The 57,671-nt window shown below is 29.0% G+C and carries 56 protein-coding genes, 1 tRNA gene, 1 pseudogene and 1 other annotated feature (2 of these 59 only partly in view); of the genes and pseudogenes, 37 read left to right on the top strand and 21 right to left on the bottom strand.

Going from position 1 to position 57,671, the window contains the following annotated elements:
• The 3 genes in view from secA to OCV55_RS00790 are tightly spaced (each overlapping or abutting the next) and all read left to right on the top strand, a layout consistent with a single transcriptional unit that may run on beyond the window.
• On the top strand, positions 1-878 hold the 3' end of the coding sequence (secA, locus tag OCV55_RS00780) for a preprotein translocase subunit SecA (RefSeq protein ID WP_032090518.1). The gene continues 1,756 nt to the left of window position 1, outside the view; only the last 878 of its 2,634 coding nucleotides appear in the window; the start codon falls outside the window, past its left edge; its stop codon occupies positions 876-878.
• The gene (gene prfB, locus OCV55_RS00785) at positions 878-1,996 is read left to right on the top strand and encodes a peptide chain release factor 2 (protein WP_147579510.1); all 1,119 of its coding nucleotides are present in this window, start codon (positions 878-880) and stop codon (positions 1,994-1,996) included. The genes secA and prfB overlap by 1 nt, the downstream gene beginning before the upstream one ends.
• Complete coding sequence (locus OCV55_RS00790; protein ID WP_147579511.1) at positions 1,986-2,849, top strand: YitT family protein; 864 nt, start codon at positions 1,986-1,988, stop codon at positions 2,847-2,849. Before prfB ends, OCV55_RS00790 begins: the two co-directional genes overlap by 11 nt.
• A gap of 8 nt (positions 2,850-2,857) precedes the next feature.
• On the opposite strand, the gene OCV55_RS00795 is transcribed toward OCV55_RS00790, so the two are convergent.
• Positions 2,858-3,295 (bottom strand): hypothetical protein, encoded by a 438-nt coding sequence (locus OCV55_RS00795; RefSeq protein ID WP_175301574.1) that lies wholly within the window; start codon positions 3,293-3,295, stop codon positions 2,858-2,860.
• 112 nt (positions 3,296-3,407) lie between these two features.
• Here OCV55_RS00795 and ftsE point away from each other — a divergent pair, with 112 nt between their 5' ends.
• From ftsE to OCV55_RS00820, 5 genes are all read left to right on the top strand, one after another.
• A complete protein-coding gene (ftsE, locus tag OCV55_RS00800; protein WP_022002906.1) occupies positions 3,408-4,091 on the top strand; it encodes a cell division ATP-binding protein FtsE in 684 nt (227 codons plus the stop codon).
• Positions 4,091-5,002, top strand: coding sequence for a permease-like cell division protein FtsX (gene ftsX / locus OCV55_RS00805; protein WP_032090516.1), 912 nt, complete (start codon positions 4,091-4,093; stop codon positions 5,000-5,002). The genes ftsE and ftsX overlap by 1 nt, the downstream gene beginning before the upstream one ends.
• 75 nt (positions 5,003-5,077) lie before the next feature.
• Entirely contained in the window at positions 5,078-6,322 is a 1,245-nt protein-coding gene (locus OCV55_RS00810) for a deoxyguanosinetriphosphate triphosphohydrolase family protein (protein ID WP_147579512.1), read from the top strand.
• 14 nt (positions 6,323-6,336) lie between these two features.
• Positions 6,337-7,281, top strand: a complete 945-nt coding sequence (gene metA / locus OCV55_RS00815; protein ID WP_032090514.1) for a homoserine O-acetyltransferase MetA — start codon at positions 6,337-6,339, stop codon at positions 7,279-7,281.
• A 47-nt stretch (positions 7,282-7,328) separates the two neighbouring features.
• Positions 7,329-7,413 (top strand) — tRNA-Leu (locus tag OCV55_RS00820).
• A gap of 61 nt (positions 7,414-7,474) precedes the next feature.
• Here OCV55_RS00820 and pepV read toward each other — a convergent pair.
• Complete coding sequence (pepV, locus tag OCV55_RS00825; RefSeq protein ID WP_119363693.1) at positions 7,475-8,842, bottom strand: dipeptidase PepV; 1,368 nt, start codon at positions 8,840-8,842, stop codon at positions 7,475-7,477.
• A gap of 101 nt (positions 8,843-8,943) precedes the next feature.
• Between pepV and OCV55_RS00830 the strand changes: the two genes are divergently transcribed.
• From OCV55_RS00830 to OCV55_RS00850, 5 genes are all read left to right on the top strand, one after another.
• Positions 8,944-9,354 (top strand): NUDIX hydrolase, encoded by a 411-nt coding sequence (locus tag OCV55_RS00830; protein ID WP_022002901.1) that lies wholly within the window; start codon positions 8,944-8,946, stop codon positions 9,352-9,354.
• A 10-nt stretch (positions 9,355-9,364) separates the two neighbouring features.
• Complete coding sequence (locus tag OCV55_RS00835; RefSeq protein WP_147579513.1) at positions 9,365-11,503, top strand: Tex family protein; 2,139 nt, start codon at positions 9,365-9,367, stop codon at positions 11,501-11,503.
• Positions 11,504-11,511: 8 nt separating this feature from the next.
• Positions 11,512-12,183, top strand: coding sequence for a YiiX/YebB-like N1pC/P60 family cysteine hydrolase (locus OCV55_RS00840; protein WP_032090510.1), 672 nt, complete (start codon positions 11,512-11,514; stop codon positions 12,181-12,183).
• A gap of 67 nt (positions 12,184-12,250) precedes the next feature.
• Positions 12,251-12,460, top strand: a complete 210-nt coding sequence (locus OCV55_RS00845) for a cold-shock protein (RefSeq protein WP_022002898.1) — start codon at positions 12,251-12,253, stop codon at positions 12,458-12,460.
• A 39-nt stretch (positions 12,461-12,499) separates the two neighbouring features.
• Positions 12,500-13,357: a DMT family transporter gene (locus OCV55_RS00850; RefSeq protein ID WP_147579514.1), complete on the top strand. Its 858-nt coding sequence runs from the start codon at positions 12,500-12,502 to the stop codon at positions 13,355-13,357.
• Here the strand turns inward: OCV55_RS00850 and OCV55_RS00855 are convergent.
• The 4 genes from OCV55_RS00855 to OCV55_RS00870 all read right to left on the bottom strand — a co-directional run bounded on the left by OCV55_RS00855 (position 13,354) and on the right by OCV55_RS00870 (position 22,873).
• Positions 13,354-14,484, bottom strand: coding sequence for a glycerate kinase family protein (locus OCV55_RS00855; RefSeq protein WP_147579515.1), 1,131 nt, complete (start codon positions 14,482-14,484; stop codon positions 13,354-13,356). The two genes, OCV55_RS00850 and OCV55_RS00855, sit on opposite strands and share 4 nt — an antisense overlap.
• A 9-nt stretch (positions 14,485-14,493) precedes the next feature.
• Positions 14,494-18,090 (bottom strand): UvrD-helicase domain-containing protein, encoded by a 3,597-nt coding sequence (locus OCV55_RS00860; protein ID WP_147579516.1) that lies wholly within the window; start codon positions 18,088-18,090, stop codon positions 14,494-14,496.
• Positions 18,077-20,860 (bottom strand): PD-(D/E)XK nuclease family protein, encoded by a 2,784-nt coding sequence (locus tag OCV55_RS00865; RefSeq protein ID WP_147579517.1) that lies wholly within the window; start codon positions 20,858-20,860, stop codon positions 18,077-18,079. The genes OCV55_RS00860 and OCV55_RS00865 overlap by 14 nt, the downstream gene beginning before the upstream one ends.
• 108 nt (positions 20,861-20,968) lie before the next feature.
• The gene (locus OCV55_RS00870) at positions 20,969-22,873 is read right to left on the bottom strand and encodes an NAD(+) synthase (RefSeq protein ID WP_147579518.1); all 1,905 of its coding nucleotides are present in this window, start codon (positions 22,871-22,873) and stop codon (positions 20,969-20,971) included.
• A gap of 104 nt (positions 22,874-22,977) precedes the next feature.
• Between OCV55_RS00870 and OCV55_RS00875 the strand changes: the two genes are divergently transcribed.
• The 4 genes from OCV55_RS00875 to OCV55_RS00890 all read left to right on the top strand — a co-directional run bounded on the left by OCV55_RS00875 (position 22,978) and on the right by OCV55_RS00890 (position 25,626).
• Entirely contained in the window at positions 22,978-23,763 is a 786-nt protein-coding gene (locus OCV55_RS00875) for a ZIP family metal transporter (RefSeq protein WP_147579519.1), read from the top strand.
• 12 nt (positions 23,764-23,775) lie between these two features.
• Positions 23,776-23,991, top strand: a complete 216-nt coding sequence (locus OCV55_RS00880; protein ID WP_022002891.1) for a hypothetical protein — start codon at positions 23,776-23,778, stop codon at positions 23,989-23,991.
• 86 nt (positions 23,992-24,077) lie between these two features.
• The gene (locus OCV55_RS00885) at positions 24,078-25,040 is read left to right on the top strand and encodes a helix-turn-helix domain-containing protein (protein ID WP_147579520.1); all 963 of its coding nucleotides are present in this window, start codon (positions 24,078-24,080) and stop codon (positions 25,038-25,040) included.
• A 1-nt stretch (position 25,041) separates the two neighbouring features.
• A complete protein-coding gene (locus tag OCV55_RS00890; protein ID WP_267309753.1) occupies positions 25,042-25,626 on the top strand; it encodes a methyltransferase family protein in 585 nt (194 codons plus the stop codon).
• 125 nt (positions 25,627-25,751) lie between these two features.
• Here OCV55_RS00890 and OCV55_RS13940 read toward each other — a convergent pair whose 3' ends face one another.
• Genes OCV55_RS13940 through OCV55_RS00905 form a run of 4 tightly spaced genes read right to left on the bottom strand, consistent with a single transcriptional unit; the run spans position 25,752 to position 28,003 of the window.
• Positions 25,752-26,006, bottom strand: coding sequence for a GNAT family N-acetyltransferase (locus OCV55_RS13940; RefSeq protein ID WP_317233012.1), 255 nt, complete (start codon positions 26,004-26,006; stop codon positions 25,752-25,754).
• The gene (locus tag OCV55_RS13945; RefSeq protein WP_317233013.1) at positions 25,958-26,215 is read right to left on the bottom strand and encodes a GNAT family N-acetyltransferase; all 258 of its coding nucleotides are present in this window, start codon (positions 26,213-26,215) and stop codon (positions 25,958-25,960) included. Before OCV55_RS13945 ends, OCV55_RS13940 begins: the two co-directional genes overlap by 49 nt.
• Positions 26,212-27,576 carry an MATE family efflux transporter gene (locus OCV55_RS00900; protein WP_147579522.1) on the bottom strand — a complete coding sequence of 455 codons (1,365 nt, stop codon included), beginning with the start codon at positions 27,574-27,576 and terminating at the stop codon, positions 26,212-26,214. Before OCV55_RS00900 ends, OCV55_RS13945 begins: the two co-directional genes overlap by 4 nt.
• The gene (locus OCV55_RS00905) at positions 27,560-28,003 is read right to left on the bottom strand and encodes a MarR family winged helix-turn-helix transcriptional regulator (protein WP_147579523.1); all 444 of its coding nucleotides are present in this window, start codon (positions 28,001-28,003) and stop codon (positions 27,560-27,562) included. Before OCV55_RS00905 ends, OCV55_RS00900 begins: the two co-directional genes overlap by 17 nt.
• A 97-nt stretch (positions 28,004-28,100) precedes the next feature.
• Between OCV55_RS00905 and OCV55_RS00910 the strand changes: the two genes are divergently transcribed.
• Positions 28,101-28,823, top strand: a complete 723-nt coding sequence (locus tag OCV55_RS00910; protein WP_147579524.1) for a Tim44 domain-containing protein — start codon at positions 28,101-28,103, stop codon at positions 28,821-28,823.
• Positions 28,824-28,834: 11 nt separating this feature from the next.
• Entirely contained in the window at positions 28,835-29,422 is a 588-nt protein-coding gene (locus OCV55_RS00915) for a DMP19 family protein (RefSeq protein WP_147579525.1), read from the top strand.
• Between the two features lie 588 nt (positions 29,423-30,010).
• Here OCV55_RS00915 and OCV55_RS00920 read toward each other — a convergent pair.
• A complete protein-coding gene (locus OCV55_RS00920; RefSeq protein ID WP_147579526.1) occupies positions 30,011-30,529 on the bottom strand; it encodes a hypothetical protein in 519 nt (172 codons plus the stop codon).
• 106 nt (positions 30,530-30,635) lie between these two features.
• Between OCV55_RS00920 and OCV55_RS00925 the strand changes: the two genes are divergently transcribed.
• Positions 30,636-31,403: a formate/nitrite transporter family protein gene (locus OCV55_RS00925; RefSeq protein WP_032090498.1), complete on the top strand. Its 768-nt coding sequence runs from the start codon at positions 30,636-30,638 to the stop codon at positions 31,401-31,403.
• 1 nt (position 31,404) lies between these two features.
• Here the strand turns inward: OCV55_RS00925 and chbG are convergent, their stop codons facing one another.
• Positions 31,405-32,133, bottom strand: coding sequence for a chitin disaccharide deacetylase (chbG, locus tag OCV55_RS00930; protein WP_147579527.1), 729 nt, complete (start codon positions 32,131-32,133; stop codon positions 31,405-31,407).
• Between the two features lie 89 nt (positions 32,134-32,222).
• Here chbG and rdgB point away from each other — a divergent pair, with 89 nt between their 5' ends.
• From rdgB to OCV55_RS00945, 3 genes are read left to right on the top strand one after another with little or no spacing between them, the layout of a single operon-like run.
• Positions 32,223-32,807, top strand: a complete 585-nt coding sequence (rdgB, locus tag OCV55_RS00935; protein ID WP_119363677.1) for an RdgB/HAM1 family non-canonical purine NTP pyrophosphatase — start codon at positions 32,223-32,225, stop codon at positions 32,805-32,807.
• Positions 32,808-32,819: 12 nt separating this feature from the next.
• The gene (locus OCV55_RS00940) at positions 32,820-33,329 is read left to right on the top strand and encodes a tRNA (cytidine(34)-2'-O)-methyltransferase (protein ID WP_032090495.1); all 510 of its coding nucleotides are present in this window, start codon (positions 32,820-32,822) and stop codon (positions 33,327-33,329) included.
• A complete protein-coding gene (locus tag OCV55_RS00945; RefSeq protein ID WP_147579528.1) occupies positions 33,319-33,984 on the top strand; it encodes a TIGR01906 family membrane protein in 666 nt (221 codons plus the stop codon). The genes OCV55_RS00940 and OCV55_RS00945 overlap by 11 nt, the downstream gene beginning before the upstream one ends.
• Here the strand turns inward: OCV55_RS00945 and OCV55_RS00950 are convergent.
• Positions 33,953-34,624 (bottom strand): restriction endonuclease, encoded by a 672-nt coding sequence (locus tag OCV55_RS00950; RefSeq protein WP_119363675.1) that lies wholly within the window; start codon positions 34,622-34,624, stop codon positions 33,953-33,955. The genes OCV55_RS00945 and OCV55_RS00950 overlap by 32 nt on opposite strands.
• Before the next feature lie 39 nt (positions 34,625-34,663).
• Between OCV55_RS00950 and OCV55_RS00955 the strand changes: the two genes are divergently transcribed.
• Positions 34,664-35,266, top strand: a complete 603-nt coding sequence (locus tag OCV55_RS00955; protein WP_147579529.1) for a biosynthetic peptidoglycan transglycosylase — start codon at positions 34,664-34,666, stop codon at positions 35,264-35,266.
• A 10-nt stretch (positions 35,267-35,276) separates the two neighbouring features.
• On the opposite strand, the gene OCV55_RS00960 is transcribed toward OCV55_RS00955, so the two are convergent.
• A complete protein-coding gene (locus OCV55_RS00960; RefSeq protein ID WP_147579530.1) occupies positions 35,277-35,675 on the bottom strand; it encodes a Fur family transcriptional regulator in 399 nt (132 codons plus the stop codon).
• A 55-nt stretch (positions 35,676-35,730) separates the two neighbouring features.
• Positions 35,731-36,639, bottom strand: a complete 909-nt coding sequence (locus OCV55_RS00965) for a hypothetical protein (RefSeq protein WP_147579531.1) — start codon at positions 36,637-36,639, stop codon at positions 35,731-35,733.
• A gap of 40 nt (positions 36,640-36,679) precedes the next feature.
• Between OCV55_RS00965 and hflX the strand changes: the two genes are divergently transcribed.
• Positions 36,680-37,885, top strand: a complete 1,206-nt coding sequence (gene hflX, locus OCV55_RS00970; protein ID WP_147579532.1) for a GTPase HflX — start codon at positions 36,680-36,682, stop codon at positions 37,883-37,885.
• Between the two features lie 20 nt (positions 37,886-37,905).
• Here hflX and OCV55_RS00975 read toward each other — a convergent pair whose 3' ends face one another.
• Entirely contained in the window at positions 37,906-39,390 is a 1,485-nt protein-coding gene (locus tag OCV55_RS00975; RefSeq protein WP_147579533.1) for a DUF1846 domain-containing protein, read from the bottom strand.
• A gap of 129 nt (positions 39,391-39,519) precedes the next feature.
• On the opposite strand from OCV55_RS00975, the gene argF reads away from it, so the two are divergent.
• From argF to OCV55_RS00990, 3 genes are all read left to right on the top strand, one after another.
• Entirely contained in the window at positions 39,520-40,512 is a 993-nt protein-coding gene (gene argF, locus OCV55_RS00980) for an ornithine carbamoyltransferase (RefSeq protein ID WP_147579534.1), read from the top strand.
• Positions 40,513-40,585: 73 nt separating this feature from the next.
• Positions 40,586-41,344 (top strand): metallophosphoesterase, encoded by a 759-nt coding sequence (locus OCV55_RS00985; protein WP_032090487.1) that lies wholly within the window; start codon positions 40,586-40,588, stop codon positions 41,342-41,344.
• On the top strand, positions 41,337-42,149 hold the full coding sequence (locus OCV55_RS00990; RefSeq protein ID WP_147579535.1) for a MurR/RpiR family transcriptional regulator: 813 nt from the start codon (positions 41,337-41,339) through the stop codon (positions 42,147-42,149). The genes OCV55_RS00985 and OCV55_RS00990 overlap by 8 nt, the downstream gene beginning before the upstream one ends.
• A 21-nt stretch (positions 42,150-42,170) precedes the next feature.
• Here OCV55_RS00990 and argH read toward each other — a convergent pair whose 3' ends face one another.
• Entirely contained in the window at positions 42,171-43,547 is a 1,377-nt protein-coding gene (gene argH, locus OCV55_RS00995) for an argininosuccinate lyase (protein WP_147579536.1), read from the bottom strand.
• A 39-nt stretch (positions 43,548-43,586) separates the two neighbouring features.
• Complete coding sequence (locus tag OCV55_RS01000; protein ID WP_147579537.1) at positions 43,587-44,798, bottom strand: argininosuccinate synthase; 1,212 nt, start codon at positions 44,796-44,798, stop codon at positions 43,587-43,589.
• Between the two features lie 186 nt (positions 44,799-44,984).
• Positions 44,985-45,195, top strand: a binding site (T-box leader).
• Positions 45,196-45,234: 39 nt separating this feature from the next.
• On the opposite strand from OCV55_RS01000, the gene argC reads away from it, so the two are divergent.
• From argC to OCV55_RS14190, 4 genes and pseudogenes are all read left to right on the top strand, one after another.
• Positions 45,235-46,272, top strand: coding sequence for an N-acetyl-gamma-glutamyl-phosphate reductase (gene argC / locus OCV55_RS01005; protein ID WP_032090483.1), 1,038 nt, complete (start codon positions 45,235-45,237; stop codon positions 46,270-46,272).
• A gap of 13 nt (positions 46,273-46,285) precedes the next feature.
• Positions 46,286-47,509 carry a bifunctional ornithine acetyltransferase/N-acetylglutamate synthase gene (gene argJ / locus OCV55_RS01010; RefSeq protein WP_147579538.1) on the top strand — a complete coding sequence of 408 codons (1,224 nt, stop codon included), beginning with the start codon at positions 46,286-46,288 and terminating at the stop codon, positions 47,507-47,509.
• A gap of 11 nt (positions 47,510-47,520) precedes the next feature.
• The gene (gene argB, locus OCV55_RS01015; protein WP_147579539.1) at positions 47,521-48,393 is read left to right on the top strand and encodes an acetylglutamate kinase; all 873 of its coding nucleotides are present in this window, start codon (positions 47,521-47,523) and stop codon (positions 48,391-48,393) included.
• Positions 48,394-49,880: 1,487 nt separating this feature from the next.
• A pseudogene (locus OCV55_RS14190) lies at positions 49,881-50,009 on the top strand (IS200/IS605 family transposase); the annotation flags it as partial.
• Between the two features lie 121 nt (positions 50,010-50,130).
• Here the strand turns inward: OCV55_RS14190 and OCV55_RS01020 are convergent.
• Positions 50,131-51,843 (bottom strand): BglG family transcription antiterminator, encoded by a 1,713-nt coding sequence (locus OCV55_RS01020; protein WP_267309754.1) that lies wholly within the window; start codon positions 51,841-51,843, stop codon positions 50,131-50,133.
• Between the two features lie 499 nt (positions 51,844-52,342).
• Between OCV55_RS01020 and OCV55_RS01025 the strand changes: the two genes are divergently transcribed.
• Genes OCV55_RS01025 through OCV55_RS01045 form a run of 5 tightly spaced genes read left to right on the top strand, consistent with a single transcriptional unit; the run spans position 52,343 to position 55,975 of the window.
• Positions 52,343-52,744 carry a PTS sugar transporter subunit IIA gene (locus tag OCV55_RS01025; RefSeq protein ID WP_032090479.1) on the top strand — a complete coding sequence of 134 codons (402 nt, stop codon included), beginning with the start codon at positions 52,343-52,345 and terminating at the stop codon, positions 52,742-52,744.
• 18 nt (positions 52,745-52,762) lie between these two features.
• The gene (locus OCV55_RS01030) at positions 52,763-53,239 is read left to right on the top strand and encodes a PTS system mannose/fructose/N-acetylgalactosamine-transporter subunit IIB (RefSeq protein WP_032090478.1); all 477 of its coding nucleotides are present in this window, start codon (positions 52,763-52,765) and stop codon (positions 53,237-53,239) included.
• Positions 53,240-53,252: 13 nt separating this feature from the next.
• Positions 53,253-54,005 (top strand): PTS mannose/fructose/sorbose/N-acetylgalactosamine transporter subunit IIC, encoded by a 753-nt coding sequence (locus tag OCV55_RS01035; RefSeq protein WP_032090477.1) that lies wholly within the window; start codon positions 53,253-53,255, stop codon positions 54,003-54,005.
• A gap of 1 nt (position 54,006) precedes the next feature.
• A complete protein-coding gene (locus OCV55_RS01040) occupies positions 54,007-54,840 on the top strand; it encodes a PTS system mannose/fructose/sorbose family transporter subunit IID (RefSeq protein WP_032090476.1) in 834 nt (277 codons plus the stop codon).
• A gap of 1 nt (position 54,841) precedes the next feature.
• Positions 54,842-55,975, top strand: a complete 1,134-nt coding sequence (locus OCV55_RS01045) for a mannitol dehydrogenase family protein (protein ID WP_032090475.1) — start codon at positions 54,842-54,844, stop codon at positions 55,973-55,975.
• Between the two features lie 87 nt (positions 55,976-56,062).
• On the opposite strand, the gene OCV55_RS01050 is transcribed toward OCV55_RS01045, so the two are convergent.
• A complete protein-coding gene (locus tag OCV55_RS01050) occupies positions 56,063-56,881 on the bottom strand; it encodes a metallophosphoesterase (protein ID WP_147579540.1) in 819 nt (272 codons plus the stop codon).
• Positions 56,881-57,671, bottom strand: partial view of a ribonuclease J1 gene (gene rnjA, locus OCV55_RS01055; RefSeq protein ID WP_147579541.1) — the end only. The gene runs 982 nt beyond the window's last position; 791 of the gene's 1,773 nt are visible here — the last part of the coding sequence; its start codon lies beyond the right edge, outside the window — the gene reads right to left on this strand; its stop codon occupies positions 56,881-56,883. The genes OCV55_RS01050 and rnjA overlap by 1 nt, the downstream gene beginning before the upstream one ends.

The following is a 57,671-nucleotide window of genomic DNA, read 5'->3' on the forward strand; positions in this document are numbered from 1 at the left end:
GTTCTGAAAGACATGAATCTAGACGTATTGATAATCAGTTACGTGGACGTTCTGGACGTCAAGGTGACCCAGGATATTCTGTATTCTATGTTTCTTTTGATGATGAATTAATGCAAAGATTTGCTGGTGAAAAATTACAATCATTTAGTAATTATTTAGATGATGATATGGCTATTGAAAATAAAATGGTTTCAAAAGCTATCGAAAATGCACAAAAACGTGTTGAAGGTCAAAACTTTGATTCACGTAAACATATTCTTGAATATGATGATGTTATGAGACAACAACGTGAAATTATGTATAAAGAACGTGATGAAATCATGTCATTAGATAATCTAGATGATATTATCAAAGGTATGTTCAATCAAGCAATTGAAATGACAATCAATAGATGTACAACTCATGGTAAACATGATGAAGTTGATGTGGATGCTGTTTTAGATTTTGTAGCTAAAAATTATATGTTACTTGCTGAAATTGATGCTAAGAATAAAGATGTTGTTAAAAATGATTCTAAGAAATTATTAGAAACTTTAACAGAAATTTGCTTCTCTCAATATCAAATGAGATTAAATAAAGATATTGATCATGCAAAAATCGTTAATTATGAAAGAAGTGTTTTATTAGGAGTTATTGATTATACTTGGATCAATCATATTGATGCAATGACTAAACTTAGAAATGGTATTTATTTACGTGCGTATGCACAAAAGAATCCACTTTCTGAATATACAGAAGAAGCGTTCTATATGTTTGAACAAATGAAACTTTCTATTGTTGATATGATTTCTAAAAATATTGTGCATATGGGTATTCGTCCTGGTAGTTCAGCAGAAGAAAATATTCCTCATTTAAAATTAGAAGTAGAATTTAAATAATGGAATTATATGAAATAAAAAATGGGCTTGATAAAGCCCATTTATTAATAGACGAATATAGAAAATCAGCACAAATTGATGAAAAATTAAGAGAAATAGAAGGTCTTTCATATCAAACAATGCAAGATGACTTTTGGGATGATCCAACAAAAGCTAAAAAGATCTATGACGAATTAAATGATATGAAAAAAATTACTGATGAATATGAAAGTCTTTGTCAATCATTAAATTCATTAGATGAAACATATACATTAGTTAAAGAAACGGATGATCAAGAATTTCAAACTATTTTAGAAAGTGATTATCAAGATTTTGAACAAAGAATGGGTGAATTTGAAAAAATTTTACTTTTATCTGGAAAGTATGATAGTGCTAATGCCATCGTAGAAATTCATCCAGGTGCAGGAGGGACAGAAAGCCAAGATTGGGCAGAAATGTTGTATCGTATGTACCAAAGATATTGTTCGTCGAAAGATTTTAAAATAGAAGTTTTAGATTATTTAGATGGAGATGTTGCAGGTATTAAATCAGTTACTTTCTTGGTTAAAGGAAAATATGCTTATGGACATTTAAAGGCTGAAAAAGGTGTTCATCGACTTGTTAGAATATCTCCATTTGATTCTTCCAAAAGACGTCATACTTCATTTGCATCCATTGATGTTATCCCTGAATTAGATGATACAATTGAAATTGACATTAAACCAGAAGATTTAAGAATTGATACTTATCGTGCAAGTGGAGCAGGTGGACAACATATTAATAAAACAGATTCAGCAGTTAGGATTACCCACATTCCTACAGGAACAGTCGTTACTTGTCAAAGTCAAAGAAGCCAAATTCAAAATAGAGAACAAGCAATGATGATGTTAAAAAGTAAGTTATTTGCTTTAATGGAAGAAAAACAAGCAAAAGAATTAAAAGAAATACAAGGTGAGCAGAAAGAAATTGCTTGGGGTTCACAAATTCGCTCTTATGTTTTACATCCATATTCTTTAGTAAAAGATAATCGTTCATTATATGAGTCTAATAATCCTAAAGATGTTTTAGATGGAAACTTAGATGATTTTATTTATGCGTATTTGAAATCTCGTATACAGGAGGGTAGTCATGAAGAATAAATTTTTTAAAAAATGTTTAGAAATTGCTGTGATTGTTATTGGTAATGCTATTCTAGCATTTGGAATTTGTGCTTTCATTACCCCTCATGGGATTATTGTTGGTGGTGCTTCTGGGTTAGGATTAATTGTCAAACAAATAACAGGAATTCCTTTATCGCTTGTTGTTTATGTAATCAATATTATTATGTTTATTGCAGGCTATTTTTTTCTAGGAAAATCTTTTGCAGCTAAAACATTATTAAGTACAATTATTTTCCCAACATTTTTAACAATATTTGAAAATACTCCGGGGGTTACACATCTTACAAATGATTTACTCTTATCCTCTGTTTATGCAGGAATTTTTGTAGGTGGAGGATTAGGACTTGTTTTAAGAATGGGAGCAAGTACCGGAGGAATGGATATACCACCATTAGTTCTAAATAAAAAAACAGGTATTTCTACGACTGTTCTTATTAATGGCTTTGATTGTATTATCCTAGCTTTACAAGTTCCTTTTTCAAATGTTGAACAAATTCTTTATGGTATTTTAGTTGTTTTGATTACTGCTTTGGTCATGGATAAAATGATTTTATTAGGTGAATCTAAAATTCAAGTATTGGTCATTTCACCAAAATGGAATGAGATTCAAAGTATTCTTTATGATCAAATAGATCGAGGATGTACGCTTATGAATATTACCACAGGTTATAAAAAACAAGATATGTATGCAGTGATGTCTGTTGTCAGCCGCCGAGAATTAGTGACACTTACCAATGAAATTTTAAAAATTGATGAGGCAGCATTTATTATTACAAATGAGACACATAATGTAAGAGGAAGAGGATTTACATTACCTAATATAGATTTATAAAAAAAGTGCTATTTTCTTAGCACTTTTTTTAGTAAATGTGTTTTACGTAAAGTTTTTTTACGTTTTCTTTTTTTATCGTTTTGTATATGTGATTGATAAATAAGAGATTCAAGTTTCCTTTTTTTATCTAGAATTTCTTTTCCTTCATTTTTTTTTCTTTCTAATTCTATACGTTGATGATAATCAATAGCATATTGCCTTACAGTTTGTCTTAAAGAATTTAAATCATCATCCTTTTTTAAATGTTGATTTTGATGATCGACATCAACATAAAGTTCTACATAACCACATTTAGGACAATAACATGATTTAATTTCTTTATGTTCTTTATTGAATTGATCTTTTTTTATAATTAATTCTAGATAGCTTAAAGTATTGATTCCTTTATCTTTTACATAACAATTTGTAGATAGTTCATTATTGCATCTAGGGCATATTCTTTTCATTTAGCCACTCCTTCAATAAACATATTATAACATGAAAAAACATAATTAATAGACTCAATATTCAAACAAAACTTACAAATTGTGCTATAATACTCCTGGGAGCTGAATAGAAATGATAAAACTAACAAATGTTACAAAAATTTATAAAACAGGAGTAAGAGCACTTAATGATGTAAATCTTACAATTGAACCTGGAGAATTTGTATATGTTATCGGTACAACTGGTGCAGGAAAATCTACTTTTATTAAGTTATTATATCGTGAAGAAAAACCAACTTCAGGAAAAGTTGAAGTTGTGGGACAAGATGTTTCTAAAATTAAAAATAGTAAAGTACCTTATTTTAGAAGAAATATAGGTGTTGTTTTTCAAAATTTTAGATTATTACCTAAAAAAACAGTTTTTGAAAACGTTGCCTATGCCTTAGAAGTTATTGATACACCACGCGTAGAAATCAGAAGACGTGTAAGAGCAACATTAGAGCTTGTTGGTTTGGAAGATAAGGTCAATGCTTTTCCTCATGAATTATCAGGTGGTCAACAACAAAGAGTTGCAATTGCTAGAGCAATTGTAAATCGTCCAAAAGTTTTAATTGCTGATGAACCAACAGGAAACTTGGATCCAGAAACTTCAAAAGAAATTATTAATGTATTAATGCGTATTAATGAAGAACAAGGGACAACTGTGTTAGTTGTAACTCATGATCAAAAGATTGTACAAGAACATAAAAAACGTACAATTTTAATGGAAGATGGTTGCATTAATGCTGATACATCTTTAGGAGGATATGATTTATAATGAAAGAATTAATAAGTTGTATAAAAAATTTACCAAAACATTTTAAAGAATCATTGGTTAATTTATGGAGAAATGGTGCAATGTCTTTTTCTTCAATTTTTGCTGTAACAATTACTTTATTACTTATTGGTGTTATTAGTGTTTTAGCACTTAATGTTCAAGATATTTCAGCAAATATTGAAGATGGCGTGCGTATTTATGTTAAATTAGAAAGATCGATTGATGAAAATGCTGAAAAAGAAGTAGGGAATCAAATCAAAAAACTTAAAGGTGTTGGATCTATTACATATTCATCAAAAGATGAAGAGTTGAATAAACTTATCGATAAACAAGGTAAAGATGGTAAGACGTTATTTGAGTCTTATCGTGAAGATAATCCTTTAGGTTCTGCTTATGAAGTAGAAGCAAAAGATCCAACAAAACTTGCAAGTTTAGCTAAAAAGATTCAAGATATTCCTAATGTAAATTCTGTTAATTATGGTGGTGATTCTACACAAAGTATGGTCACAACATTGAATACAATACAAAAAGCTGGATCAGTTTTTATTGTTGGTTTAGTTATTGTCGCCTTATTCATGATATCTAATACAATTAAAATTACAATTACAGCAAGATCTACTGAAATTTCAATTATGAGAATGGTTGGAGCAAGTAACTGGTACATTCGTATTCCATTTATGTTAGAAGGTATGCTCATTGGATTGTTTGGAGCAATTATTCCAATTCTTGTTCTTGTTTATGGTTATGGAGCGTTATATAACTATACAGGTGGTTCATTAATGTCATCAATGCTTGTATTAAAAGCCCCAATGCCATTTATTAGAGATTTCTCATTTATTTTAGCTGGCTTAGGTGCTGGAGTAGGTTTAATTGGAAGTTTTGTTTCAATGAGAAGATTCTTAAAATTCTAAAAGATTATCGAAAGATAATCTTTTTCTTTATCTTTTTTTTTAATTTTTATATAATAAAAAAGCGAGGTATAAAAAATGTCAAAAAATAGTTTTTTAAAAGAAGCAATGTATGAAAATCATCCTCAATATCAACAAGCAATTTCAAGAAATGAAGCACTTTATCAAAGAAAAAATGATTTAAGAAGTCCTTTTTCTAGAGATTATAATCGTATTATTTTTTCTCTTGCTTATCGTAGATTGAAACATAAGACACAAGTTTTTTTTGCAGTTGAAGATGATCATGTTTGTACAAGAAGTGAGCATGTAAATCTTGTGGATTCAGTAAGTTATACTATTGCTCATTATTTAGGATTAAATACAGAACTTACAAGAGCAATTGCTGTTGGACATGATTTAGGACATGCACCTTTTGGACATGGTGGAGAAAAGATCATTAATCAGATTTCTAAAGAACATGGTCTACAAGATTTTTGGCATGAAAAAAATAGTTTATATTTTGTAGATCAAATTGAAACTTTGGAAGATGATCATCATGTTCGTAGAAATTTAAATTTAACGTATGCTATAAGAGATGGAATTATTTCTCATTGTGGAGAAATGAATCAAAAAGCAATTATTAAAAGGAATGAATCTATTGATTTAAAAGATTATTTATATCCTGGGCAATACAATCCTTATACTTGGGAAGGCTGTGTTGTTAAAATGTCAGATAAAATTGCTTATCTTGCTAGGGATATTGAAGATGCTTTACGATTAAATATTATTGATGAACAGCTTGTAGAAGATTTAAGAAATCATCTAAATCAATTAACAAAATCTCATTTTGATGCTATTAATAATGGAACAATTGTTAATTATTTTATATTAGATGTTTGTCAAAATTCTTCTATAGAGAAAGGAATATGCTTATCAGATGAAGCTTTTGAAGTCATGAAGTATATTATGAAATTCAATTATCAAAATATTTATCTAATTGATCGTATAGAAGTCCACACAAATTATGTACAACTTATTTTAAATTCTATTTTTCAATTTTTATATAAATATGATAAGATAGCAAATGATAATCAAATAAATGTTTTAGAAGCTTTAAAGAAAGATCAAAAAAAATATCCTGTAACTATTCAAGGATATATGCATTGGTTAGAAAAGTATAGTCAAATGAAGCATTTTAATAGAAATCCATTATATCAAAATCATATTATTTATGATTTTGAACATGATAAAAATGCAATGGCTAAAAGTATTATAGATTATTTATCAGGAATGTCAGATGCTTATATATTAAAAATATTTAATGAATTTATTTCATTTTCATAGAGAGGAAGTTACATATGCCAATAAAAATACCAAATGATTTACCAGCAAGTAAAATATTAAAAGAAGAAAATATCTTTGTTATGGATGAAACAAGAGCTTTATCACAAAGAATTCGTCCATTAAAATTAATTATTGTTAATATTATGCCAACTAAAATCGTGACAGAAACACAGCTATTAAGATTGCTTTCTAATACACCTTTACAAATTGAAGTAGATTGGTTATGCATGGAAAGTCATAATTCTAAAAATACATCACAAGAACATTTAATGGAATTTTATAAAACCTTTAATGAAATTAAAGATAATAAGTATGATGGTTTGATTGTAACAGGTGCTCCTGTTGAAAAATTAAAATTTGAGGATGTAGATTATTGGGATGAACTTACAAATATTTTTGATTGGGCCAATACAAATGTCTTTTCTTCATTCTTTATTTGTTGGGCTTCTCAAGCATCTTTATATTATTATTATGGTGTTGAAAAATACCAATTGAAAGAAAAATTAACAGGTGTTTATCATCATCATACAAATCCAGAAAAGATGAGAAGAAGAATTCTAAGAGGTTTTGATTATCAATTTTATGCACCCCATTCAAGATATACTTCTGTTAAAAAAGAAGATATTGAAAAAATTGATTCATTAGATATTTTAGCTTCTTCAAACGATGCGGGTGTTTATTTGGTAGCAGAAAAGGACGGGTCAAGATTTTTTGTTACAGGACATCCAGAATATGATCCAGATACATTAGATAAGGAATATCACCGTGATTTAGCTAAAGGTGGGGATTGTGTAATGCCTAAAAACTATTATAAAAATGATGATGTCAATGATGAAATCTTAGTTAAGTGGCGTAGTCATGCCTATTTATTATTTTCAAATTGGCTTAACTATTATGTATATCAAAATACACCATATAACTTAGATGATTTATTAAAAATGAAGACGACTAATAAATAGTCGTCTTGTTTTTATCTTCAAAATGTGTTAAATTAAATATGTTAGATGCGGCCGTGGTGAAATTGGTATACACGTAGGTTTGAGGGATCTATGGCTTATGTCGTGCCGGTTCAAGTCCGGTCGGCCGCACCATAGAGTTGATAAACTTATCTTTGAAGATAAGTTTTTTTGTATAAAAAAAGAATAGAAATTTCTATTCTTTAATTAAATCATAAATTGCTTTAGCAAAGATTTCTGTTGATTTTAATAATGAATCAATCTTTATGTTTTCATTGTTACCATGAATTGCGTTATCTTCATCTTTGAATTCGCATCCAAAAGCTACACAATTTGGCATTGATTTAGCATAAGTTCCTCCACCAATTGCTTGTGGTTGACTTTCTGTATCACCTGAAACTTCAACATAAGCTTTATGAAGTTTTTGAACAAGTTCACTGTTTGGATCGATATAAAGTGGTTCATGAATATCACTTTCTAAATTTAATCCAAGAGACTGACATAATTCTTTTACACCATCACACATTTCCTTTAAATCAATTTCATGAGGACAACGTAAGTCTAATTCAATATCAGCATCTTCTTTAACATATTTGACAACACCTAAATTCATTGTTAATTTACCCATTAATCCTTCATGATTAATTTGTAAACCTTTTCCATAATAATCATTTAAATAAGTTGCAATAAAATGTACAAGTTTATTATTAATAACAGTATCTAAATAAGTTGCAAGTAAACTTACAGCGTTAATTCCTTCTTCTGGTAAAGAAGCATGTGCGCTTTTTCCTTTTAAGACAAGCTTTGTACAATTTCCTTCTTCTTCAATGATACCAGTTACATGATGATCACTTAAAAATTGTTTAAATGATTCTTCATATTGTTTATGATTGCCTTCGATAATTGCTTCACATTCACCAGGAACAATATTTACACGATCACCAGCTACCATTGCAATCAATCCATCTTTTTTTACATTTCCTGTTATATGGAAACGAACAATTCCTTTTTCACCATAAACAACAGGGAATTCAGCATCAGGAGTAAATCCCATAGATGGATATGGATTCTTAGTAAAGTAATGTTCAACGCAAGAAGATCCACGTTCTTCATCACAACCAAAAATAACACGAATTTTCTTTTTAACAGGTAAATCTAAATCATGAATGATTTTAGCAGCATAATATCCAGCAAGTAAAGGTCCTTTATCATCAGCAACACCTCTACCATAAAGTTTACCATTAGCTTGAACCACTTTAAATGGATCGCTGTCCCACCCTCTTGAATCAACAGGAACAACATCCAAATGACCTAAAATACCAAAACTTTCTTCTTGATCACCAATATCTATATGTCCAGCATAACCATTTTCATCATGTACAACAAAACCATCTCTTTTTCCAATTGCTAACATAGCATCAAGAGCTTGTCTACATTCACTTCCATAAGGTTGGTTTTCACCGATTGTTTTTTCATTATAAACGGAAGGAATTGCACATAATGTTTCAATATCTTGAATAAGCTGTTCCTTTCTTTTTTCGACTTCTTCTTTAAAGTTAATCATATTAAAATCACCTCAGCATATATTATACATTTTTCATAATAATTTTTAAACATATTTGATAAAATAATGTTATGATAAAGACAGTATAGGGGGAAATATCAATGGAAAATATAAGATTTCATATTACAGTAAAAGGAATTGTTGTTTTTAAACAAAAAGTATTATTAATGAAAAGAGTTAGACCATCTAGTGATGGACTAGGATATTGGGAGCTTCCTGGGGGCGGTTTAGAATATGGGGAAACACCGAATGAAGCTTTAAAAAGAGAATTGAAAGAAGAAACGGGTTTAACGATCGATGTTGTTAAACCAGCATATACTTTTACCAAAATAAGAAAGGATTATCAAACAGTAGGTATTGGTTATTTAGCATCTACAGATGATGATCATGTTTCTATTTCTTTTGAACATACAGATTATAAATGGTGTTCAATTGATGAATTAAAAGATTATTTATGTGATGAAATTTACCAAGATATTATCTATACGTTAAAAGAATATACAAGTATTTAAAGAGGTTTATATGAATCAAGAAATTATTAAAACAATTAGTGAAGAATTAAATGTAAGAGTACATCAAATTGAAGCAGTTTTATCTTTATTAGAAGAAGGTAATACAGTTCCTTTTATAGCACGTTATCGAAAAGAAAAAACGGGTGCTTTAGATGAAGATCAAATACGTACAATTGATAAATATTATCAATATCAAGTGAATTTATTAAAAAGAAAAGAAGATGTTATTCGTTTAATTGATGAAAAAGGAATGTTAAATGAAAAACTAAAAACAGATATTTTAAAAGCTACACAATTAAGCGAAGTTGAAGATCTTTATCGTCCTTATAAAGAAAAAAGAAAAACAAAAGCAACAGCCGCTAAAGCAAAAGGATTAGAACCTTTAGCTAAATGGATCTTAGCTTTAAATAAAGGAGATATTTTAGTAGAAGCTAAAAAATATTTAAATGATGATGTTTTAAATGTAGAAGATGCCATTCAAGGAGCTTTAGATATTATTGCTGAAGATATTGCTGATGATATTAAATATCGTAAGTTTTTAAAAGATATGCTTTATAAAGGTGGTATTTTAAAAACAAGTGAAAAGAAAAAACATGATGATGAAAATAAAGTTTATGAAATGTATTATAACTATCAAGAAAAAGTAAAAACTTTAGTATCACATCGTATTTTAGCAATCAATCGAGCTGAAAAAGAAAAAGTAATCAATGTAAATATAGAAGGAGATAAAGATTATTATTTACAATACATTACAAGAGGTGTTACAAAAAGCAGAGAAACAAATCTTTTACCATACATTCAAAAAGCAGTAGAAGATAGTTATCAAAGATTATTATTCCCTTCTATTGAAAGAGAAATAAGAAAAGAATTAACAGAAAAAGCTAATGAACAAGCATTAAAAGTCTTTTCAGTCAATTTAGAAAATCTTTTATTACAAGCACCATTAAAAAATAAAATGGTCTTAGGTGTTGATCCTGCTTATCGAACAGGATGTAAATTAGCAGTTGTTGATCAAACAGGTAAAGTCTTACACATTGATAAAGTCTTTATTACTTTACCTAAAGATAATTATGATAAAGATATTAAAACTTTATTAGATATTATTTCAAAATATAAAATTGAAATTATTGCTATTGGAAATGGAACTGCTTCAAGAGAATCAGAAGCCTTTATTGCTAAACTTATTCAAGAACATCATTTAAATGTAGAATTTGCTATTATTTCTGAAGCAGGTGCTTCTGTTTATTCAGCAAGTCAAATTGCTAAAGAAGAATTTCCAGATTATCATGTAGAAGAAAGATCTGCAGTATCAATTGCAAGACGTTTACAAGATCCACTTGCTGAACTTGTTAAAATTGAACCCAAAGCAATTTCAGTTGGACAATATCAACATGATATTCCTGAAAAAAATTTAGAAGAACAATTGGATTTCGTTGTTGAAAAAACAGTAAATAATGTTGGTGTTGATATCAATACAGCTTCTAAGTCATTACTTAAATATGTTGCAGGATTAAATGCTGGTGTAGCACAACAAATTGTTTTATATCGAAATGAACATGGTAAATTTCATAATCGAAATGAAATAAAAAATGTAAAAAAATTAGGAGCCAAAACATATACACAAGCAATAGGTTTTTTACGTGTCTTAGATGGTGATCATCCATTAGATGCTACTGCTATTCATCCTGAAAATTATCAACAAGCTTTAGATTTATTAAATTTATGTCAATTATCATTAGCTGATTTAGGAACAGTGGAACTTAAAGATAAATTATTAAAAATTAATAAAAAAGAAGTTATAGAAACTTTAAAAATTGACCAATATACATTAGATGATATTATTGATTGTTTAATTAAACCAAATCGTTCAATTAGAGATCAATATCAAACACCACTTTTAAAAAAAGATATTCTTCATATAGAAGATCTAAAACCAGGAATGGTTTTAGAAGGAACTGTTAGAAATGTTGTTGATTTTGGAGCTTTTGTGGATATTGGCTTAAAAAATGATGGTTTAGTGCATATATCAAAAATGTCAAAACAAAGAATTAAACATCCATTAGATGTTTTAAGTATAGGGGATATTGTAGAAGTCAATGTCATAGATGTTGATTTAAATAAAAAAAGAGTAAGTTTAAGTATGATCTAGGTGATGATGTGTATAGAATATATGCTTTGATATTATGTTTATGTCTTGTGGGATGTACACAAAAAAAAGATATCGAGGTATCAACTCAAAAGGAAAATTTTAGTTATGAAGAGGTTTCAGAAAATTTTTCAAAGTTGCAATGTGGGGATATTATTAATATTGAAAATAGTCATTATATTTCAAATATTGCGATTCCTGGTAGGTGGAAACATACACTTATCTATTTAGGAAGTTTAAAACAAGTTCAAGAACTTTTGGATACTTCTTTTCCATATTATGAAAAAATCATGAAGATGTATAAAACGCAAAAGGAAATACTTGTTTTAGATGCAAATGTTGGAGGTGTACAGATACGTACCTTTGATCAAATGGCTAATTTAAAAAATGAGTCTTATTTAAAAGCCATGACATGTTTTCGTTTTTTAAAAGAGAATACTTTTATTAAAGATTTTTTGAAAAATGCTTTAGATTATTTAAATTATCCTTATGATTATCAAATGGATTTATCAAGTGATCAAGAATTATATTGTAGTGAGCTAGTGGTTTGTTCATTAAAAAAAATGAATATCACTCTTTCTAAACAAACACAAGTTTTTAAATATCGTATTATTTCACCAACAGATTTAATAGAAGAACTTGTAGAAAAAAAATTGGTGAAAAATGTTTTAATTTTAGAATAATATGGTTGTCTAGATAAGCAATATGATGTAAAATATTAAGTAGATAAAAAAAGGAGAAGAAGTGTTCATGGCTATTGGTATTGTAAAGAATTTTAACAAAGATAAAGGTTTTGGATTTATCAACATGGAAGGTGAAGAAAGAGATATTTTCTTCCACTATTCACAACTTGTTCAAGAAGGATTTAAAACAATTGATCCTGGACAAAAGGTTGAGTTTGAATTAGTTGAAGGAGATCGTGGTCTTCAAGCACATCAAGTTGTTAAAATTACTGAATAAGGACAGTGTCCTTATTCTTTTGTTTTAAGGAGGTATTTTATGAACGATACAAAAAAGGGAATGTTATTTATTATGATGGCAGCATTCTTTTTTGCAAGTATGAATGTTTTTGTTAAGTTATCAGGTGATTTATCATCTATTCAAAAAAGTTTTTTTCGTAATTTAATTGCAGCACTTTTTGCATTTATTATTCTAATTAAAAGTAAAGAAGGTTTTACCTATCAAAAGAAGGATATACCGATGTTGCTTTTACGTTCTACTTTTGGAACGATAGGTATCTTATGTAATTTTTATGCAGTAGATCATTTATTAGTAAGTGATGCATCTATGCTTAATAAGTTATCACCATTTTTCGTTATTATCTTTTCTTCATTATTTTTAAAAGAAAAAGCAAATACGATTCAAAAAGTAACAGTTGTGATTGCTTTTATAGGAAGTTTATTTGTAATTAAACCTTCTATTCATTTTGTAAGTAATATCAATTCGTTTATTGGAGTTTTAGGAGCGATGGGAGCAGGGATTGCTTATACCTGTGTTAGAAAATTAGGACAACAAGGTGTTGCTGGAGCAAAAATTGTTTTCTTTTTCTCATTATTTTCATGTTTATCTGTTGTACCTTATTTAATTTTTCATTTTCAACCTATGACACTTCAACAAATTGGTTGTTTACTCATGGCAGGATTAATGGCAGCAGGAGGACAATTTTCAATTACGAATGCTTATACATATGCACCTGCTAAAGAAATATCGATTTATGATTATACACAAGTTATTTTTGCAGCTCTACTTGGATTTTTCTTATTAAATCAAGTACCTGATGTTTATAGTGTAATCGGTTATATAATTATCATTGGAGTTGCTTTTTGGAATTTTATGAAACAAAAAAGATGCGTTTAGTGACGCATCTTTTGCCCTAATTGGATACTTCTTGCAAGCCTAAAAGCAGCTTTATAAACATTTTCACCAGCATTTTCTAAAGCTTCTTCTAAAGGACAACAATGATCGATACAACTTTCAATCGTGGTAATATAATCATAAATATCACCAACATTTTCTCCAATAGAGCCAACAATACAAACTGTGTCAACACCATATTTTTTTGCTCTTTGACTCACTCCAGTAGGTACTTTTCCATACATTGATTGATGATCAATACGTCCTTCACCGCTAATAACAAGATCACAATCTTTGACGTATTCATCAAAATGAACAACATCTAAAACAGTTTCAATTCCACTTTGTAGTTTAGCATTTAAAAACGTCATTAAACCAAATCCCAAACCACCAGCAGCTCCAGAACCAGCTTCTTCACTATAATCTTGATAGCCTTTTTTAATACATATTTCTACAAGATGTTTTAATCCTTGATCTAAAAATTGAATATCCTTTTCATTAGCTCCTTTTTGAGGGCCATAGATAGTACTGGCACCTGTTTTACCACAAAGTGGATTTGTTACATCACACATGACGATGATTTGTGTATCTTTTATTCGAGAATCAAGTTGATGAGTATCAATATCTTCAATGAAAGGTAAGTTTTCAGGAATAGGTTCTAAAACTTGGTGATTTTTATCTAAAAAACGAATTCCTAAATGATGAGCCATTCCAATCCCACCATCATTGGTAGCTGAACCGCCAATTCCAAGATAGATTTTTTGACAATGACGATCTAGTGCATCTTTAATAAGTTCACCAGTTCCTTTTGTATTTGCTTCTCTAATTTTCTTTTCTTTAACAAGAGGCAGTCCAGAAGCACTTGCCATTTCAATAATAGCTCCTTGACTAGTGATACCATAGCTTGCTTGAATAGGCTCTTGTAAGGCATTATGACAGTCAATTGTTATATATTGACCATTTAAGGATTCAACAATAGCTTGTGTTGTTCCTTCTCCTCCATCAGCCATTGATAGCGTTTTAAAAGAAACATCTTCAAAAACTTCTTTAAATCCTTTTTGAATACTTTTAGATACTTCTGAAGAAGATAAACTTCCTTTATAAGAATCACTTGCAATTAATATTTTCATAGAAACCTCCTAAAGTGTAACATAACGATGAATGTGTAAATAATAAACAATAGCTTCCACTTCTTTATTTGGAAACATTTGCTTCATAATCTTTTTATAATAATACATTTGACCTTGATGAAGTTCTTTTAAGAGTTCATCAGAACTATTTTTAGCTAATGTATCTGTCTTATAATCAATGATTGTTATTTTGTCTTCGTTAATACATAAAACGTCAAAAATACCATGAATAATTTGTTTATTTTCATTTAAAAATGAAAATTCTTTTTCTTTATAACAATATGAACTTTTTAACATCAATTGATAAATATCACTTTCAATAAAGCTTTCTAAATGAACTTTATATTGATTTAAAAGAGTTCTCGCTTCTTCATTAAATAAAGATCTTTGTATAATATTTTGAAAACATTCTTCAAAATTTAATTCTTTATCTAAAGGATATAATTCTAAAAATAAATGAACAAGAGTTCCTCGATCAGTTGCTTTCATTGATGATTCATTTTCTTCATCATCTCTTTCAAAAAAACGATTTCCATCATCAATAATAGAAGTAACTGCTACTGTTTTATCAAAAGGTGCTTTGTTTTGATAATTAAATTGACTATTTTTTAAATAAAGTTCTCGATCATTATTTTCTATTTGACTTGTTGGATAGATATATTCATCAATTGTATGAACATCAATAATTGATGTATGAAATTTAGAATGACAGGTATTAAGTTGCATCGTGTTTTCTTGATAAAGTTTTAATTGTAAAGCGTTATTTTTTACTTGATCCAAATCATAATAATTTTTAATTTTTTCATCAAATAATGATAAATCAATACATTGTTGAATAAAATCAGGATGACGTATTAAAGCAAGCATGATCCAATTCAACATTTGATTTGATTTACGAATCGTTGCAGGTAAAAGATGACATGAAGCATCCAGCGCATAATCAATGACTTGTTTTTGCCATTTTTCAATCATATTAATCTCTTTTAAACCCCCCGTTAAAATCAACTTTTGAGATGCTCTTGTAAGAGCTACATAAAGAATACGCATTTCTTCATTAATGGTTTCATTATCAAGAACTGTTGAAAAGATACCACGTAAAGGATGTGGATATTCAATAAGGACATTTTGAAAATCTCCTAAATCTTGTTTTTGATGAGGATTTAAAATGATTCCTAAATTTTTATCTTGAATTAAAGGTGCTTTTCCATCAGCAAAATTAAATTGATGGTTCATTTGATTAACGATTACGATAGGAAATTCAAGTCCCTTTGATTGATGGATCGTCATAAAAGTAACAGCATCACCATCACTTGAAAGGGTAGCAGGTTTATAATCAATTCCTAAAGTCATTGTTTGTTCAAATTTATGAACGATTTGATATAAAGAAAGACCTTCATCTGCTTTCAACATTTCAATTAAAAGTTGAACATTGGCATAGCGTTGTTTACCATTATAAAGAGAACTGATAAATAGATCATATTCGTTTTCCTTAATAAATTTTTCTAAAACTTCATATACTGGATGATTTCTAGCAAATTCTTGCATTTTATGATAATAGTTTAAAAAATCAATTGCTTCTTGATCGGCTGCTTGTTTTAAAGATTCATACATAGATGTATTTTCTATTTTATGAAGGTAAAGCCAGTTTTCATCAAAGCGTGTTTTTTTATAATTTCCTTTAAGCAATGAAATAAGTGCCAAATCATCTAAACAATTATCTAATGCTTTTAAAAAGTAAACACAATCTAAAATTTCATTACTTTCAAAAAATCCTTTAGTAAGAACAATTAAATTCGGAATAGAAATAGCATCAAAGACCTTTTTATAAGTTATAAAATTAGCAACATTTCTCATCAAAACAACAATATCTTGATACTTTGCCAAACGATTTCCAGTATAAAAATCAAGTTCAAGATGACCAACCATCTCATGAATTTTTTTTCCAATCATTTTTGCTTCATATTCAATCATATCCACTGTTTCATCTTCGGGTTTTAAAACCAGCATGATTTCACTATCGAAACGTTTTTCTTGATCGTAACGTAACATGGCTTGTTGTAATTTTTCATCAGTATCACATTTTTCTTTTCGTAAAAAGTCGTAATTTAGTTGGGCATGAGGATCATTGTCGTATTCCAAACCACCATAACGACGATCCATAATCGCATTAAAGATATAGTTAATACTATCTAGAACAATTTTATTTGAACGATAATTGAATTTTAAATCGATTCTTTGATTATTATCTTCAAGACCATAAGTGAGATATTTTTCATTAAAAATATCTAAATCCGCTTTTCTAAAACGATAAATCGATTGTTTCATATCCCCAACCATAAAACGATTAATTTCAGGTTCTTGAAAACGAGAAATTAATAAAATCAAATTTTCTTGAATTTCATTTGTATCTTGGTATTCGTCAATCATAATTTCATGAAATTGTTGATAAAGAGTTTGAGCAACCCCTTGATTTTCACTTAATAATTGAAGGGTATATTGTTCAAGGTCATTAAAATCTAAATAAGAAAGAGATTTCTTATAAGCTTGGTATTCTTTTTGAAATTCTTTAAGATATTTTAAATAGATTTCTAAATGGCGATAAGAAACTTTTAAAACCTCACTTAATTCTTCAATCGAAGAAGGCATACATTTTTGATAAGCTTTACTAAAAGTGTTTTTAGTTTGATCTAATAAGGATTTATATGTTTCTTTGATTGAATCATCAACATCTTTATAACTAGCCATACGATGTTTTTCAATTTCTATACCCATTGAAAAATATTTTCCTTGATTAAAACATTCTTTTAAATTTTGAAAATAATTTTCTAAAACAGTATGTGGTGCAGGTAATTTCTTTGTTTCTTCAAAGTAAAAACCTAAACCATATGTTTGACAATAATCTTCAAGCTTTAAATAACTATCATAGGCTTCTTGAAAAGCTTCGTGTAATATTTTTTTTAATGGTTTTTCAAAAGGCGTATCTTCAATTGTTTGATCATTGATGACACGATCATAAAGTTTTATTTTCACTTGATCTAAATAATCATCAAAATGATAAACAGTATGTGATAAATTATCTAATTGAAAAAGAATTTCTTTAAAAGAATTAAATTGATAACCAGTATAATTTTCTTGATAAAAATCATAAAATTCTTTTTCTTGAACCCATTTTTCAAGACATTGATTTAAAATATTTTCTTTAATTAAAGTAGGGTTTTCAAGAATTTCAAACTTAGAATCCAAATGAATTGTATAGCCATATTGACTTAATAAATCACTACAAAAAGAATGAAAATTTGTAATATAAGCATCATTTAATAATATCTTTTGTTTTTCTAAATGTACTTTTAAAGAATCATCAACAATATGAATTCTTTTATTTAAACTTTCTACGAGTCTTTGTTTCATTTCTAAAGCAGCTGCTTTCGTAAAAGTTAAAACAAGTAAAGAATCTACACTTACATGATCATCTTCAATTAAAGACATCATACGATTAACAAGAATTTTTGTTTTTCCAGAACCAGCAGGTGCTGAAACTAAAATAGAACTTCCACGACTATAAACAGCGAGATTTTGTTCATCATTTAAACTTTTATCTTTCTTCATTTTGACCTCCTAATTCAATTTGATGATCTTCATTATAGAAAATATCATAATTACAAATGGCTTTATAATGACAAAAACGACAAGGATTAATATGCATATCAATGTTTGGATTATCACTACGTGTTGGATAAATACGAATATCTCCAGTAATCATTTGTTGGTAAAGACTTTGAATGTGTAAAGTGATTTCTTGTAAAAGGGTATCTAATTCATCATGAGAAATAATTTTAGCGTTACTATAAGGACTACCATCTTTTTTAAGTTTGATCTTGATAATATCACTTTCTTGTTCCATTTCATGATCAATTTCTAAATAAGTGTCATCTACACTATAGCCATCCATTTTATAAAGTTTAAAAAAACTTTCAGGATCTTGTTTTTCTAAAATAGAAATCTCACTTTTTAACATTCTTTTCTTTGTATTAAAATACAAAACAGCGCCTTTATCATAGTTTTTATTCTTTGATAACATTTCTAAATAAATCAACATTTGCATATTAAATCCTAAACGTGCTAGTTCTAAATTCAATTCTTTATTCGAAGATTTATAATCAATGACTTTTAAATAATTTTGATATAAATCTACACGATCAATAAAACCTTTAAGTTCAATATCTTGAATCTTATCATAAACTCTTTCTTCACAAGCAGAGAGTTCAAATAAACCATGTTGCATCTGTTTTGCTAGAACAATAATTGTATTATATAAGTCATCTTCAATCAGTTTTAAAAAGAATTGATTTTTTTTCAAAGTATATTTCTTTAACATATGAGTCTTTAAATAGTTTTGAATACTTAAATGAATATCTTCTTTTAAGGAATCAAAGTTTTTAGCTTGATAGTTATTGAAATAATGATGATTTTTTTCTAAAACATAATGAACTAAAGTACCGATTTCATTACTTTGTATTAAAGAATTATTTATAGAATCTACTTTTAACATATATTGTAGATAGTATTTATAAGGGCATTGGTTATAGACCTCTAATTTACTTGCGGAAAGAGGATTATGTTGATGATTGATATGCATTGGTAATACTTGATGATGGGATTGTTTGTAAACCAATAGATGATGATTTAAAACAGATAATGAATCATCTTGATGTCCTTTTAAATAATAATCTTCTTTTAATGAAGGATGAATAAGTATATGTTTTTTAAAAGTTGGTATCGTAAATAATTTCGTTAATTTTTGAATAATCGATGAAACAACCAAATCTCCACCATTTAAATCTCTTAATGCATAACTTAAAATGATTTTTTGATGGTGACAAGAAAAAAGATGTCTTAAAGTATTTTGATGTTTATTTAGTGCATCATAGGTTGTAGGATACTTTAATGCAAGTGCTTCTTGATTTAAAAGTAAATTGGTATTTTTAAATTCTTGAGGAATAATTGTTTCATTTAAACCTAAACAATAAACATATTTTGCTTGTAAGAGTTCACTGTAAGGTTGATTGTAATTAAGTAAATAAAGACTGTCATAGCTTTCCTTAAGAGAATGTGTTTTTTTAGAAAACATTTCTTGAAGTAAACTTAAATATTCTTTTAAAGAAAGAGGTTCAGTTCCTTCAAGTTTTAAACTTGAAAGTAAAGCATAAACAAGTTCATTTTTACAAAAAGAGTGTTCAATAAGATCAATCAAAGATAAAGAATAGGATGATAAATCATGACCTTGAATCTTTAAAACTGCTTTTTTTAATGCTAGATAATTTTCATCATCAATAAAACCTTGTAAAGTATATAAATTTTTTAAATAAGATACATATTGATGATCTTGAAAATTTAATAAATATAAAGAACTGATTGCATCTAAAAGATATGTTTCATCTTTACTTAGGCAATATTGTAAAAGCATATTAACAACTTGAAAAGCTTGATTAGTGATTGTTTCTTTTCGATTATATGCAAGGTTAAATTGATCTAAAATACGACAAAGATGACGATAATAATCATCATTTGGGTAATAAATCACAAAATCACGTAAAGCATTTTCTTTAAGTAATGTATTAATATCAAAAACAACTTGTTTGACTTCTTCTTGAATCGTTGATGCTTTTAAGATTTGATAAGGATGTTCAAAATCACTTTTTGTATGTGATGAATCAAATAAATGATTTGTGACATAACCTGTATAATCAAGAATTTCATTTTCTTTTGTATCTTGATAAATAAAAACATGACCATATTGATCAAGCTTTTGAATAAGTGCTTGATTTTTAGGAATTGTTATTTGATTTGTTAGAAAATAATAATAATTGTGGCACTTTTCATCAATAAGTGAATAAATAAGATCATGTTCTAAAAAATGAGTTTGATCAAATTGATGATATAAATTGAAAAGTGTTTTAATTTTTTCTTTTGATAAATCTGGTAACTCTTTTGTTGTTTCTTGAATATTATAAAGATAGAAACTTTTAAAAATATCTAATATTTGTTTAGCTGTTAAAACATGATTAGCGCTTAAATGAAATAAAGAAGAGGTATCTTCTTTATTCATTTTAATAATTTCTAAAAGATTTTGAATATCTGTTTTTTTTCTAAAATCTTGATGATATATTTGTAGAAGCTTTTGATAAAACGACGATAATGTCATGAGTTCAATATTAAAAAGGGTATCTGTACATTTTAAGAAAATTTCTTCGTAATATTTAGGATCATCAACAATGACGTAATGAATAGCAAAAGGATTTTCTTTTGCAGAGTGTAAACAATCATTTATGATTTGTTTTATTGTTGAACTATAGTGATTTGAGTTATAAATATGCATAATGTCACCTCTTGCTTTATTTTATCATAGATAGATTTAAATATTTAGTGAAAACTCTTATTAAAAGGATAAAATAAGGAGTTAATAAAAAAAGAACTGCAAGCAGTTCTAAATTCTTTCGACTTCATCAAGCCATATTTGAACATTGGCATCACTTGGCATACGCCAATCACCACGAGGTGATAAAGCGACAGATCCAACTTTTGGACCATCGGGGATACAACTACGTTTAAATTGTTGACTAAAGAAACGCCAGTAGAATAAACGTAACCATTTTTTAATTGTATCTTTATCATATTTATCTTTGAAGGCAAGTTTTGTCTTTTTATAAAGTTTACGAGGTTCATCACCAAAACGTACCATATGATAAATAAAGAAATCATGGAGTTCATAAGGACCAACGATATCTTCTGTTTTTTGAACAATTTTATCATCTTCTTGAGGAAGAAGTTCAGGAGATACAGGAGTATCTAAAACATCTTGTAAAATTGTTTCAAGAACTTGACCTTTATAAAGAGAAGAAACATAGTCCACAAGATAACGCACAAGTGTTTTAGGAACCGAAACATTGACAGCGTACATGGACATATGATCACCATTATAAGTTGACCAACCTAAAGCAACTTCGCTTAAATCACCTGTTCCAATGACAAGTCCACCAATTTGATTTGCTTTATTCATTAAGATTTCAGTACGTTCACGGGCTTGAACATTTTCATAAGTAACATCATGTACATTTTCATCTTGATCAATATTTTTAAATTGCATTCTTACAACTTCAGCAATATTGACAGTTTGACTTGTCACTCCAAGTTCTTCCATGAGACCTAAAGCGTTATTTTTTGTACGTGATGTTGTTCCAAAACAAGGCATGGTAATTGCATAAATATTCTTTTTATCATAACCTAATTTTTCAAATGCCATGACACAAACAAGGAGTGCAAGTGTTGAATCTAAGCCACCTGAAATACCAATTACGACTTTATTTATATGAGTAGCTTTTAATCTTTGCATTAAACCTCTTGTTTGAATTTCAAAGACTTCTTTACAACGTAATTCTCGAAGGGCAGGATTACTTGGTACAAAAGGATGAGGATCATAGTAATGATTTGTTTCAATATCAATCAAATCCATATCAAAGTAAACATAGTCATAATCATGATGAGATTGATAAGTTGTCATCTTTCTTCTTTCACTAATAAGTTTTTCAACATCTAAATCACCATAAATCACTTCAGCATCAAAACCAGTACTTTCATTAATAATCGTTCCATTTTCACAAATTAAATGATGCCCAGAGAAAACTACATCGGTTGTACTTTCTCCACTTCCTGCATTACTATAAACATATCCTGAAACAAGTTTTGCTGATTGCATTGAAACAAGGTTTCTTCGATAATCTTTTTTAGCAGTTAATTCATTGCTGGCAGATGTATTGCAAATGACCGTTGCTCCATTTAAAGCAAGTTCATTACTTGGCGCATTTGGAAGCCATAAATCTTCACAAATTTCTACACCTAATGTAAAACTTGGTAAATTTTGACAAGCAAAAACTACTTTACGACCAAATAAAACAATTTGTCCAAAAAGCTCAATTTCAATATTATCTTCAAAACAAGGTGTAAAACGTCTGCCTTCGTAATATTCATTATAATTTGGAATATGATATTTAGGAACAATTCCTAAAATATTTCCATCATATAAAACAGCAGATACATTATATAAATTATTTTGATAATGAAAAGGTAAACCAATAACGACAATTTGTTGGTGTCCTTTTGTATCATGCATAATTTCTTCTAATTGAACAAGACATTCATTTAAAAGACGATTTTGTAAAAATAAATCTTCTAAAGTATAACCACTTAAAACAAGTTCAGGAAAAACAACCACTTGTGCTTTCTTTTCTCTTGTTTCTTTTAAGACCTTTTTAATTTCATTAGCATTATGTTTAACATTGCCAATAAGTGTATCAATTGATGCACTGGCAACTCTTATATATCCATCTTTCATAAAATTCCTCCATTTGTCCTTATTATAACAAAAACATAATTATTTTAGCATATCATTATGCAAAATATTCAAAATCTTTATAATAAAAGAAGAAGGAGAAATTTATGAATACATTATTATATCCATTATTTGGAACCTTATTTACATTTTTAATGACTACTTTAGGAAGTGCGTTGGTTTTTTTCTTTAAAGATGAAATCAAAGATTTTTATCAACAACTTTTTTTAGGATTTGCGGCAGGCATTATGATTGCAGCCTCTGTTTGGTCTTTATTGATTCCTTCCATGGAAATGGCAGAAACTAATGGACAAAACAGTGCTCTTATTTTAGGAGGAGGCTTTATTATAGGGGCACTCTTTTTACTTTTTTTAGATCATGTAATTCCTCATCAACATTTAAATGAAGATAAGCCAGAAGGTCCTAAAAGTATGTTAGGAAAAAATACCATGCTTGTTTTAGCGGTAACCCTTCATAATATTCCTGAAGGTTTTGCGGTGGGATTAACTTTTGCGATTGCGGCAAGCAATTCAAGTATTACTCTGGCTTCCGCATTTGCTTTGGCACTAGGAATTGGATTACAAAATTTACCAGAAGGAGCAGCGATCTCCCTTCCTTTAAAACAAGGAGGAATGTCACGAACAAAAGCTTTTGTTTATGGAAGCCTTTCAGGAATTGTTGAACCGATTGCAGGAGTCATTGCCGGTTTTACGATACATATTATGCAAACAATATTACCTATTTGTTTATCTTTTGCTGCAGGAGCGATGATGTATGTTGTAGTAGAAGAACTCATTCCAGAAGCACAGCTTGGTAAACATAGTCATGTCGGAACTTTTGGTGTTTTGAGTGGTTTTGTGATCATGATGTTAATGGATGTTTTTTTAGGATAAGAGGAGATTAAAATGTTCTATTTTTTATTTATGATTTTGATGTTTTACATTTTTGGAAAATTATTTTTCTTTGGCTTAAAGGCAGCTTGGGGACTTTCAAAATTTGTTTTAACGATTATTTTATTGCCGATTACTTTAATGGTGATGGTCTCATGTGGTTTGCTTTATTTTGCCTTTGTTTTATTAATTGTTGTAGGAATTATAAGCTTTTTTAAAACAAATATCTAAATGTCAACTGATAGTTGACAAAACGAAAAGTAGAGTTGGTAGTACTTTTTGGATAATTGTTCTAAGATAGAAACAGGAGGGAAGTTATGAATTTATCAGAAAAAATAATGATGTTAAGAAAAAAAGAAGGGTGGTCACAAGAAGAACTAGCTAACCATCTTCAAATCTCAAGACAAGCTGTTTCAAAATGGGAGTCAGGTCAATCGATGCCTGATACCGATAAAATTATTCAACTTAGCCAACTCTTTCATGTAACGACAGATTATCTATTATTAGATCAGGAAAATGAAGGGAATATTCAAACAGGGATTTATTTATCTTTGACACAAGTACAAGAATATTTAAAGATTAGAAAACAATCATCTTTAAAAATTGCATTTGCAACCTTTTTATGTGTGATTTCACCTATTCCATTAATTGGTTTTACAACGCTATGTCAGTACCAACGATTTTATATGGCAGAAAATTTAGCAATAAGTATAGGTCTTAGTTTTTTAATTATTTGTATTACGATAGCAGTTATCTTATTTTGTTTATGTGCTTTTAAAGTTAAAAAATATGATTTTTTAGAAAAAGAAGATTTTTCTCTTGAAAATAGTGTGAAAGAATACGCAGTTAAAGAAAAAGAAGCTTATCAAGATCACTATCACCGTTATCAAATTCTAGGCATTGCTCTATGTATTTTATCAGTTTTACCTATTTTTATCTTTTTAAATTATGAATTTTTAGAAAGTATTGCTGTTTGTTTTCTTTTATTGTTTGTAAGTATTGGTTGTTTTTTTCTTGTTTTAGCAGGAACTTATCAAAATTCTTTAGATAAGATTTTACAAACAGGGGATTATACACCTGAACAAAAAAAGAAAAATGCTTTAAAATCAAAAATAAGTGCCATCTATTGGCTTGTTGTGACCGCTATTTTTCTTTATTATACTTTTGGTGAAAATGGTAATGGACAAATACAATATAGTTGGATTATTTGGGCAATAGCTGGTGTTTTATATGGTGTCGTGATGATCATTATAGATTTAATAAGTAAAAGAAGGAATTAAGATGCAAATAGTAGGATATATGATTTTGCTTGTCTTTTATCTTTGTTATTTTATAAAGATGTTTCAACAAAGAAAACAAGGAATTCAAACAGATCATATGGGAAAAGGAAAACAAGGAATTCAAAAGAAGATAGAAATAATGATGAAAGGAGCAACGATTGCTACTTTTATCATAGAAATACTAAGTATTTATTTAAATACAACGACTTTTCCATTGATAATTCGCATCATGGGAATATTTTTAGGAATCATAGGAGATATTGTTTTTATTGCTTCTGTTTTAACAATGAAAGATAGTTGGCGTGTAGGAGTGAGCTATGAAGAAAAAACAGATTTGATTACAGATGGTATTTACCAAATTAGTCGTAATCCAGCCTTTTTAGGTTTTAATCTTGTTTATCTAGGAATGTGTTTAATGTTTTTTAATACAATTTTATTGATTATTTCATTACTTGCAATGATAATGTTTCATCTTCAAATTAAATATGTGGAAGAACCATTTTTAAAACAAGAATTTAAGGAACAATACCTTCAATATTATCAACAGGTTAATCGTTATATAGGAAAAAGGACAGGTTTTAAATAACTTGTCCTTTATATGTTTTCTTCAATAAAATGTTCATATTGATTCCAATATTTTTGATAAATCCGTTTCTTTCCATCAAGATTTATTTGATACATTCTAAAAATAACTGGAATATTTTTAGGCATCTAGTGTTCCTTATAAGAATAACAATAATGCATACCTGCTTTTTTCATAACATGATCACTATGAATATTTTTAATATCATGGGTAGCAGTTAAATAATTAAGCCCCTCTTTTTGAGCTTGTTGAATAATGGCTTTTACAGCTTCACTCACAATTCTTTGATGCCAGTATTCTTTTTTTAGACCATAGCCTAAATCATGACTTTCATCTAAATCAATATTGATATAACCAATGGGAGTATTGTTTTTTTTAAACAAATAGCATAAGCGTATCCTTGTTTCTTTTGATAAATAGAAGCATATCTTTCTTGATAAAAGCTTTTAGCTTCATCTAGATTTTTTAAAGGAAACCAAGGAAGAAACTGGTTGACTTCCTTATCAGAAAAAATATCATAAAAAGCTTCTAAATCATTTTCATTGAATTTTCTTAAAATCAATCTACGTGTGTTTAATGTTGGGGTATTCATACGGCTTCTTCCTTGCATTTTTGTTGAAGTTTTCTACCAATCGTCAACCACATGGTAATATAACAAGCACCACCACCGATAAAGTTACTGATAGCTTCAGCAATAAAGACACCATTAATACCAATAAATTTTGGTAGAATGACAGTTAAAGGAGCAACAATGATTACTTTTCTAAAGATCGAAAAGAAAATCGCTTGTTTTGATTTTCCTAAACCAACGGCAGTTGATTGTCCAACCATTTGGAAAGTCATCATAAAGAAACCAAAAAAATAAAGATGTAAAGATGTGATACCATGACTAATGATTTTTTGATTATGTGTAAAGATTTGAATGAAAAATTCAGGGAATAGGGTAATTGCAAGCCATATCACAAACATCATTATAAAAGAAACAATTGTGACAAACTTAATACCTGTAAGAACACGTTTATATTCTTTAGCCCCATAGTTATAACCTAAAACTGGTTGACAGGCATTGGCCATTCCTTGACCGGGTAATTGAGCAATTTCACGAATGGAGTTGATAATTGTCATGATGGCGATATAAAGATCTCCACCGTAAGTTTGTAAAGTCGAATTGCAAACAATCGTCACAACAGAATTGGTAATCCCCATCATAAAACCAGCTGTACCAAGTGAAAAAATACGTTTTACATAGTAGAAATTAAGTTTAAAATATTTTTTTCTAAGTTTCAAAATAGTTTGTTTACCTGTTAAAAATTGTAAGGTCCATAAAGCAGAAACACCTTGAGAAATGACGGTCGCAATGGCAGCTCCTTTAACATTCATATGTAAAACAAAGATAAATAGAGGATCTAAAATAATATTTAAAATAGCACCGATAAGAACTGTCATCATTCCGACTTTCGCAAAACCTTGACTATTAATAAAACTATTCATCCCTAGACTTACTAAAACAAAAATAGTTCCAATTAAGTAAATAGATAAATAATCCAAAGCATAACTAATAGTATGTTTACTGGCACCAAAAGCCCATAAAATATCTTCTTTGAAAATAAAACCAACAATCGTAAGAATAATTCCAAAGATGACAAGTAAAGAAAATGAATTACCCATGATTTCTTCAGCGTCATCATTTTTACCTTGACCTCTCGCAATTGAACAAAGAGGGGAACCACCCATACCAAAGAGGTTTGCAAAAGCCATGACAATGGAAATAATTGGTAAACAAATTCCTAGACCACCCATAGCAAGGGTCGCTACATGAGGAATACGTCCAATATAAATACGATCAATAACATTGTATAAAACATTAATGAGTTGAGCGACAATCATTGATCCCGCAATTGACATAATATGTTTAGGAATACTTCCTATCGCAAAGTTATTTTGTGTTTCCATGTGTATCCTCCTTTTCTAAGGTATTATTCATTTGTTTAAGCAAACTAATAATTTCTCGTTGTTCTTTTTTAGAAAGTCCTTGTAAAATAAATTGGTCGCTTTCTAAACAAATTTGTTTGACAAGTTTTGCTTTTTCTTTTCCAAGTTTAGTTAGATGAATTAGAATAGAACGCTTATCATGATTTTGATTTTTCTTTTCAATATAATTCATCTTTTCCATCTTATTAAGTAAAGAGGTTGTTGTAGATTTATCTACAATACATAGTTTTCCTATTTCTTTAGGAGACAAGGGACCATGCTCATCTAAACATTGAAGGACTTTACTTTGTCCTGGTAAAACATCGATTTGTATTGTTCTTTGATTGATCCATCTTTTTTGATGATTAGAACATTTAAGTAATTGAAAATAAAATTGATCTTCTAACATAAGTGCCTCCTATATAGTTTGAATTCAAACTATATTTTATACTTCTTTTTTTAGAAGTCAAGACTATGTTATAATAAATCAAACGGGGGAAATATGTATGAAAAAGATAATCACAATACTTTCAACATTTTTAATAATCACGTTATTATTTACGGGAAGCTGTTATGCCAGAGCCGGTGGTGGGAGTGGCTCTGGTAGTAATGGTGGAGGTTCTTCAAGTTCTAGAGGAAATAGCTATCACGACCATTATTATGGAAGAAGAGGACGTTCCAATCCTATAGAAGGTATCGTTATGACCGTTGTGGTTGTTTCAGGAATTTATGGATTAAATGCTTCACAAAGAAGACGTAAAGCACGCTTACTTCATCAAAGAACTAAAAAACAACTGGATATTTTAGATGATGAAGATGCTTTTTGGAATGAAGAAAGAATTAAAAAAGAAGTCAAACGTAATTATTTTATTATTCAAGAAGCATGGTCAAAAAAAGATTTAGAAACTTTAAAAGACTACTTAACACTACAACTTTTAGATGCGTGGCAAACAAAAATGAATTGGTATGAGTTTCAGGAAAGAAGAAATGAACTTACGAATATAAAACTTATAAAACAACATGTCGTTAATGTTTATGATAGTGAAAATGATGATGAGGATTATTTTTGGGTCTATATTGAAGGAATGATGGATGATCTTACAATTGATGAGCAAAATCAAGTGATTGAAAGTTACGATGGTGTTTTTGTGGAATATTGGAAGTTTAAACGATTAGGGAATCGTATTTTATTAGATGAAATTAGACAACAAGATGAATATGAAAACTAGAGGAAATAAAGATGAATAAGAAAACAATTGGAATTATAGCTATAAGTGTTGTTTTAGGAGCTTTTATTTTAGTGTGTGTAAAAGAAAAAGTAGATGATTTTAATCAAAATCCTACAAAACAAATGTGGGATCTTTATAAGGAAAGTGAAAAGATTTCTAAAACACCTTTAAAAGAACTCTTAAACAAAGAAGTAACCAATACAACCATTGATGAAGTGTATCTTCGTTTATGTGATTTATGTGAATATGGTTATGAATTGGATCAAATCAATGATTATCAAAGAATTTTCTGGCTTATTTATAATTTTAATGGTGAAACAGGAAATGGTGGTGTTGAACAATTCCTTTACAATTGTCATGATCAAGTCGATATTACTTTACAAACCTTACAAAATGTTCATCTGGAAAACAGTACACGCTATCTAGCTGAGTCAAAAGAGATTTGTTCTGAAAAAATAGAAATGTATAGTAATGATGAAATTACAGAAAAACTCAATCAAAAAGATGATACTTATTATGATGAAAGTGAAAAGGAATGCAATGCGTTTTTGCTGCAATATTTAAAAGAAAATAAAGAACATTTTATGAAAGAAAGTTAAAAGCAGAAGGTATCAACTTTCCAAACAACAGTCGAGGACTTTATTTAGGAGACGTAAAGTTAGAATTTTTGATGGAAGAATTAAATAAATGACATGCGATTTATAATATTCATCCGCATCGTTCTAAGCTTATCAATGAAAATATTTTTACCGCTGGACTTGTTCCTTTATTTGATTTTATTGCAGATACTACGCGAGCAGTTTTAAATTTAATAGGAAATGATGTTATTTTACGCTATCCAAATATTGCTTGGATTATTCCTCATTGTGGTTCTTTTTTACCGAATATTTATGAGAGATTTATGGGAATGTCAAAAATACTAATACCACAAAAAATGACGAAAGAAGTAGATGTTGAAGCAAGCTTTAAAAATCTTTATTTTGACATTATAGGAAATCCTGTACCATATCTTTTAAAATGATTACTTACAATTACAACAGATATGGGAGTGATTTTCCCTTTACTCCTTCGAAATATATTAAAACGAATTTAGAGGTATTACTAAAGATGTTAGATGGAGAAGATTTAAAACAATATAAAGAAATGATTTTATTTAAAGATGTGCAACAAATGTTTTTTTAAGCGACTCAAAAGTCGTTTTTAAAATAGAAAATCATTTTTTCTACTTCTTTTAAATTATCATTTTTATTTTTTTCTATGATCCAAGTTTCATTATGATAGGGAATAATAAGTTTGTTGGTTTTTGAAGTAGCATTTTTTAAATAGGATGAAGGAATTTGTACAAGTTGGTTTCCTTTGCGGTCATAAAAAGTTAATCCTGATTGCCAATAGGCAAGTAAATACATTTTATGGACTCTTTTATAAGTGATATAAAGTAAGAAAATGATTAAAATGCAACATAAAGTAACCATATCAAAATGATGTACTTGAAATTGAATGAAAATGCATAATAATAAAACGATTATTAAAATAGGATATGCGAATAAAAAAGCATAAGCTTGATAATAACCAGATACAAAAAGATGAGGTTTATTAAAGATCACTGCTTCTTGTTGTATCTTTTTTTGTGATTTTTTGGTAATGATTTTTTCTGTTTGCTTTTCAATCGCTTTGGTTATTAATTCTTGAATTATATGATTCAACATAAAATCACCTCATCTATAAAGTAACATAAAAATAAAGCAATAAAAACAATGGAAGAGGTTACATTTATATATTTTTTATGTTATTGTAAGAAACGGAGGAAATTTTATGGATTATGAATTATTAGAGAAAGCTGCCATGACAAAATATGAAATGTCTAAAAAAGATCCGTTTCGTTTTTTTATAAGAAGTATTGTGGCAGGTCTTTATTTAGGTCTTGCGACCATTTTATCTTATACATTGGCAGTTTTACTTGTAGAACATCATGTAATTGCGGCTAAGATTGCATTTGCGGGAGCTTTTGGAATTGGTTTAGTGATTATTGTTTTACTTGGATCAGAGCTATTTACGGGAAATTGTTTTACCACGATGTTTCCAGTTTACCATAAAAGATTAAAATTTTTAGATATTTTACCAATGTGGGGAATTTGTTATGTAGGAAACTTCGTGGGAATTGCCTTGATTTGTTTTTTATTTATTAAAAGTGGTGTCAATCATGAAGCGATGAATCAATATCTTGCAAACGTCGTTTCTAATAAATTAAGTTTTGATGGTTTAGAACTTTTTATTAAAGGAATTCTATGTAATTTTATTGTATGTGCGGCTGCATTTGTTGGCATGAAACTAAAAGAAGAAATGGCTAAAACATTTATTATGATGATTATTGTCATGACATTTGTTTTACCAGGATTTGAACATAGCATTGCGAATATGGGAACATTTTCTATGACCTTTACCGCTTTGGGTACAAGCATATCTTGGAGTGGAGTAGGATTACATATGTTACTTTCGACTTTAGGAAATATTATTGGGGGAAGCATTCTTCTTGGCTTACCAATCTATTTAATGATTCGACCAAAAAAAACTAGCGAATAAGCTAGATTTTTTTAATAGCATGGTAATTAATGAATTCAATATCCTTCGTCATTTTTTTAACTTTTTGACTACATAAGAGATCTAATTCATGAGCACGTCTTAAATGATAAGAAGATATTTGGTAAAGTTTCCAATCAATCATGGCAGGATGGCACATCAATTCATAATTTTCAACATCTTTATGTAAAATCATATTAATCATTTCAAAAGTTGCATCTTGATTATAGAAAAGTTCTTCAAAATAAACCGGTTCAAAGTCTTTTTGTAAGTACGTTTCTTGACGAATAGGTAAATCATATTCATGGGCCAGTTTTAAAACGACATCCCTGTTGCTTTTAAGTAAATGAACATGATGATGAGAATCTAAATGGGTTGGTTTATGCCCTGTAATTTTGATGAACTTTTCAATTTGGGCTTTCCATTCTTGATACAGTTCTTCTTGTAATACAATCGCTTCTCGATTTTTATAAGTATCTCTTGATTTGAAATTTCCTTTTTCATCAATAAAGCTAACTTTCGTTAAAGGCTTTCCAACGGTAATATTTAAATGAACTCCTAAACCTAAATTTGGATACGCTTTTGTCATTTCTAAATATTTTTCAATATTTTCCATATTCATCATACAAGTTGTTGAAGTTAAAATACCATCTCTATGTGCTTTTAAAATTCCTAAACATACACCTTCTGATAAACCAAAATCATCAGCGTTAACAATTAATTTTTTAATCATAATGAACCTCCTAAAGATATTATAAAGAAAATAAGTGAACTATGATACAAAAAATGCTAAAATACATACAAAGAAAGTGAGATGAAAATATGAAAGAACTCATAGTGGCGACAACCAATCAAGGAAAAGTTAAAGAAATTCAAGCAATGTTAAAGGATTTAAATATTGAAGTCAAATCTTTAAAAGATGTTTATGATGATGTTCCAGATATTGTTGAAGATGGAAAAACATTTAAAGAAAATGCTTTGATTAAAGCAAAATATGTTGCTGATGATTTACATAAAATTGTTTTAGCGGATGATAGTGGCATTGAAATCGATGCTTTTGGAAAGCTTCCAGGAATCTATTCTGCTCGCTTTTTAGGAAAAGATACCCCTTATCCAATTATCAATCAAGCAATCATTGATGCAATTGAAGGTAAAGAAAGAACATGCCGCTTTGTATGTGCTCTAGCTTTATGTATTCCAGATCAAGAACCTATCTTGATTCAAGAAACATTTGAAGGTGAAATTCATGATCATATTGCCGGGGTCAATGGTTTTGGCTATGATCCGATTTTCTATTTCCCACCTTGTCAAAAAACAAGTGCAGAGATGACTTTAGAAGAAAAAAATAAATACTCACACCGTGCTAAAGCACTTAAAAAATTATATGCAATTTTAAAAGAATTATAGAAGGAGATAAAAATGAACCATATTGTATTAGTACACCCAGCAATTCCTCAAAATACTGGAAATATTATGAGAACATGTGTCGCAACCAATACAGCGTTACATATTATTAAACCTATGTCATTTGAATTAGATGATAAAAAAATGAAAAGAGCGGGGCTTGATTATATTAAAGATTTAGATTTACATGTCTATGAATCTTATGAAGAATTCAAAGCTAAAAACCCAGGAGAATATCATTTTTTTACACGCTATTCAAAACTTTGTTATACGGATCAAGATTATAGTGATAGTTCTAAGGAACATTATTTATTCTTTGGACATGAACATGATGGAATTCCTAAAGAAATTTTAAAAGAAAATTTAGATCGTTGTGTACGTATTCCAATGTCAGATAAAGTAAGAAGTCTTAATTTATCTAACTGTGCAGCGCTTACGATTTATGAAGTTTTAAGACAACAAGATTATCCAAACCTTTCTAAAGTAGAAGTTCAAAAAGGTGAAGAATTTTTATATGACTTATAGTAAAAAAGATATACTGACAAGTATATCTTTCATGCTATTTATCATTTCTTTTTCTGTTGTTTTTGTTGCCTTTTTTAAACCACTTTATTATTTTGATATTCATCATTTAAAACTTGTTGAAAATACACATTATACATATCAACAAATTAAAGAAAATTATCAAATCTTAATACATTATCAATCTATCTTTTATCAAGGAAAACTTGTTTTTAAAGATTTTATCATGTCAAAAGGTGGACGTATTCATTTTGAAGAAGTGAAACGCATTTTTGAAATAATTCAAATAGTATGTTTGCTTACTTTTTGTACAACTTCTTATTTGGTTTATAGACAAATTAAACAAAAAGAATATCGTTTTTTTAAATTGACAGCCATTTTAACGATTGCCATTCCTTTGATTTTAGGCTTCTTTGCTTTTGTTGATTTTGATCGTTTATTTGTGATGTTTCATCAATTGGTGTTTAGTAATGATTATTGGCTTTTTAATCCTCGTCTAGATCCAATTATTAATATTTTGCCTGAAAACTTTTTTATGCATTGTTTTATATTGATTGTTTTTATTGTTTTATTCAGTGCATTTATTTGTTATAAAATCTATCAACATTATCAAAAAACGATTCTAGCTATTGATAATCATGAATCGTATACTCTTTAATTTGATTATATTTTTTATAACGTAATGTTTTAAAAAACATATAAATAAGTAAAAGAAGATGAAAAAGACAGATACTCAAATAAATAAGATCACGCAATTGTAAGTATATATAGTAAAAAAGGCCAATAATGAAGATATCAACAATATAACAATAAAAAGGTATTTGACTAGAAAAGAGTTTGGATTTTTTAAGCATTTTTAAAAGCTTTTGACGATCAATTAATAAAATATCATTGACAGCAGCTAATTGATAAGCGGCTTCTGTAAAATAAGAATTGGTAATAACGATTGCTCGATCTAAATGATAGTAAGAAATACCACCATATGCTTGTTGAATAGCGCTGACACCAATATTTTTTTGATATCTTTTACATTGAAATCCATAAGAAACTTGATTCTTTTTGGCAAGAAGATCAATGCCGTAATCACCACTTGCTTGAGTGATTTTGACAGAATGATAACCGCTTTTAATAAGCAATTTTTGAATCAGTAACTCAAATTCAAAGCCAGAAAGTTGATCAATTTTATTTTCATTGATATGTAAACAAAAAATATTTTTATAAAATTGAAAAATCCAATGAATAAGTGTTTTAATAAACCAATAAGGATATAAAAGAAAAATTTTATAAATAAAAGACATAAATTCACCTCTACGTGATTATAACATAAGGAGTATTCTATGAAAAAACTACTTTTTAAAATGATTATAATATTATTAGTTATTATTACTGGTTTTTGTGGGTACTATGGTTATTTAGGCTATCAAATTTACCAAGATAAAATCCAAGAACAATCTTTATCTGAAAGAGTCAATCAACTAAAGAGTAAAGAAGATTATGTAACTCTTGATCAAATTTCACCGATATATAAAGAAGCAGTATTAGAAAGCGAAGATCGACGTTTTTATAAACATGGTCCTGTAGATTATTATGGTTTAGCACGTGCCATGTTTATAAATATTACAACCTTTTCTTTTAAAGAGGGTGGTTCAACTATTACGCAACAACTTGCTAAAAATCTTTGTCTTTCTTTTAAAAAAAATCTTTCACGTAAATTTGCGGAAGTCTTTATCGCTAAAGATTTAGAAGATCACTATAGTAAAGATGAAATTTTAGAAATGTATTTGAATATTACTTATTTAGGTGAAGGGAACTATGGGATTCAAGCAGCAAGTCAATATTATTATCATATTGACGCAATAGATTTAAATAAGCAACAATGTGATATACTAGTTAAAACTTTAAAAAGACCAAGTGTTTATAATCCATCTAAAGTGAATTAAAAGACAGCAATTAAGCTGCCTTTTTTTCTAAACATTTTTCACAGATACCTGACATATTGATATCAATAACATCAATATGATGCTTGTACGTTTTTTCAAATTGTTTAATAATTTTTTTATCATTATTATCAAGATCATAGATTGTTTGGCAACAGTTACACATAAAGTGCATATGTGGTTGAATATTGCCATCATAGTGAACCATGGTATCTCCTAAATCGAGTTTCTTGATTTGTTTTGTTTCAACAAGTTGATTTAAATTACGATATACTGTTCCTAAGCTTAAATGGTGATAATCTACTTTTAAGTCCTGATAAATCATTTCTGCAGTAGGGTGATCGTATCTATGTTTTAAATTGTTGAAAATGAGCTCTCTTTGTTTAGAGTATCGAATCTTAATTTCTTTCATAATTTTCTCCTAATAGTAATGGTTACTATTATTATAAATAAATACCATACATCTGTCAAATCAATCCAAATTGAAGAAATAGTAAACAAAGAATAAAAGAAAGAATTCCATGATAGAGACGAGAAAGAAAATATTTTTTAAAAGAATAGGGAATAGCTTCTAAGAGATTATCAGCTTGCATCATAACGGAAAAACCACTAAAAGAGAGAAAGAAACATACAAAAGGAAGCATTTTTTTGGACTGATGAATGATCTTTAAAGAGCCACTACTAAATTCTAAAATTCCTTTAAGATAATCAAAAGAAAATTGAGGAAAAACATCTTGTAAAAAAGAAACAAAAAATTGGAAAATCAACATATATCCTAAAATAAAGAGGAAAGCATAGACACTGGAAAGAACACTTTTTTTAAAGGCTTTTACAAAAGAAAGATGTGGTTGTTTTAAAGTTTGTCGTACTTGTTTAAAGGTAAGTTTTTTTTGAGGATGGTGATAAAATAGGGCAAGTATGAGACTTGGTAGAAGATGACAAATAAAAATCAAAAGAGAATAGGGTGTGTTTAAGGAAACAAAAATAAAAGAGATGGAACTAAAAGAAGCAATGGAGAGAAGATGTTGAAGTTCATCAAGATCGATATAATGAAGTTCATAAGCTTCTTTAATAATTTTGATATTGGTTGGATAACCACAAAAAAAGGAGACAAAATAAAGAGAGGACATCATTGGTGTCAATGAAAATAAATTATAAAAAGGAATTTGTAAAAAATAAGCAAGGATATCTAAAATACCTAGATTTAAACAAAGTGAAACAAGAATCATAAACGGAAGTAAAGAGGGTAGAAGATTTTTAAAGACAATGGTAATGACATCATGGCTGACATCAACAATTGTTGACATATGAAAAAAAGAAAAAAGTGTTAAAAATGTGACAAAGAGTAAAGTAAAATAGTCATTATATCTTTTCATAGCGTCTCCTAATTGGTAGAATACTTAAAGAGGTGAAAGAATGAAAGCAATCTTAGTATTAACATCAACAAATCCTTTTTATGAAGAAGAATTAAAATCTTTATGTGAGGCGTGTCATATTGAAGTGATTGATGTTGTGATTCAAAAATTAGAAAAAATAAATCCAGCAACGTATATTGGTAAAGGTAAAATTGAAGAAATTAAATTAAAACTTCAAGATGAAATGGTTATCTTTGATGATGAATTGACACCACTACAAGTTAAAAACTTAACGGATTTACTTGAAACAGAAGTTACAGATCGAACAGATTTGATTTTACGTATTTTTAATGAGCGTGCTAAAACAAAAGAAGCTAAATTGCAAGTAGAAATTGCTCGTGATCAGTATTTATTACCACGTCTTGTGGGAATGCAAGAACATATGTCTCATCAACAAGGTGGTTCTGGTTTTAGGGGCTCAGGTGAAAAACAAATTGAACTTGATCGAAGAATCATTGCTAGAAAGCTTGCCCGCTCTCGAAAAGAACTGGCTGAAATCGTCAAACAAAGACAAGTACAAAGACAAAGAAGAAAGAATAACCAAATTCCGGTTATTGCTTTAGTAGGTTATACAAATAGCGGAAAATCGACTTTATTGAATACGTTATGTCCTGATAAACAAAAGAAAGTTTTTGAAAAAGATATGTTATTTGCGACTTTAGAAACATCCACAAGACATATTAAAATAAAAAATCATGATTGTTTACTTACAGATACTGTTGGTTTTATTGAAAGATTGCCTCATCATTTAGTTCAAGCTTTTCGTTCCACTTTAGAAGAAGTAAAAGAAGCAGATCTTTTATTACATGTTGTAGATACAAGTTTTGAAGACTATCAAATGCAAATAGAAACAACCAATGAAGTCTTAAAATCATTAGGGGTTGAAAATACACCAATGATTTATGTTTATAATAAAATTGATTTAAATAAATATGCTTATATTCAACCACAATCACCTTATGTTTTTATTTCAGCAAAATATAAAAGAGGTCTTGATTTATTAGAAGATGAAATCTCACATCTTCTCTTTAAAGATTATGAAGTATTTGAACTCTCTATTCCTTATAGTCAAGGAGAAGATTTTAAATATTTACATCAACATTGTTATGTAAAAGAAATAGAATACTTAGAAAAGAGTATTTATTTGAAAATAGAAGCAAGAAAACAAGAAATAAAGAACTATTTACATTATTGTTTAAAACATTAAAAAAATAAGCCAAAATTGGCTTATTTTTGATATATACGATTAAATTGGAATTTATCTTCTGAAGTTAAACGAATACCTAAACGTTTTAAAGTATCGATATCTGTTTCAGATAAGATGACTGATGAATGGGCTTCACAGTATTGTAATTGTTCAATACATGATAAAGCTTTTTTAGCGTTTTCATTATTATTTGCAGAAATAGATAATGAAAGTAAAACTTCATCTGTATGTAAACGAGGATTCTTATTCTTTAAGATTCCTTTTTTTAGTTTAGATACAGGTTCAATAACTTCAGGTTCAATAAGTAAAATATCATCATCAATATTGGCAAGATATTTTAATGCATTTAATAAACATGCTGAAGCACTTCCAAGTAAAGATGTTGTTTTACCAGTGATAATATGTCCATCATTAAGTTCAATCGCAAATCCTGGTTCGTTGGTTTTTTCTTCGATTTCTAATGCATGATTGACACATTTACGATCTATAGCTTTTAAATCTAAAGTAAGCATGATGGCTTCAATTTTAGAGATTGCTGATTTATCAACAAGACCACGTTTAAAATCAAGTTTTGTTTGATAATAACGACGAATGATTTCTTGTTTACTTGCTTCTTTACATGCTTCATCATCAATAATTGCATTTCCAGCCATATTTACACCCATATCAGTAGGTGATTTATAAGGACAAGTTGACATGATTTTTTTGAATGTTGATTCTAAAACCGGAAAGATTTCAACATCTCTATTATAGTTGACAGTTGTTTCGTTATAAGCTTCTAAATGGAATGGGTCAATCATATTGACATCATTTAAATCTGCTGTAGCTGCTTCATAAGCTAAGTTTACAGGATGTTTTAAAGGAATGTTCCAAATAGGAAATGTTTCAAATTTTGCATATCCTGCTTTAATACCATGAGTGTATTCATGATAAAGTTGTGATAAACAAGTCGCCATTTTTCCACTTCCTGGACCAGGCGCTGTTACGACAACAAGTGGTTTTGTTGTTTCAATGTAATCATTGATTCCAAATCCTTCTTCCGAGACGATTTTTTCAATATCATTTGGATAACCTGCAATAGGATAATGCCTAAAGACTTTAATTCCTAAGTTTTCAAGTTTCTTTTGAAAAGCAATAGCATGTATTTGGTTTTCAAAACGTGTAATTGTAACACTTCCAACATAAAGTCCAATGTTTTGGAAAGCGTCAATCAATCTTAAAACTTCTAAATCATAAGTGATTCCTAGATCACCACGCATTTTATTGTTTTCAATGTCATTGGCGTTAATGACAATAATAATTTCTGCATCTTGTTTCAATTCTAATAACATTTTTAATTTACTATCAGGTTCAAATCCTGGTAAAACACGAGATGCATGGTGGTCATCAAATAATTTACCACCAAATTCTAAATAAAGCTTGTTATCAAATTGTTTGATACGTTCTTTGATATGTTTTGATTGTAATTCAATGTATTTTTCGTTACTAAATCCAATTTTTCTCATCTTTCATTTTCTCCCTGTTCCTTATTATATATAATTTGTCTTATTTTTAAACAAAATAATAATTATTTATCAATATTGAAGAAATATCAATATTTTGATAAAATTATGGTTATTAAAAGGGGGATTATTATGAATCTTAAAAATAGACATTTTTTAACATTAAAAGATTATTCAAAAGAAGAAATTAGATATTTATTGGACTTAGCACATCAATTAAAAGCTGATAAAAAAGCAGGAAAAATTGGACAACATTTATTAGGGAAAAATGTATGTTTGATTTTTGAAAAAACATCAACAAGAACACGTTGTTCATTTGAAGTGGCTGCTTTAGATGAAGGTGGACATGCTACATTTTTAAGTAACTCACAAATGGGGAAAAAAGAATCCATTGAAGATACAGCTAAAGTATTAGGTAGAATGTATGATGGTATTGAATTTAGAGGATTTAAACAAGAAACAGTAGAAGCTCTTGCTAAATATTCAGGGGTTCCAGTTTGGAATGGCTTAACTGATGTTGATCATCCAACACAAACACTTGCTGATTTTCTTACAATTGAAGAACATTTAGATAAACCATTAGAAGATATTAAATTTGTCTTTACTGGAGATATTCGTAACAATGTATGTTATGGTTTAATGTATGGAGCTGTTAAAATGGGAATGCATTTTGTTTGCCTTGGTCCAAAATCATTACATATCGATCCAGAAGTACTTGCTTATTGTAAGGAAGAAGCTAAAAAATCGGGTGGAACAATTGAAGTGACAGATAATGTAGATGAAGCAGTAAAAGATGCAGATGTTATTTATACAGATATTTGGGTAAGCATGGGTGAAGATGAAAACTTGTATAAACCAAGAGTAGAAATGTTGTCACCATATAAAGTTACTCAAGAAATGATGAGTAAAACAGGTAAAGATTCAACATTATTTATGCATTGTTTACCATCATTCCATGATTTTGAAACAACTGTTGCTAAAACCAAACATGACGAAGGAATCGATATTCGTGAAGTTGAAGATGAAGTCTTTAGATCAAAGAATTCTGTTGTTTTTGATGAAGCTGAAAACAGAATGCATACAATTAAAGCAGTTATGGTAGCGACAATTGGAAGAGATGCGTAAGCATCTTTTTAAAATTAACTCTTTTTTAAGCAAATTGTTTAATTTTGTGCTATGATAATTTTAGGTGATCATCATGAAAGGTAAGACATATGTACTTTCTGACATTCATGGTAATTTTGAAATATTCAAAAGAATGTTAGATAAAATACAATTTAATAGTCATGATCAACTTTATATACTTGGAGACATTTGTGATCGTGGACCTTGTAGTTTGGATATTTATTTTTATATTCAAAAATTTGATAATATTACCTTACTCAAAGGAAACCATGAATATATGATGCAAGAGGCTTTAAAAGAAGCCATTGATCACGATGATTTTGATTTTCCAAGTTGTGAATTTAAGCTTTGGTCACAAAATGGCGGAGAAAAAACGATTGAAAATATTCGCCAATATCTACGTAAAAAGAAATTGTATCATTGTGATTACACCATTGTAAGAAATGTTTTTTTAAGAAATCTCTATAATTATCTTAAAAACTTACCTTTGTATTTAGAATTAACAGTCAATAATAAAGATTATGTTCTAGTTCATGCTGGAATTGATCCTGAAAGAAATCTTGATGATCAAGAAGAAGATACTCTTTTATGGATTCGTGATTATTTCTTTTTAAGTGAATGTGATTTAAATAAGACTTATATTTTTGGTCATACCCCACTTTGTTTTATTAATAGAGATCAAAGTTTTAATGTTTGGTATGATGATGAATTTCATAATAAAATTGGAATTGATGGGGGACTTGCTTTAGGAGAAAGAGGTCAACTTAATTGTATTTGTTTAGATGATGGACAAGTATTTGTCCTTAAAATGAGTGAGGTAAACGATGCGTAGTGCTTTTTATGCTTTAATTAATTTTATCAATACATCAAAAGTAGATGATGTTTATTCCAATGCAGCAAAGATGATTTTAGAAAATATTAATAAAATACCAGAATATAATATTACGGATGTGGCAGAAATGTGTTTTGTTTCTACAGCGACGATTTCAAGGTTGTGTCGAAAATTAAATTATGAAAGTTTTAGTGACTTTAAAATGGATGTCACCATGAATTTACGTTATTTTAATCATGATTCCATGCGTATGCAATTTGATCATCAATTGCCTGTTTTTCCTGTTGAAGGAAAAACAACCAAAGATTTATTTAGCGATCATTTTGAAAATATTGTACAAAACTTAAGATCAACTTATGAAATGATCGAATTTGAAGAATTAGAAAAACTGGTAGATCTTATTTATCAAAGTAATGAAATTTGTTTTGCGGGAAACTTTTTTACCCAATCTGTTTCCATGCAACTACAAATTGAATTATCTTATTTAGGAAAGAAATGTACAGGGATGTATCCTTTACAAAGTCAAAAAGAAGTGGTTCATGATTTAACAGAAAATGATTTGATTATTGTTTCTTCAATTGCAGGAGGTTATTGGCAAGATCATCCAGATATGTTAAGAGAGATTGCAAAAAGTAAAGCACATAAAATATGTATTACTCAAGTAGAAAATATACCATATCAAGAGCAATTTGATATGATTATTCAAGTAGGAACAGATCATTTATCTTTGATTGGTAAGTTTTCGATTACGTACATTTTTGAATTATTAGAAGCACTTTATCATATAAAATATGGAAGAGTATAAGAAAAAGGGCAAACGCCCTTTTTAAAATTGTTTTAAATATTCTTCATTTAAAGCGATGACTTTTTTCATCATCTCTTGACCACAGGCACCAATTGTATTTCTTTTGTTGACACAAGTGTTGACATCAATTGCTTGATAAACATCTTCTTCAAAAACATCAGAGATATTTTTGAATTCTTCTAGAGAAAGTTCATCAAGATCTTTGTTTTGGCTAATTGCATATAAAACAAGTTGACCAATAATACCATGAGCATCTCTAAATGGTACACCTTTATTTACTAGATAGTCAGCAGCATCAGTTGCATTTGTAAAACCACCAGTAGCTGATTTTTTCATTTTATCTTTATTAAATGTTGTTGATTTTAACATATCACTTAATAATTGAAGGCATCCTGTAGTTGTATTTAAAGCATCAAAATACATTTCTTTATCTTCTTGCATATCTTTATTATAAGCAAGAGGAAGACCTTTCATAGTTGTTAAAAATCCCATAAGGGCACCATAAACACGTCCTGTTTTCCCTCTGATCAATTCGCAAATATCAGGGTTTTTCTTTTGTGGCATGATTGAAGAACCGGTTGAGAATGTATCATCTAAATCAATAAATTGATATTCATTTGTATTCCAAATAATCATTTCTTCAGATAAACGTGACATATGCATCATCATTGTAGACATTGCGCTTAAAAGTTCAATTAAATAATCACGATCAGAAACGCCATCAATACTATTTAAACAAGGTCCTTTAAAACCTAAAATTTCAGCACTGTATTCTCTATCTAAGGGATAAGTTGTTCCAGCAAGAGCCCCAGAACCTAATGGACAATAATCCATTCTTTCATAAATATCATGTAAACGTGATTGATCACGCTTAAACATTTCAAAATAAGCTCCCATATGATGAGCTAAAGTAATTGGTTGTGCTTTTTGTAGATGGGTAAAACCAGGCATGATGGTATCGATATGTTCTTTCATGATTTCATGAATGGTTTTTAATAAATCAACAAGTAAAGTATTCAACATTTCGATTTGATCTTTTGTATAAAGTCTCATGTCTAAAGCAACTTGGTCATTTCTACTTCTACCAGTATGTAATTTTTTACCAGTATCACCAATACGATCAATCAATGTTGATTCGACAAAACTATGAATGTCTTCAAAGTTTTCATCAATTTCTAATGTTCCATTTTCAACTTCATTTAAAATTTCTTTTAAAGTTTTTTCAATTAGTTGACCTTCTTCTTGTGTTAAGATTTCTTGTTTTGTTAACATTTTTATATGACCGATACTTCCTTTGATATCTTGACTGGCAAAAGTTTTATCAAATTTAATAGAAGCATTAAAATCATAAACAAGTTGGTTTGTAGGTTTAGTAAATCTTCCACCCCATAAATTCATAAATTTCCTCCTTTAAATAAAAAGAGCAGTGGGCTCTTTTTATTTTTTGTTATTTAATTTCATTGCACGTACTTTAGTTGAAAGACCATATAAAGTAATAAATCCTTCAGCGTCATGATGATCATATAAATCACCAGTTTTAAATGATGCGATATCTTCATCATATAATGAATAAGGAGAAGTTGTACCTTCTTTAATAATATTTCCTTTATATAATCTAAAGTTTGTTGTACCTGTTACATATTCTTGAGTCTTATCAACAAAAGCAGTTAATGCTTCTCTAAGTGGTGAGAACCATTTAGCAGCATAAACAAGTTCAGCAAATTCAACAGAAACAAGACGTTTATATTTAAGTGTCTCTCTATCTAAGATAAGTTCTTCTAATTGTTGGTGAGCTTCCATTAAGATAGTTCCACCTGGTGTTTCATAAACACCTCTTGATTTCATACCAACAACACGGTTTTCAACGATATCGATAATACCAATACCATGTTGACCACCGATTTCATTTAATTTTTCTAAGATTTCTCTTTGAGACATCTTTTCACCATTTAAAGCAACAGGAACACCTTTTTCCCAATCAATTGATAAGTGAACATCTTCTTCTGGAGCTTTTTCTGGAGAATTTGATAATACTAATAAGTGATCATAATTTGGAGCACATGATGGATCTTCAAGTTCTAATCCTTCATGAGAAATATGCCAAATATTTCTATCACGTGAGTAACTATTATCAGCAGAGAAAGGTAAATTGATACCATGAGCTCTACAATATTCGATTTCAGATTCACGAGAATCCATTGTCCATTTTGGATCACGCCATGCAGCGATGATTTTTAACTCTGGAGCTAAAGCTTTAATACCTAATTCAAAACGAATTTGGTCATTTCCTTTACCAGTGGCACCATGACAAATTGCTGTTGCACCTTCTTGACGAGCAACATCAACAAGTACTTTTGCAATTAATGGACGAGCAGTTGCAGTCCCTAATAAGTATTTGTATTCAAATACAGCATCTGCTTGAACAGTAGGCATAATGTAATTTTCTACGTATTCATCAACCACATTTTTGATATAAAGTTTACTTGCACCACAAGCTTTAGCACGTTCTTCTAGACCGTCTAATTCTTCTTTTTGACCAACGTCAATACAGCAACAAATAACTTCACAATCATAGTTTTCTTTTAGCCATGGGATAATCGCAGTAGTATCTAATCCACCAGAATAAGCTAAAACAACTTTTTCTTTCATTTATAGTTTCCCCCTTATTTTTTATCTTATAAATTATTATTATCATAAACTACTTTTTTCAAATATGCAATATACTTGTCGAAATGTTGTAGACCCAAAAAGTAAGCCCCATCTTTATTATATATTAAAAATTTTTTTTCTTAATAAATCATTATTGACAAAATGGAAATTTGTCATATAATGGTTTTAAACTCGAAGACTAAAAGAGTAGTCTTTATGGAAATAAGAGCAATCCTATGTTGATGGAAGATAGGAATGGAAGTAAAGATGAAGCGCATTTACGAGAGAAAAGATGGAAATAGAAGTATATCTTTTGGTAGATCTGCCTTAAAGATGAAAGAGGTTGTAAGGTCAACTTACAACAATTAGAGTGGTAACGCGATCAGTCGTCTCTATTTAGAGACGGCTTTTTATTTTTTATAGGGGGAAAAGTAGAATGATTAATGTCGGAATTGTTGGTTCAACTGGTTATGGGGGATGTGAGCTTGTAAGATTTTTATTAACACATCCCAATGTCAATATTGAATGGGTTTCATCAAGAACATATAGTGATCAAGAATATAGTGATGTTTATAAAAGTTATTTCACTTTATTAGATCAAAAGTGTGTAGATGAAGATATTGAAAAATATTTAGATAATGTTGATGTTGTATTCTTTGCAACGCCTCAAGGGGTCTGTGCAAAGATGGTCAATGAAAATGTTTTAAAGAAAGTAAAGGTTATTGATTTATCTGCGGATTATCGTATTAAAGATGTTGAAACTTATGAATCATGGTATGGAATTAAACATGCTTCACCTGAATTTATTCAAGAAGCTGTTTATGGATTATGTGAAATCAATAGAGAAGATGTTAAAAATGCAAGACTGATTGCTAATCCTGGATGTTATCCAACATGTTCTATTTTATCGATTTATCCACTTGCTAAAGCAGGACTTATTGATATGGATACGTTGATTATTGATGCAAAGAGTGGAACAAGTGGTGCTGGTAGAGGAGCAAAAGTTCAAAATCTTTATTGTGAAGTGAATGAAAGTATTAAAGCTTATGGTGTAGCAAGTCATCGTCATACACCAGAAATTGAAGAACAATTAGGGTATGCTTCTTCATCAAAAGTATTACTTAACTTCACACCTCATCTTATTCCAATGAATAGAGGAATTTTAATTACAGCTTACGCTTCATTAAAAAAAGGAGTAAGTGAGGAAGATGTTAAAAAAGCGTATGATATTTATAAAGATGAATATTTCGTACGTGTCTTAAAAGAAGGAAATGTTCCAGAAGTAAGAAATGTAAAATGTTCAAACTTTGTTGATGTTGCTTATAAAGTAGATCCTCGTACACATAGAGTGATTATGATGGGAGCCATGGACAATCTAGTTAAAGGAGCTGCTGGTCAAGCAATTCAAAATATGAATATTATGTTTGGTTTAGATGAAAAGACAGGTCTTATGTTAGCACCTGCAGTTTTATAAGGGGAAAAAGAGTATGAAAATAATAGAAGATGGAACAGTTACTAATCCAAAAGGGTATAAAGGTGCTGGATTACATATTGGTATTAAAAAGAGAAATAAAGATTTTGCTTTAATTGTTTCTGATGTTGAAGCAAAAGCAGTAGGAACTTTTACAACAAATATGGTAAAAGCGGCTCCTGTTTTATGGGATAAACAAGTTGTAGAAAACAGTGATACAGTAAAGGCTATTGCGATTAATAGTGGGATTGCCAATGCTTGTACTGGAAAACTTGGTGAAGAAGCAAATGAAAAATTCGCAAATATTGTAGGAAATGCTTTAAATGTAGAAAAAGAAAAAGTATTGATTTGTTCAACAGGAGTCATTGGTAAACAATTATCTACTGATCCAATTGAAAAAGGGATTGATGAAGCTTTAAAACAATTAAAAGATGATCATCAAGCAGGAATTGATGTAGCTACTTCAATTATGACAACAGATACAAAACCAAAACATTTAGCTGTTGAAATTGAAGTAAAAGGAAAAACGGTAACTATTGGAGCATGTTGTAAAGGTTCAGGGATGATTCATCCAAATATGGCAACAATGCTTGGATTTATTACAACTGATTTAAATATTTCTAAAGAATTATTAAATAAAGCATTAAAATCAGTTATTCCAGATACTTTTAATATGATTTCTGTAGATAGAGATACTTCAACAAATGATACTGTTTTATTACTTGCTAATGGTTTAGCTGGTAATGATGAAATTGTAAAAGAAGATGAAGATTATCAAACATTTAAAGAAGCTTTATATTATGTTAATGAATACTTAGCTAAATGTATTGCAAGTGATGGAGAAGGGGCTACTAAATTATTAGAAGTAAATGTAAATGGTGCAAAAGATGTTAAACAAGCAAAAGTAATTGCTAAAAGTGTTTGCACATCACCACTTGTAAAAACAGCTATTTTTGGAAATGATGCAAATTGGGGAAGACTTTTATGTGCGATGGGATATTCTGGGGAAGAATTTGATCCTTATCAAGTAGATTTATATATAGAAAGTGAATTTGGCAATTTAAAACTTGTAGAAAATGGGATGGCTACAGATTATAGTGAAGAATTTGCAACTAAGATTTTATCGAGTGATTATGTAAAAACAAATATTGAAATGAAAATTGCTGATGCAAAGGCAACAGCTTGGGGATGTGATTTGACTTATGATTATGTCAAAATCAATGCTGATTATCGTTCGTAGGGGGAAAAGAGATGCAACAAGAGTTTAAGAAGGAAATTAATAAAGCGGAAATTTTAGTAGAAGCGCTTGGATATATGCAAAAATATGAAGGTGATATTGTTGTTATTAAGTATGGTGGAAGTGCAATGACAAATGAAATCATCAAAAAGAGCGTTTTAAAAGATATTGCAGTTTTAAAATCAGTTGGGTTAAAACCAATTATCGTTCATGGTGGGGGAAAAGACATCAATAGAATGTTAGACCGTGTACAAATTAAAAGTGAGTTTAAAAATGGTCTAAGAGTTACTGATAGAGATACTTTAGAAATTGCGGAAATGGTTTTATCTGGAAAAATCAATAAAGGTCTTGTAACACATTTAGAACAAATTGGAACACATGCTGTTGGTCTATCTGGAAAAGATGGCAATATGATCACAGTAGAAAAAGTGATGCCTCAAGGTGAAGATATTGGTTTTGTTGGAAAGATTACTCATGTGGATACAACACTTATCAATACTTTATTAGATCAAGGATATACTCCAATTGTTTCAACAATTGGTCTTGATGAAAAATATCATGCTTATAATATTAATGCCGATGATGTTGCTACAGCAATTGCACGCGCTGTTAAAGCAAGTAAACTTGTTTTCTTAACGGATATTGAAGGTGTATTAGAAGATCCAAATAACCCAGAAACATTGATTTCAAAAATTGATACTGAATCAGCTAAAGAATTATTTGAAAGTGGTATTATTACCGGCGGTATGATTCCAAAACTTAAAAACTGTTTAGAGGCAGTACAAAATGATGTTAAGCGTGTTCATATTTTAGATGGTAGATTAGAACATAGCTTATTAATAGAAATCTTTACTAAAAAGGGTGTTGGAACAATGATAAAAAGATAGTGCGAAAGCACTATCTTTTTATCATTGTGTGTCGTGCATGGCACTAATTCAGTTGGAAATAAACCAACCACAGGTATTTACCGCCAAGTGTAATGAACCACAAGTTGTTGTCAGTGATGGCAAGGATGAAAGAAGTGGTGTAGTGATTCCTTTGAGCGTACGAACAGAAACTTGATATAAGGCTAAATGGTGGATGAGATTGCAGCACAAATCGAAATCCAAAAGGTAAACGTAAAACCAAGACAGTAAATCAAGACGTTGTAAAGGAAATAGGATTAGTGAATTACCCCGGGAGGTCTTGTGAACAACGAAGTCCAGTAAACTTTAAAAGCAGTGATGGTACCGTTGGTCGAAAAAGGTTTATCACAAGAAGTCAGCTGAGGTCATAGTAGGTATAACACCAAATACTGAAGGACCTAATGTTTATATGATGTTTGTTTATCATAAGCAATGTTTGAACAGTTCGAAATCGAGGATAATCTTATAATTGGAAATCGTAATTCCAAGGAGATGAAGGTAGAGGGAATGGTTTCAAATATATTTACAAATGAAGGAAGAAACAACAACATGAGTATACAAGAGTCTGCAACTATTAAACAAGAAATTGCCATACAAGTTCAGTGAAGAACAAATATATGCAGTGGCCAATTCAAGATTAGGTTGGTACAAACGTGCAAATGGAAGTGTAGTTAATTTCTTGATAAATGCGGACATACTAGCCATAAATAAAAGGGAAAGACCAGGTTTGGTCAATTCCATGAAATACTATCTAGGGTAGTTGAATTGCCATATAAATGTAGCGCCGTATACGAGACCTGTACGTACGGTGCAATGAGAGGGGAGAGAATAATTATTCTCCCTCTACTCTATTTAAATAGGGGTACTCTTTAAATATTTATGTGGTACCCTTATTGCATATAAAAAAGGCCTCTCATGATATGATTGTTTTGCCTACTAAAATCATACATGAGAGGAGGCTAATCCCTATTAAAGATATTATCATGAGATCTCTTTCTTTGGAAGAAAATAATGTTGAATAATAAGGTTAATATAAAGATAACCAATTCGGGCGTAGTAAAAATCACCAATAATGGTGAAAATACTACAACTAGATAAAGGTTATCTTTTATTTTTGATACAATCTCCTTAGGATGATTAATCATAATGGAAAAAAATTTAATTGGAGAAATAAGAATTACATAAGAACTAAACATTAAACCAAACATTTCTGCCCTTTCAAGAAAGTACAAAAAAGGACAGGCATACAATCAAAAAATACTATTTTTGAAAAAGACAAAGAATATCTAAAACCATTGTCAAACAAGATAGTGCTTGATTCATATATAAATGAACATTTACGCCAGAATGTACCATCAACACATCTCATATCATACAAAGATAAAAAATATTCCGTTCCACCTGAATATAGACTTTAGGGTTGATATATATGAGGTTGGTGAGAGCTTATATATCTACCACAATAAAAAGATACAGTAGGAGAGAATACGAAAAGAATAAAAAATTATATAGTGAGTCAATTAAAAGATGATCAGGAAAGTGAACAGCTGACACTGGATTTGGAAGACCTGTTTAAAAAAGAAAAAGGGAAAAACTAAGTAAATACAGAGTGCACGTGGTAGCTGTATGCATAAGGAGCGTCTTGAGACATGCGTTCAGAAAGTAGGGCTATGCCCGCAAATGTAAAACCACCGGCTAAACCGGTGGATAGTTATTTGTCTAAAATAAATCTTCATATATTTTTGAAATGACTTTAGAAAGATTTTGAAAAGTAGGTTCTTTTTTGATTTCTTCTAATGTTGTGTTATTTGAGATTAAAAATGATAAGTAAGACCATAATTTAAAGGCGTTAGGATTATTTTTTTGTATTGAAACAAGAAAAACAATATCTACATATTCATCATCCCATAAAATGGGTTTTGGTAATATAGCAACAGAAATGAAAGATGTTTCACTTAAAAAAATTTCAGGATGTGGTATTGCTAAATAATTACCAAAATAAGTGGAAGTAACATTTTCGTGATTCATAATTGAATGATATAGCTTTTCATCTGCTAAGCCTTGCTTATAAGCCATTTCATAAAGCCATTTTATAACGGCGTTTTTAGATGGAGCATCTCCATAATAGAACAAATCTTCACTAAAACAATCCAAAATATCTTTTGGACCATTGAACCCATCTAGAAGTAATTCAATTTTCTTGATATCAGTGTCATTTAAAAAATAAGAAATTTTTTGTATTTTATTATTATTAATGAATATATCATTTTCAGTTGTACATATTACATTATAATTATTCACATTAGTAGTTGATAACGAATTTTTAGAAATAATTTTAACTTCTTTTATTGATGGAAAATTTCTCAAAATATTATTTTGAAGCAAAATAGTCTCACTCCTTCTTAAAGAACTAATGATTAACATTCTTTTCTTTTTTTGTGGAGAATTTTCATCTATATAATTTACAAAATGTAAAGCAACATATGCAATTTCATCATCTAAAATTTTTTTATCACTTGGTATAATTGTATTGGTGAAAGTAGAAGCTAGATCATATGCAAGTGTGTATTTTTGCTTAATATTGAATGTCATAATATTTCTTAACTGCATATTAGTATTTATACGAGTTAAAAGAGGTAAAATATGTAAACCTAATGATATTCGTAGATTGAGATTAGAGGTAAAATCTAAACCAAATATTTCTTTGATTTTATATAAGCCTAAAAAAACTAAATTATTAATTTCATCAGTAATAAATTCTTGTTTATCAAATTCTCTTTTACCATATAAATTTAAAGCTAGAAAAAAGATTTCATCATCATTAAACTCAAAATTATATATATCTGCACATTTTTCTAATATATTTTTTGAAATTTCGATGACATGTGCATACACTGGCGATATGTTTAGTGAATCCATATGAATAAGATGACCTGACTTAATACGATTAACAGCAGTAACAATATGCAAGATAAGGTTTTGAAGGGCAATATCAGAAATTATATAATGTGAGTGAGTGAGAATTTTAATAACAATATTATTTATATCATCAATATGTTCATGTGAACTAAAAGAATGTGTAATCTCATCACAAACCAGATTTTTAATTTTTAATTTTTCTTGAATAATATAATTACGAATATCATTTTCTTTGCCAATAATTTTAATACCATAATAAGGTTTAGATATAAGAGTTAAATGATATGAAGATAACATGTTTTTAGCTAATTTAATGTCATTGGATATTTGGGAACGGCTTATATACATTTCATCTGCTAAATCTGCACTTTTTAAATAATCATTTGAATCTAACAACCTAGAAATTATATAGGAAATACGAGAAGATTGATCTTCAAAAAATTGATTAAGGTTATAATCTTGTATGATTGAATTCATAAATATATTAGCAGTTTCTTGATTAGTGATAGACATACAAATACAATTTTTGTTATTTTCGATATATAAACCATGTTCTTTAATGGTTTCCTTTATTTCAGCAATATCAGTTTGTATAGAACGAAGGCTTAAATGAAACTGATCTGTAAAGACCTGTAGAGAAACAGGTGCATCTAAGTTTGAAAATAAATTTAATAATATTTCAATTTGACGTTTGGTGAGCATAAAAAATACCTCCTAATCTAATAATATTATAAGTATATTTATTATATCATAAACCTTAATAGAGAAAAGATTTTACAATTTGATTTTTATTGCACTGTTTTTCATAAAATTTTTGAAAAAAAATACAACCAAATTGTTTCATTAATTTTAGGAAAAAGTATGTAAATATCTAAAAACTGATTTGTGATAAAATCACATTGTAAGGAAAGTAAGGATTATAAGAATAGAATAATGTAGAAGGAGGGTAAAAAATGGTAATAATCATTATGTATTCTTACTTATTTTGAAATAGAGATGGAGGTGATAGTGCATGATAAATATTTTAGTAGTAACTCATGGGAATTTTGGTAACGAATTAATTAAAAGTGCAGAAATGATTGCTGGAAAGCAAGAGAATATTGAGGCGCTAGGCTTATTTGTAGAAGATGATTTTGATATGTTTAAAAGTAAAGTGAAAAATAAAATTAAAGAATTGGAAAATGAAGAAGGTGTGTTAGTGCTTACCGATATGTTTGGGGGGACTCCCTCTAACGCATCATTTGCAAATTTAAATAATTTAGATTTTGAATGTGTAACAGGTTTGAATTTGCCGATGATGTTGGAAGTATTAATTAATAGAGATATAAAAACACTTAAAGAACTCGTGAATATTGCAGTTGATGTTAAAAAGAATAGTATATTTAATTTAAGAGAAATAGTTTTAGAAAAATGATGGAAAGGGGAAACTAAAATGGAAATAGGATTAATTAGGGTAGATAGTAGACTTATCCATGGACAAGTTATTACAAAATGGTTAAATTATTCTAAAGCAAATGTTATTGTTGTTGTTGATGATGAACTCTCAAAAGATAGTTTTATGTCAGAAATATATAAGGCCTCTGCTCCCAATGGAATTATTGTAGAAATTTTAAGCATTGATGATTTTATGAAAAATACTGGCACTCATAAATATAGTAATAAAAGACTTTTAATTTTATTAAAAAACATTGAAACAGTTTATGAACTTTACTTAAGACAATTTAAAATGGAACATATTCAACTTGGAGGATTACCAAGCGGTGTAGGAAAAAAAGCAATATACAAAGCTATTTTTCTTAATGAAGAGGAAATTAATAAATTAAGAGACATTGCCAATTCTGGTGTGTATATTGATATGCAGGTTATACCAGAAGATACAAAATCTGATTTAATGAAAATGATAAAATAAGGGGGATAAAAAAATGGAATTATCATTAGCGATTTGTGCTGGATTATGGTATTGGATTGCCAGAACACAAGTGGGATATACATTACATGCAATTTTATGTCAGCCATTAGTAATGGCGCTACCATTTGGATTGATTTATGGAAATTTATCACAAGCAATGATTATTGCTGCAAGTATTCAAATGGTATATTTAGGATTAGTAGGAAATGGAGGAAATTTACCGGCTGATGAATGTTTGGCTGGATGTGTAGCAATTCCAATTGCTTTAGTTAGTCAAATGGATCCTGGACAAGCAGTTGTTTTAGCGATGCCCTTTGGATTAATTGGAGTTTTACAAGATCAACTTAGAAGAATTATCAATGCTGTTTTTCTTCATAGAGCAGATAAAATGGCAGAGGTTGGAAACATAAAAGAGATTGAACGTTGTGCAATTGTGTATCCAGTAATTTTAGGATTCTTTTTAAGATTCCCAATTGTATTTGCGATTACATATGCAGGTGCTGGTACAGTGCAAAATATTTTAGCTTCTATGCCTGAATGGATTACACATGGATTAAGTGTTGCAGGAGGTATTTTACCAGCAATGGGATTTGCAATGACAATTTATATTATTGGAAAAAAACAATATTTACCATTTTTCATTATTGCATTTTTCATGGTTCAATATTTAAAAATTAATGTAATGGCCGCTGCTATTTTTGGAACTTGTATTGCATTGTTAATTGTTTTATTGAGAAGAGAAAAAAATATGGAGGGAGCTATTTAATATGGATGAAGTAGAAAAAAACAAAACTGTTGAGAAAGATATGAAAAAATTAGTTAATAAATCATGGTTTAGATATTGGCTTTCAGCTGAGATGTCAAATTCATACGAAAGACTACAATCATTATCGTTTTGTTATAGTATCATTCCTGTTTTAAAAAAATTATATCCAAATAAAGAAGAATTTGGAGAGGCGGTTAAGAGACATTTAAACTTTTTTAATACCGAACCAACTTGGGGTTCACCAATTTTAGGAATTGCAATTGCTATGGAAGAAGAAAAAGCAAAAACTAAGCAAATACCAGGAGAGGCAATTACATCGTTAAAAACAGGATTGATGGGTCCATTAGCAGGAATTGGTGACACAATCGATTGGGGCACATTAAAAACAATCATTTATGGTATTGCTGTTACTTTCGCATCATCGGGTAATATATTAGGGGCATTTATTCCTTTGGTATTTACATGTTTAACTTTTATTATTGGTAGGTATTTAACGAATTTCGGTTATACTGTTGGAAAGGATTCAGTAAAATCTATATTACAACAGGGATGGATTAAGGAACTTATTTTTGGAACAAGTATTTTAGGATTATTCATGATGGGGGCATTAACAAGTAATTTTGTTAAAATAATAACACCATTATCTTTTGAAATAGCAAAAGGGCAAACGCTAGTTATTCAAGAAATTTTAGATAGTATTGTACCAGGTTTACTACCTTTGTGTGCAGTGTTTGGTATTTATTATTTCTTAAAAAAAGGAAAAGTTAATTATGGAGTTTTAGCTATTGGAATTGTAGCTATTTGTTTAGTGGCTTCATTTGTGGGGGTTTTATAGGATGAAAAATGTAGTGATAGTAGGGGCAGGTAAGGAAGGAAAAGGAACATTTGGTGATATATTTTATGAAAATAAATGGAATATAACTTTTATTGATAAAGATGAAAACGTTATTAATTCATTAAACGAGAAGAATAGTTATATAGTTGAAGCCCTATATGAAAATTATAACGAAAAACATATTATTGATCATTATCATGCATATCTTATTGATGATTACACTAATAGTTATGAATCTATCCTTAATGCTGATGTTATCGTTTTGGCATTATATCCTGAAGATATAAAAGAAGCTTTAAGTAAATTGAAGTTTTCTTTACAAAAGAGAATAAAAAGTAATTATGAACAAAAATTAACAATTTTATGTGGAACAAATAAAAATCACATGATGTCAAAATTAGAAAATTTCTTATTAGATGATCTAAAAATCGAAAAGGAATGGTACTGTTCAAATGTTGCGCTACGGGACATGATTATTAGAAGAAGTTCTAATTCAGATGCAAAAGATGCTGTTCAATTAACTACGAAGATAGTACAAACGTTATTAATACAAAGTCCTGTCTATTTTGATGTTTCTAAATTTAAATGGTTTGAATTGAATAATAATTTGGAAATGATGAAAGATATTAAATTATTTACCTATAATTCACCGCATGCAGCATGTGCGTATGTTGGTTATAAGTACGGATATCAAACTATTGAAGAAGCGAGTAAAAATAAAGATATTAAAACAATTATGGAAGCTTGTGTTTTAGAAGCAAAAAAAGGTATTTTATCCTCGTTTGAAATTACAGCAGAAGAATTAGATGATTTTGTTGATGCACCGAAACCAAATGGAGAAGAAAGGGAATATATTACAAGAGTTGCATTGGATCCAATTAGAAAACTATCCAGAAATGATAGATTAACGGGAATAGCGATGATTTGTATGGAAAATAATATTGAATGTCCAAATTTGATTAAAGCAATTGCGTATGGCATGAGTTACGATTGTAAAGAAGACATATCAGCAAAAAAGATTCAAAATCTTATTCTTGAAAAGGGAATTAAAAAGGCAATTAGCGATGTGATTGGTGTTGATGAAATGCATCCAATTATAAAGAAGATACAAAATGAATATTTAAAAATAAGATAAAATCCCGTTTTTGACAGTTAAGCGTGAAAACCGTTGATATCAGTGGCTTTCACGCTTTTTTAAATGTTGTATGGGATGGTTAATTCTCTATCTTTTTAATGTAATTATGTTCACTTCATCACGCGTTAAAAAACGATGATTTTCACTACTTTCTTTATTGAAACCATTAGAAATCAATAAAGTTGTCTTATTTTTTGTATGCTTTCCATTTACATAATTCTCACCTTTATCCTTCGTTTCAATCCCACCAATAAATGGTATTTTATAATAACCACCTAATGTATGCCCAGATAATTGTAATTGAATGGAGTACTGACTTATTTCTTTAAAATAATCAGGTTGATGAATAAGTGCTATTTTATAACTCTTTTCGTTGGTTTCGTTAATCAAACCAGAACAATCTCCTGTATTTTCTAAACCAATTAATTGAATAATATCTTCTTTATAATAGATATTTCTAACTTCATTATGCAATACTTCAAAACCAGCTTCTGTTAAAATATTTGAACAGGTAGAAGAATCATTTTGATCTTTATCTCCTAGTACTGCAAATTTTCCATAATGACTTTGAAGTTTCTTTAATACTTTTGAAACTTGATTGTTTTCAAAACTACTTTCATTAAAAATATCGCCCCCAAAAAGGATCATATCTAAGTTTTTAGCGTTTAAATCTTGAATAATACTGTTTAATCTTGTTAAATCGTTTTTTTCAGATAAATTCAAATCTGAAAGATATCCAATTGTAAACCCATTAAATTGTTTCGGTAATGAATTTTCTGTAAATGTTGTTTTTGTAATTGAACAGCGATCTTGGCTTTGTTCATACCATTGAAAAATACATAAAGCAACAAGAGCACAAAGAACAATAAGAAATAGTTTTTTAAATTTCTTGATTAATTTTTTCATTATTTTTTATTCATAATAACAGGAATTATCATTGGATTTCTTTTTGTTTTACGATAAAAATATTGAGAAAGAACATCTCTTGTTGTATTTTTGATTTCACCAAAAGTTGTTTTTCCTGCAAGTAATTGACCTAAAGCTTGGCCAACTAAATTTTCAGCTTCACGAATCATTGGAAAACTATCTTTCATATAGACAAATCCACGAGAAATAATCACAGGTTTTGTAAGTAACTTTCCTTCATGTGAATCCATAGCAATTAAAACAGAAACCATACCATCTTCAGATAAGATTTGACGATCCCTTAAAACAGCAGTTGATAAACCTGAAAGATCATTACCATCAACATAAATATCATCTACATGAATTCTTGGTCCTAAACGAGCAGATCCTTTATTAAGTAAAATTGTATCTCCATTACTTAAAACAAATGTATTTTCTTTAGGAACACCTACTTCTTGAGAAAGTTCAGCATGAATTTTCAACATACGATATTCTCCATGCACTGGGAAGAAATATTTTGGTTTAGTAAGTAATAACATTAATTTTTGTTCTTCTTGACTTGCATGTCCCGAAGTATGCAAATTATTGAACGCTGTATTGACTAAAACTTTGGCACCTGCTCTAAATAAGCGGTTAACAACAACATTGATACTTGATGCATTTCCTGGAATTGGACTTGATGAAAAGACAACAGTATCTCCAGGTTTGATTTTAACGAATTTATGTGTTCCATTAGCAATACGACTTAACGCAGCCAAAGCTTCTCCTTGACTTCCTGTACATAGAATTA

Origin of the sequence: [Clostridium] ammoniilyticum (assembly GCF_025566905.1) — a bacterium.
GTDB lineage: Bacteria > Bacillota_I > Bacilli_A > Erysipelotrichales > Coprobacillaceae > Faecalibacillus > Faecalibacillus intestinalis.

Bases quoted from the DNA above. Each gene is read 5' to 3' on its own strand.
- OCV55_RS00990 (WP_147579535.1), top strand. From the start codon at position 41,337: ATGCGTAGTGCTTTTTATGCTTTAATTAATTTTATCAATACATCAAAA.
- argC (WP_032090483.1), top strand. From the start codon at position 45,235: ATGATTAATGTCGGAATTGTTGGTTCAACTGGTTATGGGGGATGTGAG.
- OCV55_RS00955 (WP_147579529.1), top strand. From the start codon at position 34,664: ATGAAAAAACTACTTTTTAAAATGATTATAATATTATTAGTTATTATT.
- chbG (WP_147579527.1), bottom strand. From the start codon at position 32,133: ATGATTAAAAAATTAATTGTTAACGCTGATGATTTTGGTTTATCAGAA.
- metA (WP_032090514.1), top strand. From the start codon at position 6,337: ATGCCAATAAAAATACCAAATGATTTACCAGCAAGTAAAATATTAAAA.
- ftsX (WP_032090516.1), top strand. From the start codon at position 4,091: ATGAAAGAATTAATAAGTTGTATAAAAAATTTACCAAAACATTTTAAA.
- argF (WP_147579534.1), top strand. From the start codon at position 39,520: ATGAATCTTAAAAATAGACATTTTTTAACATTAAAAGATTATTCAAAA.
- OCV55_RS00950 (WP_119363675.1), bottom strand. From the start codon at position 34,624: ATGTCTTTTATTTATAAAATTTTTCTTTTATATCCTTATTGGTTTATT.
- OCV55_RS00835 (WP_147579513.1), top strand. From the start codon at position 9,365: ATGAATCAAGAAATTATTAAAACAATTAGTGAAGAATTAAATGTAAGA.
- OCV55_RS00830 (WP_022002901.1), top strand. From the start codon at position 8,944: ATGGAAAATATAAGATTTCATATTACAGTAAAAGGAATTGTTGTTTTT.
- ftsE (WP_022002906.1), top strand. From the start codon at position 3,408: ATGATAAAACTAACAAATGTTACAAAAATTTATAAAACAGGAGTAAGA.
- OCV55_RS00850 (WP_147579514.1), top strand. From the start codon at position 12,500: ATGAACGATACAAAAAAGGGAATGTTATTTATTATGATGGCAGCATTC.
- OCV55_RS01000 (WP_147579537.1), bottom strand. From the start codon at position 44,798: ATGAAAGAAAAAGTTGTTTTAGCTTATTCTGGTGGATTAGATACTACT.
- OCV55_RS00965 (WP_147579531.1), bottom strand. From the start codon at position 36,639: ATGAAAAGATATAATGACTATTTTACTTTACTCTTTGTCACATTTTTA.
- OCV55_RS00790 (WP_147579511.1), top strand. From the start codon at position 1,986: ATGAAGAATAAATTTTTTAAAAAATGTTTAGAAATTGCTGTGATTGTT.
- OCV55_RS00860 (WP_147579516.1), bottom strand. From the start codon at position 18,090: ATGAAGAAAGATAAAAGTTTAAATGATGAACAAAATCTCGCTGTTTAT.
- OCV55_RS00880 (WP_022002891.1), top strand. From the start codon at position 23,776: ATGTTCTATTTTTTATTTATGATTTTGATGTTTTACATTTTTGGAAAA.
- OCV55_RS01040 (WP_032090476.1), top strand. From the start codon at position 54,007: ATGGATGAAGTAGAAAAAAACAAAACTGTTGAGAAAGATATGAAAAAA.
- OCV55_RS13945 (WP_317233013.1), bottom strand. From the start codon at position 26,215: ATGAATACCCCAACATTAAACACACGTAGATTGATTTTAAGAAAATTC.
- OCV55_RS00865 (WP_147579517.1), bottom strand. From the start codon at position 20,860: ATGCATATTTATAACTCAAATCACTATAGTTCAACAATAAAACAAATC.
- OCV55_RS00890 (WP_267309753.1), top strand. From the start codon at position 25,042: ATGCAAATAGTAGGATATATGATTTTGCTTGTCTTTTATCTTTGTTAT.
- OCV55_RS00920 (WP_147579526.1), bottom strand. From the start codon at position 30,529: ATGTTGAATCATATAATTCAAGAATTAATAACCAAAGCGATTGAAAAG.
- OCV55_RS00975 (WP_147579533.1), bottom strand. From the start codon at position 39,390: ATGAGAAAAATTGGATTTAGTAACGAAAAATACATTGAATTACAATCA.
- OCV55_RS00870 (WP_147579518.1), bottom strand. From the start codon at position 22,873: ATGAAAGATGGATATATAAGAGTTGCCAGTGCATCAATTGATACACTT.
- OCV55_RS00905 (WP_147579523.1), bottom strand. From the start codon at position 28,003: ATGTTAGAAGATCAATTTTATTTTCAATTACTTAAATGTTCTAATCAT.
- OCV55_RS01020 (WP_267309754.1), bottom strand. From the start codon at position 51,843: ATGTCTATCACTAATCAAGAAACTGCTAATATATTTATGAATTCAATC.
- OCV55_RS00855 (WP_147579515.1), bottom strand. From the start codon at position 14,484: ATGAAAATATTAATTGCAAGTGATTCTTATAAAGGAAGTTTATCTTCT.
- OCV55_RS00910 (WP_147579524.1), top strand. From the start codon at position 28,101: ATGAAAAAGATAATCACAATACTTTCAACATTTTTAATAATCACGTTA.
- OCV55_RS00960 (WP_147579530.1), bottom strand. From the start codon at position 35,675: ATGAAAGAAATTAAGATTCGATACTCTAAACAAAGAGAGCTCATTTTC.
- OCV55_RS01030 (WP_032090478.1), top strand. From the start codon at position 52,763: ATGGAAATAGGATTAATTAGGGTAGATAGTAGACTTATCCATGGACAA.
- OCV55_RS01035 (WP_032090477.1), top strand. From the start codon at position 53,253: ATGGAATTATCATTAGCGATTTGTGCTGGATTATGGTATTGGATTGCC.
- OCV55_RS00900 (WP_147579522.1), bottom strand. From the start codon at position 27,576: ATGGAAACACAAAATAACTTTGCGATAGGAAGTATTCCTAAACATATT.
- OCV55_RS00795 (WP_175301574.1), bottom strand. From the start codon at position 3,295: ATGAAAAGAATATGCCCTAGATGCAATAATGAACTATCTACAAATTGT.
- argH (WP_147579536.1), bottom strand. From the start codon at position 43,547: ATGAATTTATGGGGTGGAAGATTTACTAAACCTACAAACCAACTTGTT.
- OCV55_RS00915 (WP_147579525.1), top strand. From the start codon at position 28,835: ATGAATAAGAAAACAATTGGAATTATAGCTATAAGTGTTGTTTTAGGA.
- pepV (WP_119363693.1), bottom strand. From the start codon at position 8,842: ATGATTAACTTTAAAGAAGAAGTCGAAAAAAGAAAGGAACAGCTTATT.
- OCV55_RS00985 (WP_032090487.1), top strand. From the start codon at position 40,586: ATGAAAGGTAAGACATATGTACTTTCTGACATTCATGGTAATTTTGAA.
- argB (WP_147579539.1), top strand. From the start codon at position 47,521: ATGCAACAAGAGTTTAAGAAGGAAATTAATAAAGCGGAAATTTTAGTA.
- hflX (WP_147579532.1), top strand. From the start codon at position 36,680: ATGAAAGCAATCTTAGTATTAACATCAACAAATCCTTTTTATGAAGAA.
- OCV55_RS00810 (WP_147579512.1), top strand. From the start codon at position 5,078: ATGTCAAAAAATAGTTTTTTAAAAGAAGCAATGTATGAAAATCATCCT.
- OCV55_RS01025 (WP_032090479.1), top strand. From the start codon at position 52,343: ATGATAAATATTTTAGTAGTAACTCATGGGAATTTTGGTAACGAATTA.
- OCV55_RS00885 (WP_147579520.1), top strand. From the start codon at position 24,078: ATGAATTTATCAGAAAAAATAATGATGTTAAGAAAAAAAGAAGGGTGG.
- OCV55_RS00940 (WP_032090495.1), top strand. From the start codon at position 32,820: ATGAACCATATTGTATTAGTACACCCAGCAATTCCTCAAAATACTGGA.
- rdgB (WP_119363677.1), top strand. From the start codon at position 32,223: ATGAAAGAACTCATAGTGGCGACAACCAATCAAGGAAAAGTTAAAGAA.
- OCV55_RS01045 (WP_032090475.1), top strand. From the start codon at position 54,842: ATGAAAAATGTAGTGATAGTAGGGGCAGGTAAGGAAGGAAAAGGAACA.
- argJ (WP_147579538.1), top strand. From the start codon at position 46,286: ATGAAAATAATAGAAGATGGAACAGTTACTAATCCAAAAGGGTATAAA.
- OCV55_RS01050 (WP_147579540.1), bottom strand. From the start codon at position 56,881: ATGAAAAAATTAATCAAGAAATTTAAAAAACTATTTCTTATTGTTCTT.
- OCV55_RS00925 (WP_032090498.1), top strand. From the start codon at position 30,636: ATGGATTATGAATTATTAGAGAAAGCTGCCATGACAAAATATGAAATG.
- prfB (WP_147579510.1), top strand. From the start codon at position 878: ATGGAATTATATGAAATAAAAAATGGGCTTGATAAAGCCCATTTATTA.
- OCV55_RS00875 (WP_147579519.1), top strand. From the start codon at position 22,978: ATGAATACATTATTATATCCATTATTTGGAACCTTATTTACATTTTTA.
- OCV55_RS00845 (WP_022002898.1), top strand. From the start codon at position 12,251: ATGGCTATTGGTATTGTAAAGAATTTTAACAAAGATAAAGGTTTTGGA.
- OCV55_RS00945 (WP_147579528.1), top strand. From the start codon at position 33,319: ATGACTTATAGTAAAAAAGATATACTGACAAGTATATCTTTCATGCTA.